Origin of the sequence: Pseudomonas sp. LTGT-11-2Z, from assembly GCF_003691445.1 — a bacterium.
Classification (GTDB): Bacteria; Pseudomonadota; Gammaproteobacteria; order Pseudomonadales; family Pseudomonadaceae; genus Aquipseudomonas; species Aquipseudomonas monteilii.
This window is the reverse complement of the sequence record NZ_CP033104.1, coordinates 397590-453462: the sequence shown is the minus strand read 5'-3', so window position 1 is coordinate 453462 and position 55873 is coordinate 397590. Positions and strand designations below refer to the sequence as shown.

Below are 55873 nucleotides of genomic sequence, written 5' to 3'. Positions count from 1 at the left end.
CGTCAACTTCGCACAACCGGTAGTAGTAGCTGAACAGGCTTTCCTTGTGCTCGGCGGTGTCCTTGAACGGCATCAGCTTCAACGACGGGTCGAGCTTGTCGCGGCTCAGCAGCCCCTTGTTTTCCATGAATGGCAGCAGGGCCTCTTCAAGGTCATAGCGGTAACTGGTGTTGTCCATGTCGAACACCGCGTAATTACCTTTGTTGGCATTTGCGGCAATCATGCTGTCGAGCTGTTTGGCTGCTTCTGCAGGCCAATGCTTGAGCTCGGTGGCGAAGGTTTCGATACTGAACAGCAGGGACAGGCCGAGGGCCACGGCTTTAGGGGCGCGCTTCATGTACGAATCTCCTGAAATGACCCGGAAACGCTAGTGCAACATTCCCCGTCAACGGCCCTCGATAACGACCTTCATGCAGCTGCAAACGCCGTGTTCATTGCAATCTGCGACACGCCGTTATTCCATAAACGACTATGCACATTCCATTTGGATATAAATTCGTTTGTTTTCAGCCTGTTAGCATTTCCGTTCGCAATCGCTCACAGAGGCGATGCTTCCTTTGCTTTTTTTCGCTGGAGCTTCAATGAACCTGCCGCTGTCCCTTAACCTGCTGGCGTTCCTGGCCCTGTTGCTGGGCCTGGCACAAACCCGCCGTACCGACTGGAGCCTGGCCAAGAAGGTGCTGCTGGGCCTGGTGCTGGGTGTGCTCTTCGGCCTGGCCCTGCACACGATCTACGGCGCGGGCCACCCGGTGCTCAAGGCCACCATCGCCTGGCTCGACCTGGTCGGCAACGGCTATGTCGGCCTGTTGCAGATGATCGTCATGCCGCTGATCTTCGCCTCGATTCTCAGCGCCGTGGCACGCCTGCACAATGCCTCTTCGCTGGGCCGCATCAGCGTGCTGAGCATCGGCACCCTGCTGCTGACCACCGCCATTGCCGCGCTGATCGGCATCGTGCTGACCAACCTGTTCGGCCTCAGCGCCGAAGGCCTGGTGGCCGGCGCCCAGGAAAGCGCACGCATGCAGGTTATCCACAGCGACTATGCCGGCAAGGTCGCCGACCTCAACATCCCGCAGCTGCTGCTCTCGTTCATCCCCAGCAACCCGGTGGGTGACCTGGCGCGGGCCAAGCCGACTTCGATCATCAGCGTGGTGATCTTTGCCGTGTTCATCGGCTTGGCGGCCTTGCAGCTGATCAAGGACGATGCCGAGAAAGGCGAACGTGCCCTGTCGGCCATCGACACCCTGCAAGCCTGGGTGATGCGCCTGGTGCGCGTGGTGATGAAACTGACCCCGTATGGCGTGCTGGCGTTGATGACCAAGGTAGTGGCCAGCTCGAACATGGAAGACATCCTCAAGCTGGGCAGCTTCGTGGTGGTGTCGTACCTGGGCCTGGCGCTGATGTTCGTGGTGCACGGTATCATCCTCGCCGCCACTGGCGTGAGCCCGCTGCGCTTCTTCCGCAAGGTGTGGCCGGTGCTGACCTTCGCCTTCACCAGCCGCTCCAGCGCCGCCAGCATTCCGCTGAACATCGAGGCGCAAACCCGTCGCCTGGGCGTTCCGCAATCCATCGCCAGCTTCAGCGCCTCGTTCGGCACCACCATTGGCCAGAACGGTTGCGCCGGCCTCTACCCAGCCATGCTGGCGGTGATGGTGGCGCCGGCGGTAGGCATCGATACCTTCGACCCGCTGTGGATCGCCACCCTGGTGGCCATCGTCACCCTGAGTTCGGCAGGGGTTGCCGGCGTGGGCGGCGGGGCCACCTTTGCCGCGCTGATCGTGCTGCCGGCCATGGGCTTGCCGGTGGAGCTGGTGGCGTTGCTGATTTCGGTGGAGCCGTTGATCGACATGGGGCGTACGGCGTTGAACGTGAACGGTTCGATGACGGCGGGCGTGGTCACCAGCCAACTGCTGAAAGAGACTGACAAAGCTGTGCTGGCGGGCGATGAGCATGCCGAATTGAGCCATACCTGACGCGTCACCCGGGGCTGCTATGCAGCCCCAATATCCCGTAACGCAATGGCGTGGGGAGTGAACAACAGGCGGCTGGCAGCATCGCTATACTGCTAGCTCGCCTTAGCGAACACTCCTAGGGAAAAAGCCACACCATGCCCCAGTACGACATGACGCAGGCCGAAGCCGAAAAACTCCGTATTTGGGACCAGCTGTCTTGCTGTGCCTGCGATGGGGTTGCAAAGCAGCCCCGGCAATCTCAAACCCTGTTCCAGACCTCGAAGTGATAGGCAGGCTTACCTTCTTCAGCCTGCGCCTCACTCGACGCCAGCTTCCACTGCCCCTCATCAAACGCCGGGAACCACGCGTCCCCTTCCGGTGCCATTTCCACCCGCGTCAGGTACATCCGGCTGACCAGCCCTTTCTCCAGCGCCTGCCCATACAGCTGCGCCCCGCCAATCAGCATCAGCTCATCAACGCCTTGCTCACGCGCCCACTGCTCGGCCCGCACCAGCGCCTCCTCAAGGGAAGCGAACACCTCGGCGCCTGCCAGCTCAAGCCCCGGCTGGCGGCTGACGACGATGTTCAACCGCCCGGGCAGTGGCCGCCCCAGCGAGTCCCAGGTCTTGCGCCCCATGATGATCGGCTTGCCCAGGGTGGTGGCCTTGAAGTATTTGAAATCACCCGGCAAATGCCAGGGCATGGAGTTGTCGATGCCGATCACGCGGTTTTCAGCGTATGCCGCGATCAGGCTGAGGGGGAGTGATGTATTCATGCCAGCGAGGATAGCACCGGGCGTGTGGGTTATGCTTCTGCCCTGACCTGTGCAATGGAAGACCTTGTGACTGCACCCACTTCACTGGACAAGCGCTGGCTCACCGAAGCGGTACGCCTGCGTGAAGAACATGCCGGCCCTCTGGAAGACCAGGAGGCCAACCGCCGCGCCCGCCAACTGGGCGGCGACCTGGCGGCCCGCATCGAAACCCGTGCGCTGTGCCTGGCCGAACGCGACGGCATGACTGTCGCCTTGCACCACTGGAAGCAGGGGGCGCGCCTGGCGCTGCTGGCCTTGTTGCTGCTGGCCGTGCTCAGCGGCGCCGGCATGGCACTGGCCGCCCTGGGCGATGGGCAACGGCCGGTCAACGTATTCTGGGCCTTGGGCAGCCTGCTCGGGCTGAACCTGCTGATGCTGCTGGGCTGGGCCGTTGGCCTTGCCATCAGTGGCGAGCACGGCGCGGGGCTGGGCCGCCTGTGGCTATGGCTTAGCGAACGCTTTGCCCGCGATGCCAAAGCCGCGCACTTGGCACCTGCGCTGCTAGTGCTGCTGCAACGCCAGCGGCTCAACCGCTGGTTGCTCGGCCTGCTGGTACACGGCCTGTGGCTGCTGGCGATGCTCACCGCGCTGGGCATGCTGCTGGCCTTGCTGGCGACCCGGCGCTATGGCTTCGTCTGGGAAACCACGCTGCTTGCCGCCGACCCGTTCATCCACCTGACCCAGGCCCTGGGCGCCCTGCCCTCGTTGCTGGGCTTTGCCATACCCGACGAGGCCATGATCCGCGCCAGCGGCGACACCTTGCCCGCGCTGGACCTGGCCCGCCAGGCCTGGGCCAGCTGGCTGCTCGGCGTAGTGCTGGTGTATGGCCTGCTGCCGCGCTTGCTGCTGGCCGCGTTATGCCTGTGGCGCTGGCGCCAGGGCCGCGAGCGCCTGACGCTGGACCTTAGCCTGCCCGGCTACGCGCACCTGCGAGATGCGCTGATGCCCCGCAGCGAGCGCATCGGCGTACAGGACCCCGCCCCCGATGCCTTGCCGCAGTTTGCCGTAGGCCAGCTGGAAAGCGGCAGCAGCGGTGCCCTGCTGGTCGGCCTGGAACTGGACGACCAGCGCCCTTGGCCGCCCGCCCTGCCCAAAAACGTGACCGATGCCGGTGTGCTCGACAGCCGCGAATCGCGCAACCGCCTGCTTGAACAACTTAGCCGCTTCCCGCCCGCACGCCTGGCCATCGCCTGCGACCCACGGCGTTCACCCGACCGCGGCAGCCTGGCACTGCTCGCCGAACTGGCGCGCAATGCCGGTGCGACCCGAATCTGGCTACTACAGGCCGCGCCTGGTCAGGCCCTCGATGCCCAGCGCCTGGGTGACTGGCACGAAGCCCTCGACCGCCTTGGCCTCGCGCACGCCGACACCTCGCCATTGACCTGGCTGGAGCATGGCCATGACTGAGCCGCTGAAACTGGCCGTGGTCGGCCACACCAACGTCGGCAAGACCTCGCTGCTGCGCACCCTCACCCGTGACGTCGGCTTTGGCGAAGTCTCCCACCGCCCCAGCACCACCCGCCATGTGGAAGGTGCGCGCTTGTCGGTGGACGGCGAACCCATGCTGGAGCTGTACGACACACCGGGCCTGGAAGATGCCATCGCTTTGCTCGACTACCTCGAACGCCTGGAGCGCCCAGGCGAGCGCCTGGACGGCCCGGCCCGCCTGGAGCGCTTTCTTCAGGGCAGCGAAGCACGTCAGCGCTTCGAGCAGGAGGCCAAGGTGCTGCGCCAGCTGCTGGCCAGCAATGCCGGCCTGTACGTGATCGATGCGCGTGAGCCGGTGTTGGCCAAATACCGCGACGAGCTGGAAGTGCTGGCCAGCTGCGGCAAGCCGTTGCTGCCGGTGCTCAACTTCGTCGCCAGCCACCAGCACCGCGAGCCGCAATGGCGTGAAGCCCTTGCGCGGCTTGGGCTTCACGCGTTGGTGCGGTTCGACAGCGTGGCCCCGCCCGAGGATGGCGAGCGGCGTTTGTACGAGAGCCTGGCCCTGTTGCTGGAAGACGCTCGCCCTGCCCTGCAGCGGCTGATCGACGACCAGCAGGCGCAGCGCCTGGCGCGCCAGCACAGTGGCAAGCGCCTGATCGCCGAGCTGCTGCTGGACTGCGCCGCCTGCCGGCGCAGTGTCGAGGCTGAGCCGGCAGCCGAAGCCCGGGCCATCGAAGCGCTACGCCGGGACATACGTCAGCGGGAGCAGCGCTGCGTCGAGGCACTGCTCAAACTGTATGCCTTCCGCCGCGAAGACGCCCATGCCAGCGACCTGCCATTGCTGGATGGCCGGTGGGGTGACGACCTGTTCAACCCCGAAACCCTGAAGCTACTGGGCGTACGCCTGGGCAGCGGTGTGGCAGCCGGGGCGGCCGCCGGTGCCGGGGTTGATTTGCTGGTTGGCGGCCTTACCCTCGGTGCAGCGGCCTTGGCAGGTGCAATTGCCGGTGGTGCGCTGCAGACGGCACGCAACTATGGTTCGCGGTTGATGAGCAAGCTAAAGGGCAAACGCGAGTTGACCGTGGACGACACGGTATTGCGCTTGCTGGCCTTGCGTCAGCAGCAGTTGATGGTTGCGCTGGACAACCGCGGGCATGCGGCGCAGGACAGCATCAGGCTGGGTGAGCTGGATGAAAAGGCCTGGCGTGAAGGCAAGTTGCCAGAGGCGCTGGTCAAGGCGCGAGCACATCCGCAGTGGTCGACGCTCAATCCAGGGTCGAAGCTGAATCAGGCTGAGCGGCAGGAACAGCTAGAGGCGTTGGTTTCTCAGTTTTGAGTAAACAGGTCTGGCCTCTTCGCGGGTAACCCGCGAAGAGGCCAGAGCTGCAAAGCGAAAGGTTACTGCTGGGCCACCTTCTCCGACTTACCGTCATAGCGCTTGCGCCATTCAGCCAGAATCTGGTCGCGATTCTTCGAGGCCCAGGCAAAGTCGTTCTTGATCAGGCGCTGCTCATAATCCGCTGGCAACTCGGTCTGCGGTTTGGCAATGCCCGGCGCCGCCAGCACGGCGAAGTTCTCCTTGTACAACTCCATGGCTGCGGGGCTTGCCGAAAAATCGGCCAGCCGCTTGGCCGCATCCGCCTTGGGCGAGCCCTTGATCACCGCAGTCGCCTCGATCTCCCAACCCAGGCCCTCTTTCGGCAGCACGATGTCCAGCGGCGCGCCCTGGCGCTTGAGCTGCACGGCCGGGTATTCGAACGAGATACCGATTGGGAACTCGCCCGCCGCCGCCAGCTTGCATGGCTTGGAGCCGGAGTGAACGTACTGCCCGATGTTCTGGTGCAGCGCATCCATGTAGGCCCAGCCCTGCGGCTCACCGAAGGTCTGCAACCAGGCGCTGACATCAAGGAAACCCGTGCCAGACGAGGCCGGGTTAGGCATGACGATCTTGCCCTTGTACTCCGGCTTGGTCAGGTCTTGCCAGCTCACCGGTTTGCTCAGGCCCTGCTTCTCGGCCTCAATGGTGTTGAAGCAGATGGTCGCGGCCCACACGTCCATGCCCACCCAGGCCGGTGGGTTTGCGGCATCGCGGTAGTTGGCGGCGATCTTGCCCAGGTCTTTCGGCGCGTAGGCTTCCAGCATGCCGTTCTGGTCGAGAATGGCCAGGCTGGACGCCGCCAGGCCCCACACGGCGTCAGCTTGCGGGCGGTCCTTCTCGGCCAGCAGCTTGGCGGTGATGATGCCGGTGGAGTCGCGTACCCACTTGATCTCGATGTCTGGGTTGGCCTTTTCGAAGGCCTGCTTGTAGCTCTTCAGCTGTTCGGCTTCCAGGGCGGTGTAGACCGTCAGCTGGGTACCGGCGGCCAAGGCCTGCAGGCTGAACACGGCAGAAGCGGCAGCGGCAAGTGCAAGGTGCTTGTACATGGGTAGGTTCCTTACAGGTCAGACGGTCGCGGCGCGTTGGCGCCAGGCTTGGGAGCGGCGCAGCAGGCCGCGTGAGGCTGCGGCCAGCAACAGTGAAGCGCCGGCACTGGTCAGCAGAATCAGGGTGGACATGGCAGCAGCACCGCCCACGTTGCCGGCATCGTCCATGTTCAGCACGGCAACGGCTGCCAGGATGGTGCCGGGGCTGTACAGGAAGATCGCCGCCGAAACCGTGGTCATGGCCGAGACGAACAGGTAGCGGATGATGTCCAGCAGCGCCGGCAGGCAAATCGGCACGGTCACCCACAGGAAGTGCTTGTACAGCGGTGCCTTCAGCGACAGCGCGGCGGCCTCGAACTCGCCGTCGAGCTGGCGCAGCGCAGTGGTTGCGGTCATCTGTGCGGTGGTCAGGTAGTGAGCAATGGTGCACACCACCAGCAGCCCCATGCCGCCATACAACACATGCAGCGGGTTGCCGTTCAGGTTGAAGAAGAAGACGTAGCCCAGGCCCAGTACCAGGCCTGGCACGGCCATGGGGATGAAACTGAGCAGGCGCAGCATCTGGTTGAGCAGGCGCTGGCCCTGGGTTTTCTCCATCAGGTAAGCACCGGTGAAGATCACGATGCTGCCGATCAGCGCGGTGCCGATGGCCATGGTCACGCTATTGCGGTAGGCCAGCCAGCCACCACCGGCGGTGTCTTCGAACATGTAATGACGCAGCGACAACGACAGGTTGTACGGCCAGAAGGTGACCAGCGAGGAATACACCGCCATGCCGATCACCAGCAGCAACGCCGCGCACACCAGCAACACGATGGCCAGGAAGCAGGCATCTCGGCTGCGCGATGGCTTGGGCTCGAACACCTGGGCACGACCGCTCATGGCTTCGCCCTGGCGCCGACGCAGCCAGGCATCGACCGTGAAGCTGAACAGCGCCGGCAGCAGCAGGACCATGCCGATCAACGCGCCACGGCCGAACTGTTGCTGGCCCACCACCGCCTTGTAGGCCTCCAGTGCCAGTACCTGATAGTCACCACCGACCACGACCGGTACACCGAAGTCGGTGATGGTCAGGGTGAACACCAGGCAGAACGCCGCGAATACCGCTTGCCGCGTGGCTGGCCAGGTGATGCTGGTAAATGCCCGGCACGGGCCGGCGCCCATGCTGGAGGCCGCATCGAACAGCCGGGCATCGGCCAACGACAGCGCCGACAACAGAATCATCAGCGCATGCGGGAAGGTGTAGATCGCCTCGCCCAGCACGATGCCCCAGAAGCCGTAGATGTTGTCGCTGAGCAACCCGCGCAGCAGCCCCTGGTTACCAAACAGATAGACCAGCGCGATGGCCGGCAGCATCGACGGCGCCAGCAGCGGCAGCAGGGAAATCCCCCGCCATACGCCCTTGGCCGGGATCCGCGTGCGTTGCAGCGCATAGGCGAACAGGTACGCCAGCGGCACCACGATGGCCGCCACGGTGAAAGCCACCGACAGGCTGTTGCCCAGCAACCAATGGAAATTGTCGCTGGCGAACAGGTCGCGGGCTGCCAGCAGGCCGCCACCCTGGCCCGCGTCAGCGCTGAAGCCACGCCAGAAGATCGCCAGCAGTGGCATCAGCACGGCCAGCACCAGAAGGATCAGCAGCAGGCTCTTGCCGCCGACGACGAACAACCGGTCACCCAGGGCGATACCAGCTCGCGGCATGGGGTTGGCCTGGGTCAACGGCAGGGACATTGGCGCGGCCATCTCAGGCAAACACCTGCAGGCTCTGCGGCGGCAGGGCCACCCAGATGTCCTGCGAACCCAGGCGCGGCATGGCTTCGGGGGCCAGTTCAGCCAGCAGGGCATGGCCAGGCAGGGCTTTGAGTTCGAAGCTCATGCGGCAGCGGTTACCCAGGAACGTAATCTCGCGGACCATGGCCGGGAACAGGTTTTCCTCGTGCACCACCGGGTTGACCGTGATTGCCTCCGGGCGGCAGAACAACCGGCCGCTGCTGGCCTGGGCCGAGCCCGGCGCCAGACGCATGCTCATGGCGCCGACCTGGGCATGGCTGTCACCGTTGCGCTGGAAAGGCAGCCAGTTGCCCTGGCCAACGAACTCGGCGACGAACGGTGTGGCCGGCTGGTCGTAGATTTCCTGTGGGGTGGCGTACTGCTCAACCTGGCCGTTGTTCATCACCGCAATACGGTCCGCCATCAGCATGGCCTCGTCCTGATTGTGAGTGACCATCAAGGTGGTAATGCCCAGCTGGCGTTGCAGTTGGCGCAGTTCGGTGCACAGGTGCTCGCGCACCCGTGCGTCAAGCGCCGACATGGGCTCATCGAGCAGCAATAGGGAGGGTGACGGCGCCAGCGCACGGGCCAGGGCCACACGTTGCTGCTGGCCACCGGAGAGCTGGCCGGGGTACTTCTTCTCGCTGCCAGAAAGGCCTACCAGTTCAAGCATTTCAGCCACCCGCTGGCGGGCCTGCTCGCGGCCACTGCCGGCCAGGCCGTAGGCAATGTTGGCCTCGACGGTGAGGTTGGGGAACAGCGCGTAGGACTGGAACAGGATGCCGTAGTCACGGGCCTGGGGTGGCAGCTCGGAGATATCGCGTTCACCGATGTACAACGTGCCACGGTCCTGGCGCTCCAGGCCGGCAATGCAGCGCAGCAGCGTGGTCTTGCCACAGCCGGACGGGCCGAGCAGGCACACCAGCTCGCCGGCGGCGATGTCCAGCGAGACATCGTTGAGCGCCGTAAAGGCACCGAAGCGCTTGTGAATGTTGCGCACTTTCATCTGTGCGCCGGGGGTGGCGTGGTTCATGGCAGGGCCTCATCGAAGAGATGGGGGCCATGCTAGGCAGGCTGTGCGAAGGTTCTGTGGCTTTAAGGCAAAAGCAAGTGATAGTGGTATTGGCAGATTTTGTATTGCCCAAACAAATCTAGAAGTGTGAGCCCGCCACTTCCTGCGCCACCCCAAGGAAGGCAGCCGGCAACCGCGCCTGGCGCCGCTCCTTCAGGCAATACAAATACTCATGCATCACCGGCGCATCTTCCAGCGCCAGCACCCGCAATTCAGGGTTATGCGGCACCTCATGCCGGGCAATCACGCTGATACCGATATTGCGCAGCACCGCTTCGCGGATCGACTCGCGGCTGCCGATTTCCAGCAAAGCCCCGGCTTTCACCCCGGCCTCCTGCAGCATCTGCTCGGTCAGCTTGCGCGTGGTCGAGCCCTTCTCGCGCATCAACAGGCAGTGCCCGGCCACAACGTCGATCGACACCGCCTGCCGCTGGGCCAACGGGTGGTTGCGATGCACCGCCACCACCAGCGGATCAGTCCCCAGCACCCGCCGCACCAGCCGGGCATCTTCCACCAGCTGTGACGAAGCGGCGATGTCCACCCGGTAGTCTTCAAGCATTTCCAGCACCTGCTGCGAGTTGCCGATTTCCACCGCCACTTCCACCTGCGGCAAGCGCTCGCGATAGATCTTCACCAGGTCGAGAATGTAGTAAGGCGCCGTGGCGGCAATACGCAGGCTGCCCTGGGCCTGGCCACTGTTGCGCAGCTCGAACTCGATATCGGCCTCTTGCTGCAGCAGCGCCTTGACCATCGGCAGCAGGCGGACGCCCTCTTCACTCAACACCAGGCGCCGCCCGCCACGGTAGAACAGCTCGACCGCGTACTGGCTTTCCAGATTGCGGATCTGCGTGGTCACCGTGGGCTGGCTGAGCCCGAGCTTTTTCGCCGCCAAAGTGATGCTGCCCAAGCGGGCCACCATGTAGAAGGCTTTCAGCTCCGAACTCAGCATGCACGTCCTCTATTTGCGCAGCAGGCGCAAGCCGTTGAACACCACCAGCAGGCTCACGCCCATGTCGGCGAACACCGCCATCCACATGGTGGCCATGCCGGCAAAGGTGATCGCCAGGAATATTGCCTTGATGCCCAACGCCAGAACGATGTTCTGCATGAGGATCGCCGCACTTTGGCGCGACAGCCTGACGAAGGCCGGGATTTTGCGCAAGTCGTCGTCCATCAACGCTACATCGGCAGTCTCGATGGCGGTGTCGGTGCCAGCCGCCGCCATGGCAAAGCCGATTTCGGCGCGGGCCAGGGCCGGGGCGTCGTTGATGCCGTCACCGACCATGCCCACCCGATGGCCCTTGGCGTAGAGGGTTTCGATGCACTTGAGCTTGTCGGCAGGCAGCAGGTTGCCTTCGGCACGGTCGATGCCCACCACGGTGGCGATGGCCTGGGCGGTATGCGGATTGTCGCCGGTCAGCATGACAGTCTTGATACCCAGCTCATGCAGTTCCGCGATGGCCTGGCGGCTGCTGTCCTTGACCGTATCGGCCACCGCGAACAGCGCCAGCGGGCCAGAGCGGTCGAGCAGTAAAACCACTGTCTTGCCCTGGCGCTCCAGCGCATCCAGCTGGGTTTCCAGCGCGGGCGAGCACAGCCCCAGTTCCTCGACCAGGCGGTGGTTGCCCAAGTGGTAAACCTCACCCGCGATAGTACCGCGCACGCCGCGCCCGGCCAGGGCGGCGAAGTCATCGACCTCGCTCAAGGCCAGGCCTTGCTCCTTGCCGAACTGGGCTATGGCACGGGAAACCGGGTGGTCCGAACGCTCGCCCAGGCTGGCGGCCAGGGCTTGCGCGCGGCCTTCGAACAGCGGCTCCAGCACCTTGGCGTCGGTTTGCACCGGTTTGCCGTGGGTAATGGTGCCGGTCTTGTCCAGGGCCAGGAAGTCCAGGTGGCGACCGCCCTCCAGGTAAACACCGCCCTTGATCAGGATGCCTTTGCGCGCCGCAGCGGCCAGGCCGCTGACGATGGTCACCGGGGTCGAGATCACCAGGGCGCACGGGCACGCGACCACCAGCAGCACCAGGGCGCGGTAGATCCAGTCGAACCACGCACCGGCCATGAGCAGCGGCGGAATCACCGCCACGGCCAAGGCGATGGCAAACACCACCGGGGTGTAGATGCGCGAGAAGCGGTCGACGAAGCGCTGGGTCGGCGCCCGCGCGCCTTGCGCTTCCTCGACGGCCTTGATGATCCGCGCCAGGGTCGATTGCCCGGCAACAGCGGTAACACGAAACTCCAGCGCCCCTGCCTGGTTGATGGTGCCGGCGAACAGCTTGTCGCCCACTGCCTTCTCTACAGGCAGGCTTTCGCCGGTGATCGGCGCCTGATCGACGCTGGATTGGCCGCTGATCACTTCACCATCCAGGCCAATACGTTCGCCGGGGCGCACCCGCACCAAGGCGCCGATGGCCACTTCACGCACCTCTACCTCGCGCCACTGGCCGTCGACCTGCTGCACCGTGGCCATGTCCGGGGTCAGCTGCATTAGCCCGCCGATGGCATTGCGTGCGCGGTCCAGCGAGCGCGCTTCGATCAGCTCGGCGACGGTGAACAGCACCATCACCATGGCCGCTTCCGGCCACTGGCCGATCAGCACCGCGCCAGTCACAGCAATGCTCATCAGCGCGTTGATGTTGAGGTTGCGGTTTTTCAGGGCGATCCAGCCCTTCTTGTAAGTACCCAGGCCACAGCCGAGGATCGCTGCCAGCGCCAGCGCCGCCACCACCCACTCCGGGGCCAGCGCGGCAAAGTGCACGATTTCGGCGGCGATCGCGGCAATACCGGACAGCGCTAGCGGCCACCAGCGGGTCTTGGCCACTTGTGGTGCACTGGCGGTGCCATCGTCTTCGGCGCCAAGCGGCTCGGCTTTCATGCCCAAGCTGTCGATGGCCTGCTCGATTTCAGCAGTGCCACCCAGGGTGTGGCGCACGCCAAGCACACGGTTAATCAGGTTGAATTCGAGCTGCTCGATACCGGCCAGCTTGCCCAGCTTGTCCTGGATCAGGGTCTGCTCGGTAGGGCAGTCCATGGCCTCGATGCGGAAACGGCTGAACTGGGCGTGGCTGCTGGCCTTTTCGCTCAGCTGGACCAAGGCTGGCGCAGCAGCGCTGCCACAGCAGCTGTGGGCGTGGTGATCGTGTTTGTGTTCGTGGCTGACAGGCTGGTTCATGGGGTCATCCTTAATTTGAGCCTGTTGCCAATGGAACACCCTGTAGCCACTATAGGGTCAAGCCATTTGCTGGAGATTTCGTGATGAAGATCGGAGAGCTGGCCAAAGCCACCGACTGCGCCGTGGAAACCATCCGCTACTACGAGCGTGAACAGCTGCTGCCGGAGCCGGCGCGCAGCGACGGCAACTACCGGCTGTACACCCAGGCCCACGTCGAGCGGCTCACCTTCATCCGCAACTGCCGCACCCTGGACATGACCCTGGATGAAATCCGCAGCCTGCTACGCCTGCGCGACAGCCCCGATGATTCGTGCGGCAGCGTCAATGCGCTGATCGACGAGCATATCGAGCATGTGCAGGCACGGATCGATGGTCTGGTGGCGTTGCAGGAACAGCTGGTGGAGCTGCGGCGGCGCTGCAATGCGCAAGGGGCGGAATGCGCGATCTTGCAGCAACTGGAGACGAACGGGGCAGTATCGGTGCCGGATACCGAGCATTCGCATGTGGGGCGAAGTCACGGGCATTAAGCCGAAAGCATTCGCGGGCACGCCCGCGAATAGGCCAGTTCAGGTAATGGAGATCTGTCAGACCGCCATCGGCGCCGTCATCGGCGCATGGTGCTCATACCCTTCCAGCCAGAAGTCACTCGGCTCGATCTTCTCCAGCCACTCCGGCTCATACTTGCCGGTCTCGGCAAACGCCGGCACGCGATCACTGATCACCAGCTTCGGCGCCTCCAGCGGCTCGCGCTTGAGCTGCTCATTCAGCATGTCCAAGTGGTTTTCATACACATGGGCATCACCAATGAAGTAGGTGAACCAGCGCGGGGTATACCCGGTCAGGCGGCCGAACAGCGACAGCAGCGCCGCGCCTTCGGTGAGGTTGAACGGCGTGCCCAGGCCCAGGTCGTTGGAGCGGATGTAAAGGGTCAGGGAGATTTCCTTGGTCTCTACATTCGGGTGGAACTGGTACAGCAGGTGGCACGGCGGCAGGGCCATTTCGTCCAGCTGCGCGCAGTTCCAGCCGTGGAACAGAATACGGCGGCTGCCCGGGTCGTTGGCGATGGTGTCCAGGCACTGGCGCACCTGGTCGATGGCCTTGTACAGGATGACGAACGCGACGCCGCCCTCTTCGTCCTGAGCGATGCGACGGAAGCCTGCCTTTTCGGCCATTTCGATGGCCGCCGGGTTGCTCAGCGGGATGCGCTTGTAGCCCGGCCACTGGCGCCATTGCACGCCGTAGATTTCGCCCAGGTCGTCATGGCCCTGGCGGAACGGGTTCGCCAGCCACTGGGCGTTCTCGTTGGCGTTCTGGTCCCAGACCTTGCAGCCCAGCTCACGGAATTCACCGGCGTTCTTTACGCCACGCAGAAAGCCGACCATTTCGCCGATCGCCGACTTGAACGCCAGCTTGCGCGTGGTGATGGCCGGGAAGCCCTTCTGCAGGTCGAAGCGCAGCATGGCGCCCGGCAGGCTGATGGTACGGATGCCGGTGCGATTGCCTTGCAACGTACCGTTCTCGATGACTTCACGGACCAGATCTAGATACTGTTTCATGACTTTCCTGTAACAAGAACGGCAGGGGGATCACCCCTGCCGTGAAAATCATACGGCTGGTTTTGCCGTAGGTTTGCGGTTGTAGGCCAGCCAGATCAAGAAGATGCCGCCGACAATCATCGGCACGCAAAGCAACTGACCCATGGTCAACCAGCCGAAGGCAATGTAGCCAAGCTGGGCATCAGGCACTCGCACAAACTCCACGATAAAGCGGAAAATGCCGTAGAACAGCGCGAACATGCCGGAAACGGCCATGGTCGGGCGCGGCTTGCGAGAGTACAACCAGAGAATCACGAATAATGCCACACCTTCCAGGGCAAACTGGTACAGCTGCGACGGATGACGGGGCAACTGGGCCGGGTCGCTGAACGGCGGGAAAACCATCGCCCACGGCACGTCGGTCGCCTTGCCCCACAGCTCGGCGTTGATGAAGTTGCCAATACGCCCGGCGCCCAGGCCGATCGGCACCAGTGGGGCGACGAAATCCATCAGTTCGAAGAACGACTTGTTGTTGCGCTTGCCGAACCACAAGGCCGCCAGCATCACGCCAATGAAGCCGCCGTGGAACGACATGCCGCCCTTCCACACCTCGAAGATCAGCGTCGGGTTGGCCAGGTACTGGTGCAGGTCATAGAACAGCACATAGCCCAACCGCCCACCGACGATCACCCCCATCGAAAGCCAGAACACCAGGTCGGACAGTTTCTCCCGCGACCAGGTAGAGTCGAAGCGGTTCAGCCGACGCGAGGCCAACAGCCAGGCGCCGCCGATGCCGATCAGGTACATCAGGCCGTACCAGTGGATTTTCAGCGGCCCGAGGGCCACGGCCACGGGGTCTATCTGCGGGTAAGGCAGCATGGAACTTCCTCTCGATTCAAATCAAAAAGCTGAGGCCGACACAGAACAGCAGTGCTGCGAACAGGCGTTTCAACAAACGGGGCGACAGCTTGTGCGCCAGGCGCGCGCCGAAGCGGGCGAAAAACATGCTGGTCACGGCAATGCCGACCAGCGCCGGCAGGTACACGTAGCCCAGGCTATGGGGTGGCAGGTGCTCTTCGTGCCAGCCCAGCAGCATGAAACTCAGGGCACTTGCCACGGCAATCGGCAGGCCACAGGCCGAGGACGTGGCCACTGCCTGCTGCATGGGCAGGCTGCGCCAGGTCAGGAACGGCACGGTCAGCGAACCGCCGCCAATGCCGAAAATGGCCGAGGCCCAGCCAATCACCCCGCCCGCGCCGATCAACGCGGGTTTGCCGGGGATGCCACGGCTGGCCCTGGGCTTGAGGTCCAGGGCCATCTGCGCGGCGATGACCAGGGCGAACACGCCGATGATCTTCTGCAGCAGCGGGCCCTGGATCAGCGAGGCCGTCTTGGCACCGATGCCGGCACCAATGAGGATGCCGAGGGTCATCCAGGCGAAGATCGGCCATTGCACGGCCCCTTTGCGCTGGTGTTCGAGCACGGCGTTGATCGAGGTAAAGATGATGGTGGCCAGCGACGTGCCGACGGCCAGGTGGGTCAGCACCGAGGCATCGAAGCCCTGCAAGGTGAAGCTGAACACCAGCACCGGCACGATGATGATGCCGCCGCCCACGCCAAACAGCCCGGCCAGCACACCGGCACAGGCGCCCAACAGCAGATAGAGCACGAATTCCATTCGGCTTCCCCAGCAAAACAATCCGGCATGGTAACGGAAGCCGGGCTCAGGGCTCTAGTGAACTCTGTGACAGGATGGATCCGCCCCGCCGCTGTGGGTACAGTGGCATAAAACACAGAGGCCCAACCGATGTGCCTGATCGTATTCGCCTGGCGGCCGGGGCATGCCCTGCCGCTGATCGTCGCGGCCAACCGCGACGAGTTCTATGCCCGCCCCACCCAGGCCCTGGCGGCCTGGGAGAACGCCCCCGGCGTGCATGCCGGCCGCGACCTGGAGGCCGGTGGCACTTGGCTGGGCGTGGGGCCGCAGGGGCGCTTTGCCGCGTTGACCAATATCCGTGACCCAGGTCAGGCGGTGGGGCCGCGCTCACGGGGCGAGCTGGTGGCGGCATATCTGAAAGGTGAGTTGGGGGTCGAGGCTTACCTGGACCAGGTGGCCAGTCACAGTGGGCAGTATTCGGGGTTCAACCTGCTGGTGGGTGATGGGCAGCATCTGGGTTACCTGCATGCGCGAGATGCCACGCCGCGCCTGCTGGCGGCGGGGGTTTACGGGCTTTCCAACGCCGGGCTGGACACACCTTGGCCGAAGTTGGTGAAGGCGCGCAGTGGGCTGGAAGGGTTGCTGGAAACGCCGGAACCGCAGCGGTTGCTGGCGTTGCTGGCAGATAACGAGCCTGCGGCGGATGGTGATCTACCTGAGACTGGCGTTGGGGTGGCGACCGAGAAACTACTGTCGAGTGTGTTTATTGCCAGCCAGAACTACGGGACGCGGGCGAGTACGGTGCTGATTGTGGATGATCAGGGCAGAAGGCAGCTGATTGAGCGCAGTTTCGGCCCCTTTGGTGGACACCTCGGGGAAGTTGAGTTCGCGGTTTGAGGGCCATGGGGCTGCTGCGCCGCGAAAGGGCCGCAAAGCGGCCCCAACAAATCAAAGGGTTTTATTGGCCCCAGGCCCAATCATCCGCGCCAACCCAAGGTTCTTCAGCGCCAACTGCAGCGAGCTGTGGATAACCTGCGGGTTGTCATGGCTCAAGGCTTCAGCCAACAGCTCCTTGGCCTTGCCCAGGTTCACCTGGCGCAGCATCCACTTCACTTTCGGCAAGTTGGTGGCGTTCATCGACAAACTGTCGAAACCCATGGCCATCAACAGGATCGCCGCCGCCGGGTCACCAGCCATCTCACCGCAGATGCTCACCGGCTTGCCTTCGCCATGGGCGTCGCGCACTACCGTGTTCAACGCTTGTAGCACCGCCGGGTGCAGGTAGTCGTAAAGGTCGGCAACCCGTGGGTTGTTGCGGTCCACCGCCAGCAGGTACTGGGTCAGGTCGTTGGAACCCACCGACAGGAAGTCCACCTGCCGCGCCAGTTCCTTGGTCTGATACACCGCCGCTGGAATTTCCACCATCACGCCCACTGGCGGCATTGGCACGTCGGTACCTTCGTCACGCACCTCACCCCAGGCGCGGTGTATCAGGTGCAGGGCTTCTTCCAACTCGTGGATGCCGGAAATCATCGGCAGCAGGATGCGCAGGTTGTTCAGGCCCTCGCTGGCCTTGAGCATGGCGCGGGTCTGCACCAGGAAGATTTCCGGGTGGTCGAGGGTGACGCGGATGCCACGCCACCCGAGGAAGGGGTTTTCTTCCTTGATCGGGAAGTACGAGAGCGCCTTGTCACCGCCAATGTCCAGGGTGCGCATGGTCACTGGCAGCGGGTGGAACGCCGCCAGCTGCTCGCGGTAGATGGCCAGCTGCTCCTTCTCGCTGGGGAAGCGCTGGTTGATCATGAACGGCACTTCGGTGCGGTACAAACCAACCCCTTCGGCGCCACGCTGCTGGGCGCGGGCCACGTCGGCCAGCAAGCCGGTGTTGACCCACAGCGGCATGCGGTGGCCGTCCGGGGTGACGCAGGGCAGTTCGCGCAGGGCGTCCAGGCCCTGTGCCAGCTGGCGTTCCTCCTCGACCACGTCGCTGTACTGCTTACGCAGCACTTCGCTCGGGTTGGTAAAGACTTCACCCTTGTAGCCATCGACGATCAGCTCGATGCCGTCGACCTTGGAATACGGCAGGTCGACCAGGCCCATCACCGTGGGGATGCCCATGGCGCGAGCCAGGATAGCAACGTGGGAGTTGCCCGAGCCCAGCACCGAGACCAGGCCAGCCAGCTTGCCTTCCGGCACTTCGCCAAGCATGGCCGGGGTCAGCTCTTCACTGACCAGGATGGTGTTGTCGGCGTACACCAGCGACTGCGAACGGGCTTCCTGCAGGTAGGCCAGCAGGCGCCGGCCAAGGTCCTTGACGTCGGAGGCGCGCTCGCGCAGGTAGTCATCGTCCATCAGCTCGAAGCGGTTGACGTGCTCACCCACCACCTGGCGCAGGGCACCCTGGGCCCACTGGCCGGTCTTGATGACTTCGGTCACCTCACCGCCCAAGGCCGCGTCTTCGAGCATCATCAGGTACACATCGAACAACGCGCGCTCTTCCGGGCGCAGCTGGGTGGCCAGCTTGGCCGACAGCTTGCGCATGTCGTCGCGCACGCCTTCAAGGGCGTTCTGGAACAGCTTGAGTTCGGCGTCGATGTCATCGACGGTCTTGTCCGGCACCACTTCCAGGTCGGCGGGTGGCAGCATCACCACCGCGCGGCCCACGGCGGCGCCAGGCGAGCCTGGCACACCGACGAAGCGGGCTTCCTGGATGCCCTTGCCCTGGCGGCCCAGGCCACGGATCGAACCGGTGGCCTCGGCGTGGGCGATAACCCCGGCAAGCTGGGCACTCATGGTGACCAGGAAGGCTTCTTCGCCCTCGTCGAACTGGCGCCGCTCCTTCTGCTGGATGACCAACACCCCGACCACGCGGCGGTGGTGGATGATCGGCGCACCGAGGAAGGAGGCGAATTTTTCTTCACCGGTTTCGGCAAAGTAGCGGTAACGCGGGTGGTCGGCGGCGTTTTCCAGGTTCAGCGGCTCTTCCCGGGTACCGACCAGGCCGACCAGGCCTTCGTTGGGGGCCATGCTGACCTTGCCGATGGAGCGCTTGTTCAGGCCTTCGGTAGCCATCAGCACGAAGCGGTTGGTTTCCGGGTCGAGCAGGTAGACCGAGCAGACCTGGCTGCCCATGGCTTCCTTGACGCGCAAGACAATGATCCCCAACGCCGACTTGAGATCTTTGGCGGAGTTTACTTCCTGGACGATCTTGCGCAGCGTATTGAGCATGGCTCGGGGTCGAACTCCGTCGTCAGTCGCGCGTCAGCAGACGCGGTGCTAGCTCTTTCAGGGCGCGCCGGTACACCTCGCGCTTGAATGTCACAACCTGGCCCAGCGGGTACCAATAGCTCACCCAGCGCCAGCCGTCGAATTCCGGCTTGCCGGTCAGGTCCATCCGCACCCGCTGTTCGTTGCTGACCAGGCGCAGCAGGAACCACTTCTGCTTCTGGCCGATGCACAGCGGCTGGCTGTGGGTACGGACCAATCGCTGGGGTAAACGATAACGCAACCAGCCGCGGGTGCAGGCAAGAATTTCCACATCATCGCGTTCAAGGCCAACTTCTTCGTTCAGCTCGCGGTACAGGGCATCTTCCGGCGTCTCGTCAGGGTTTATACCACCCTGGGGGAACTGCCAGGCATCCTGGTTGATCCGTCGAGCCCATAGCACCTGCCCGGCATCATTCGTGAGAATGATCCCGACATTGGGGCGAAAACCATCCGGGTCGATCACGGCAGCAACCTCGCAAACGCATGTCACCGCATTGTTCCACAAAGCTTGCGAGCGCAGCAACGCGCCCGCCAAGCTTATGTGCAGCAGCGTGAAAACTCCGTATTCTGCGGGCCTACCCTGAGGCTGATACGAGTGACCGCGATGCGCCTGGCTTTATTCGACCTGGACAATACCCTCCTCGGTGGCGACAGCGACCATGCCTGGGGTGACTACCTGTGCCAGCGCGGCATCCTTGACCCGGTTGCCTACAAGCAGCGCAACGATGGCTTCTACCAGGACTACCTCAACGGCACCCTGGACCTGCAGGCCTACCTGGCCTTCTCCATGGAAATCCTGGCGGCAACGCCCGCAGCCCAGCTGGACGAATGGCACCGCGACTTCATGCGCGACTGCATCGAGCCGATCATCCTGCCCAAGGCCCTGGCCTTGCTGCAGCAACACCGTGAGGCGGGCGACCAGCTGGTGATCATTACCGCCACCAACCGCTTCGTCACCGCACCGATTGCCCGGCGCCTTGGGGTGAAGGTGTTGTTGGCGACTGAATGCGAAAGGCATGAAGGCCGCTATACCGGGCGCAGTACCGATATACCGTGTTTCCGTGAAGGAAAGGTGACGCGGCTGCAGCGCTGGATGCTGGAGAACGGCTTTGATCTTGAGGACAGCTATTTCTACAGCGACTCGATGAATGATTTGCCGCTGTTGCAGCGGGTGACGCATGCGGTGGCGGTGGACCCGGACCCGAATCTTCGGGCCGAGGCTGAAAAGCGTGGGTGGCCGGTGGTTTCGCTCAGGGCTTGAGATTGCCGGCGATGGGCTGCAAAGCAGCCCCAAATTCAATCAGACTGGCTTGGCGCCCATCAGCCCGGCAATGGACAGGAAGCAAACCCCACTGAACACCGCCAGCGCCAGGGTAAACCGCAACCCCACCACCTCGGCCTTGCGCAGCCGGTTCAGCCGCACCAGCAGCCACCACACGGCAAACGCGCCAACGGTATAGATGACGCTGGACGCCAGCAGCCAGGTCTGCCCAAGCGGCCAGCCCACGAGGTGCACCAGCCACCAGCCGGTAAATGGCATGCTCACCAGGCAAAGGCCCATGACCAGCCAGACGAACACCAGCGGTCGACGCAACAGCTTGGCATAGGCCTCGGCATCGCCTCGCCTGCGGGCACGCACGGTCCAGATCGCCAGGCCCAGAGCCCCCAGAAGCAACAGGGCGGTAGCGATCATGTGCAGGGTCTTGAGGGTGGTCAGGTGTTCCATGTCTTCACATCCTTGAGCAATAAGCCAAGCTTAGCCGCTCAACCCAGGAACAGCTTGTACGCCGGGTTCTCGGTCTCGTCCCAGTAGGGGTAACCGATCTTGGCCAAGGCCGCCGGCACCAGGTGGCGCTCGTCCTCCGGCACCTGCAACCCCGCCACCACACGCCCGTCAGCCGCGCCATGGTTGCGGTAATGGAACATCGAGATGTTCCAGCGCCCGCCCAGCTTATTGAGGAAGTTGAACAGCGCCCCCGGTCGCTCGGGGAACTCGAAGCGCAGCACCATCTCATCGCTGGCACCGGCCGAATGGCCGCCGACCATGTGGCGGATATGCAGCTTGGCCAGTTCGTTGTCGGTCAAGTCGGTAACCGGGAAGCCCTGCTCGGTCAGGTGCTGCACCAGCGCCGCTCGCGGGTCATTTTCCGGGTGGGTCTGCACGCCGACGAAGATGTGCGCCTCGTCAGAGGTGTGCTTGCGGTAGTTGAACTCGGTGATCTGGCGCTTGCCGATGGCCTCACAGAACGCCTTGAAGCTGCCCGGGCGCTCGGGGATGGTCACGGCGATGATCGCCTCGCGCTTTTCACCCAACTCGGCACGCTCGGCCACATGGCGCAGGCGGTCGAAGTTTACGTTGGCGCCGGAATCGATAGCCACCAGGGTCTGCCCGGTCACGCCGTACAGCTCGACATACTTCTTGATGCCCGCCACGCCCAGAGCGCCGGCAGGTTCGGTGATCGAGCGGGTATCGTCGTAGATATCCTTGATTGCTGCACAAATTTCGTCGGTGCTGACCGTCACCACCTCATCCACATGGTGACGGCAGATATCGAAGGTGTGCTGGCCGATCTGGGCCACCGCCACGCCGTCGGCGAACAGCCCGACCTGTGGCAACACCACGCGCTCGCCGGCCGCCATCGCCGCCTGCAGGCAGTTGGAGTCGTCCGGCTCCACGCCGATCACCTTGATTTCGGGGCGCAGGTACTTCACGTAGGCAGCAATGCCGGCGATCAAGCCGCCGCCCCCCACAGGCACGAAGATCGCGTCCAGCTGGCCAGGGTGCTGGCGCAGGATTTCCATAGCCACGGTGCCCTGCCCAGCGATGGTGTGCGGGTCATCGTAGGGGTGGACGTAGACAAAGCCCTTTTCATCCACCAGCTTCAACGAATAGGCCAGCGCCTCGGGGAACGAGTCGCCATGCAGCACCACCTTGCCACCGCGCGAACGCACGCCTTCGACCTTGATCTCAGGAGTAGTCTTGGGCATTACGATGGTGGCTTTGATGCCCATCTCGCGCGCAGCCAGGGCCAGGCCTTGGGCGTGGTTGCCAGCCGAGGCGGTAACCACGCCACGGGCCAGCTCTTCCGGGCTCAGCTGGGCCAGCTTGTTGTACGCCCCACGGATCTTGAACGAGAACACCGGCTGCAGGTCTTCACGCTTGAGCAGAATCTGGTTACCCAGGCGCTTGCTCAGCTGCCCGGCGCTCTGCAACGGGGTTTCGACGGCAACGTCATAGACGCGCGAGGTGAGGATCTTCTTGACGTACTGTTCGAGCATCGGGAAAGCATCACTGGGCCGCGGGACAAGGGCTGGGAGTCTACCCCAGCGCTACGTCGGGCGACCACAGCAAAGCCGCCCAAGCCGTTATACTAAGCAACTTTGAAAACCGCCCTGCCCCTTTTCGGAGCCCGCATGACCCAGGACCAACTCAAACAGGCCGTCGCCCAGGCCGCTGTCGACTTCATTCTGCCCAAGCTGGATGAAAAGAGCGTTGTCGGCGTCGGCACCGGTTCGACCGCCAACTTCTTCATCGACGCCCTGGCTCAGCACAAGACCGCCTTCGACGGCGCAGTCGCCAGCTCCGAAGCCACCGCCCAGCGTCTGAAGGGCCATGGCATCCCGGTCTACGAGCTGAACAGCGTCAGCGAGCTGGAGTTCTACGTGGACGGCGCCGACGAAAGCGACGCGCACCTGAACTTGATCAAAGGCGGTGGCGCGGCCCTGACCCGTGAGAAAATCGTCGCAGCCGTGGCCAAGACCTTCATCTGCATCGCCGACGGCAGCAAGCTGGTGCCGGTGCTGGGCGCCTTCCCGCTGCCGGTCGAAGTGATCCCAATGGCCCGCAGCCACGTGGCGCGCCAGCTGGTGAAGCTGGGCGGCGACCCGGTGTATCGCGAAGGCGTTGTGACCGACAACGGCAACGTGATCCTCGACGTGCATAACCTGCAGATCACCAACCCGGCGGAGCTGGAAGCGCAGATCAACGCCATCGTAGGTGTGGTGACCAACGGCCTGTTCGCGGCGCGGCCAGCGGATTTGCTGCTGCTGGGTACCGCTGAAGGCGTGAAAACCCTGAAGGCCGAGTAATCGTCGGCGAGGGCTTTGCCCTCGATTCGCGGCACAAGGCCGCTCCTACAAGAGACTGCAGCGCCTGAACCTGATGCGCTCCCCTGTAGGAGCGGCCTTGTGCCGCGAAAGGGCTGCAAAGCAGCCCCTCCTGCTCACTCCGCTGGCTGCTTGAACACATAAAACAGGTTCGGCTCACTGACCAGATAAATGGTCCCCGCCTCATCCATCGCAATCCCCTCGGCCTGCGGCACCGTCGCCTGCAACCCCTGGAAGCCCTTGCGCAGCGACAAGGTGCTCAGCGGCCTGCCTTCTACATCCAGCTCCAGCACCAGGCGCGATTCGTCCGAAAGCGCCAGCAAATGCCCGCTGCGCTCATCGAACTGCAAACTCGACAAATCCCGCACAAACAGCCGCGCATCGCGCTTGCGGTCTTGCACCACATGCACGGCGTAAGGCTTTTCCGGGTTGTCATGCGGGAAGCCGTGCACCTCGTAGATCAGCATCGGGTCACGCTCCTTGGCCACGAACAGGCGCTTACCCGCCGAATCGTAGGCCAGCCCCTCAAAACCCTTGTTGCCGTTCAGCCCAATGCCCAAGCTGAGCTGCTCGGCGTCACCGGCATCGAGGAACAGCGTGTCGTCTTCCAGCCGTACGCGAATCAGCCGCTGCTGGCGCTCGTCGGTGATCACATAGCTGTTGGGCCCCACGTACTCCACGGCTTCCGGGTCGCCAAACCCGGTCAATGGCACCCGGCGCAGAATACGGCCGTCCAGCGACAGCTCAATCAGCTCCGAACGGGCGTTGGTGACGGTGAACAGGGTCTTGCGGTCGGGGTCGTAGGTCAGCGCCGAGATGTCGTCATCCAGCCCTTCGACCGGCTTGGCCTCCACCACCACCCGGTAGCGGTCCAGGCCAATGCTCTGCTCGGCGGGCTGCCACCAGGTCTTCAGGTTGAACCAGCCGCGCTCGAACAGGCGAAACTCCTGCCCGGCCCAGCCAAACAGGAGTAAGCCGAGGGCGGCGAAAACAAGGATAAGGCGAACATAACGGCGCATAAGGGCAGGCTCGACACAGGGGTGGCGAATCTAACCATGAACAACTGAAGTAAAGCTTAATGCCAGCATCCGAAATGCCCGATTTCGGGCTCAGTTTTTTCTGAAGCGATAGAACAAGGCCGGCTCACTGACCATATACAGGTTGCCCTTGTCGTCCATCGCCACCCCTTCGGCCCTCGGGATGGTGTCTTCAAGCCCGTTGAAGCCGCCAAGCAAGGTCATGAAACTGACCTGCTGGCCCTGTTCGTCCAGCTCCAGGAGCATGTTGGAGTCGGCCGAGAGCACCAGCAAGTGGCCGGTACGCGGGTCGACACCCAGCGCCGAGAGGTTGCGCAGGTCGAGCTCATCGCTCGGCAAAGGCTGCTTCTCACCCTTGAGCGGGCTGCGGCCATCGGTGTTCCAGGTGTACAGCTTGGGCGGGCGCTCTTCGCCGATGATCAGGCGCTGGCGCATCGGGTCCCAGGCCACGGCCTCGAAGCCCTTGTTGCTTTTCACCGACGGGCCCAGGTCGTGGCTCTGGAAGTCGTCATGGTTCAACGCCGTGGTCTGTGCATCCACCTTGACCACGGTCAAGTCATGCAGGCGCTCGTCGGTGATGGCCAGGTAGCCGTCTTCCAGCACGGCAACGCCTTCCGGGTTGTTCCAGCCATTGAGCGGGATCTTGCGCAGTACATCACCCTCCAGGCTCAGCTCGACCAGGATCGGGTTCTTGCCCATGACCGCGAACAAGGTGCGGGTATGTGGGTTGAAGGCCAAGTCCGAGGCTTCGTCATCGTCCATGCCTGGCAGCGGCTTGGCATCGATGTCTACCTGGTAGTCCGGCAACCACACGCTTTCGCTGCGCTCGGCGGTGCTTTCGAAGCTCTCTTTTACCCACAACGCACCGCGGTCATCCCAGTGCATGGCCACGGCCACGCCATAACCGATCACCGCTGCCACGGCCAAGCCGAAGGGCCAGCGCAGGTAGAAGCGACGCTTGGAGGTTGCCGGGGCGGAGGAGGATGGCATGCGCGGGTCCAGGGGGAATGGGCGAAGATCCGCGCATTATCCGGATCGAGTGTGAAAAATCGGTAAACAGGGCCTACCTCTTCGCGGTTCGGACTCAGAGCACCCGGCTTTCGAAGCGGCTTACACCCGGCAGCTCCAGCACCAGCTCATCACCCACATTGAACGGCCCCACGCCCGCCGGGGTGCCGGTGAGAATCACATCCCCCGCCTGCAACGAAAAATGCGCCGCCATGTACTGGATCATCGGCACGATCGGGTTGAGCATCATCGCGCTGTTGCCATCCTGGCGCACTTCGCCGTTGACAGTCAGGCGTACCGGAATGTCGGTCACGTCCTCAAAGCTGCCAGCCGAGACGAACGGCGGCAGCACACAGGCGCCGTCGAAGCACTTGGCCAGCTCCCACGGCAGGCCCTTCTCTTTCAGCTTGGCCTGTACATCGCGCAGGGTCAGGTCCAGCGCCGGGGCATAGCCGGAAATGGCGTCCAGCACCTCTTCCTCGCTCGGATGGGTCGACAGCGGCTTGCCCAGCAGCACGGCAATTTCGGCCTCATAGTGCACCGAACCACGTTCGGCCGGGATCTTGAAGCCGCCTTCGGCCGGCACCACGCAGCTACCCGGCTTGATGAACAGCAGCGGCTCGGTAGGGATCGGGTTGTCCAGTTCCTTGGCATGCTCGGCATAGTTGCGGCCGATGCACACCACCTTGCCCAACGGGAAGTGAATGCGCGTGCCGTCTACGTACTGGTGCTGGTAACTCATGGCCGACTCCTCTGGATACTGCTTTTTATTCAGGTGCGAAGATCTTACCCGGATTCATGATGCCGTTAGGGTCGAATACGGCCTTGATCGCCTTCATGCAGGCGATTTCTTCGGGCGAGCGGCTGTAGCCCAGATAGTCGCGCTTGGTCATGCCCACGCCATGCTCGGCCGAGATCGAGCCGTTGTAGCGTTTAACGATGTCGAACACCCACTTGTTGACCTTGGTACACGAGGCAAAGAAATCATCCTTGCTCATGTGCTCGGGCTTGAGGATGTTCAGGTGCAGGTTGCCATCGCCGATGTGGCCGTACCACACCACCTCATAGTCGGGGTAATGCTCTGCGACGATAGCGTCGATATCGCGCAGGAACGCCGGCACTTTCGACACAGTGACGGAAATGTCGTTTTTGTACGGAGTCCAGTGCGAGATGGTTTCCGACAGGTACTCGCGCAGCTTCCACAGGTTTTTAAGCTGGGTTTCACTCTGGCTCATCACCCCGTCCAGCACCCAGCCCTGCTCCACGCAGTGCTCAAAGGTGGCCAGGGCCTCGTTGGCCACTTCCTCGGTGCTGGCCTCGAACTCCAGCAACGCATAGAACGGGCAGTCGGTCTCGAACGGCGCCGGTACGTCACCGCGCGCCAGAATCTTTGCCAGGCCCTTGTCGGAGAAAAACTCGAAGGCCGTGAGGTCCAGCTTGCCCTGGAAGGCATGTAGCACCGGCATGATCGAGTCGAAGTCCGGCGTACCGAGCACCATCGCGGTCAGGTTGCGCGGGGCCCGGTCCAGGCGCATGGTGGCCTCGACCACGAAGCCCAGCGTGCCTTCGGCACCAATGAACAACTGGCGTAGATCGTAGCCGGTGGCGTTCTTGATAAGGTCCTTGTTCAGTTCCAGCAGTTCGCCCTTGCCGGTGACCACTTTCAACCCGGCCACCCAGTTGCGGGTCATGCCGTAGCGAATCACCTTGATTCCGCCGGCATTGGTGCCGATGTTGCCGCCAATCTGGCTAGAACCGCTGGAAGCGAAGTCCACTGGGTAATAAAGGCCCTGTTCTTCGGCGTAGGCCTGCAACTGACGCGTGATCACGCCCGGCTGGCAGACCACGGTGCGGTCGAAGGCATTGAAGTCGAGAATCTGGTTCATGTAGTCGAAAGAAACGACAACCTCGCCATTGGCCGCCACGGCGCCGGCCGAAAGCCCGGTACGCCCGCCAGAGGGCACCAGGGCTACCTTGTGCGCATTGGCCCAGCGCACAATCGCCTGCACCTGTTCTACCGTCTTGGGGAAGACGATGGCGCTGGGCGCCGGCGGGTAATGCTTGGTCCAGTCCTTGCCATAGGCTTCGAGGGAAGCCGCGTCGGTCAGGACCTTGCCAGGGTCGACAAGGGTCATCAGTTCTTCAATTACAGCGGGGTGGGTCATCGCTGGAACTCTCGACTTATTCATAGTCACCCTGAGCACTCTTCACCTGTCGGGATAAGCTCAGATTGTGTCGCGTATGCTAGCATAGCCCTCCCGCTGTTCATGCTAAGGCTGCCCTCGCGCCTGGCATCACCCCTCGCCATTTTTTCTCCGGGATACAGGTTTACGCAGATGAGCAAGACTTCTCTCGACAAGAGCAAGATCCGGTTCCTTCTTCTTGAAGGTGTGCACCAGAACGCAGTCGATACCCTCAAGGCTGCCGGCTACACCAACATCGAATACCTCACTGGTTCGTTGCCGGAAGCCGAGCTGAAGGAAAAGATCGCCGACGCCCACTTCATCGGTATCCGTTCGCGCACCCAGCTCACCGAAGAGATCTTCGACTGCGCCAAGAAACTGGTCGCTGTTGGCTGCTTCTGCATCGGCACCAACCAGGTAGACCTGGAAGCGGCCCGCGAGCGCGGTATCGCCGTGTTCAACGCGCCGTACTCCAACACCCGCTCGGTGGCCGAGCTGGTGCTGGCCGAAGCCATCCTGCTGCTGCGCGGCATCCCTGAGAAAAACGCCTCCTGCCACCGTGGCGGCTGGATCAAGAGCGCGGCCAACTCGTTCGAAATCCGTGGCAAGAAGCTGGGCATCGTCGGCTACGGTTCTATCGGTACCCAGCTGTCGGTCCTGGCCGAGAACCTGGGTATGCAGGTGTACTTCTTCGACCCGCTGACCAAGCTGCCACTGGGCAACGCCGTGCAGGTCACCAGCCTGAACGAGCTGCTGGGCCTGGCCGACATCGTTTCGCTGCACGTGCCTGAGCTGCCGTCCACCCAGTGGATGATCGGCGAGAAGGAAATCCGCTCGATGAAGAAGGGCGCGATCCTGATCAACGCCGCCCGTGGCACCGTGGTTGAACTGGACCATCTGGCCGCCGCCATCAAGGACAAGCACCTGATCGGCGCCGCCATCGACGTGTTCCCGGTTGAGCCACGCTCCAACGACGAAGAGTTCGAAAGCCCGCTGCGCGGCCTGGACAACGTGATCCTGACCCCGCACATCGGTGGTTCCACCGCCGAAGCCCAGGCCAACATCGGCCTGGAAGTGGCCGAGAAGCTGGTCAAGTACAGCGACAACGGTACCTCGGTGTCCTCGGTCAACTTCCCGGAAGTGGCCCTGCCGGCGCACCCAGGCAAGCACCGCCTGCTGCACATCCACGAAAACATCCCGGGCGTGCTCAGCGAGATCAACAAGGTGTTCGCCGAGAACGGTATCAACATCTCCGGTCAGTTCCTGCAGACCAACGAGAAAGTCGGTTACGTGGTAATCGACGTTGACGCCGAGTACTCCGACCTGGCGCAAGAGAAACTGCAACAGGTCAAGGGCACCATCCGCTCCCGCGTCCTGTTCTAAGTTCGCTTGCTGCATGAAAAAGGGAGGCCCTGGTGGCCTCCCTTTTTTATTTCACTTCAACCGTGATCTTCTTCGACTCGACGCTCGGCTTGAACGGCACGTGATACTGGTCACCCAGAATCAATTGCAGGGTGTGCTTGCCCGGCGTCAGGGTAATGCTGGTCTCGGTCTGCGCCTTGCCGAAGTGCAGCACCTGCGGGCCCGCCGGCAGCGCGGTGCCGGCTTCCGGCATCAGGCTGGTTGGCAGCGGCATGTCAGCCACGGGTTCTTTATCCACATCCACCAGCAAGTGGTGGTGCCCGGTGTGCGGGGTCTGGTCACCCGCTGGCTTGAGTGCCATGCCCTCAATGCCGAACTTGACGGTGAAGGTCTTGTCGACCGTGGCGCCATCGGCGGGGGAAACGATGAAGACCTTGGCCTCCTTGGGCGGCTCCTGGCTCTTCAGGGCATCTGCGGCACTGGCGAATACCGACGCTCCCATCAGCAGACCGGCAACGGCAGCACGCGAAAATAGGCTGTTCATTCACTTCTCCTGTGATTCACTTATTGACCGCAGCCTGGGATCCAACGGCAGCGGTAGTTCACCTTAGTTGAAATATTCGCCAAGGTGTTCACATTGCCTGACAGAAATATTTCCGTCAGGGTTAAACAATGCCGAGGCTTCAAGGTCATAGGCTGCGCTCGATCACGGCGAGGAAGAAAGCCGTGGCGAAAGTTATTCATCTGCTAAAAGAAAAGGGGCATTCATGCGTTCGACCATAGGGGTACTGCTGGCAGTGCTGATCAGTCCATTGGCCCAGGCGGAGCTGATAGACGAAGTCGCCGACCGGGGCGAACTGCGCATTGCGGTGCAGGCTGACAACTCACCGTACGCCTTCAAGCAAGACGACCACCTGACGGGGTTCGACATCGAATTTGGCCAGGACCTGGCCCGGGAACTGGACTTGCGCGCCGAGTTCGTCGAGGCCCCGGCCGCCGAAGTGCTGAGCGGTGTCGAGAGTGGCAAATATGACATTGCACTCACCCCATCGACCGATGCACCAAAGGGCGACGGCCCACTCGATGTGAGCCTGCCGATTGGCGAAAAGAAGCGGGTGATTCCGTTCCAGAAGGACAACCCGGCGTTCGAGAGCGCGGTGAATAATGCGCTGCAACGGCTGAAAGACAGTGGCCGCACTGCCGAGCTTGAGCAGAAGTGGTTCAAGGGTGTGCAGGAGACTGCGGCCGGGCAGTAAGGTTTTTACAGCCTGTACCGGCCTCTTCGCGGGTTTACCCGCGACGAGGCCGGTACAGGCTTAAACTGAAAGCCCAGCCAGCGCCTGCTGCGCCTGTTCCAGCTCCAGCTCGCTGAACACCCGCACCCCCGCCCGCCGCAGCAACGCCGTGGTCACCCCTTCCCCCGCCACTTTCACACCCGTGAACGTGCCGTCATAGGTCAACCGGTTACCACACGATGGGCTACCCGACTTCAGCACTGCCACACGAATGCCATGCCGCTGCACCAGTACCAGCGCCAACTGCGCCCCGGCCAGAAACGCGGCACTGACATCCTCACCCGTCACCGTCAGCACCTGCGCCTCGCCATCAAGCACCTCGCCACCCTGTCCACCCGGAATCTCCGCAGGCGGACGCGGCGTCGGCAATCCACCTGCCACCTCCGGGCACAACGGCACTACGCGCCCTTCTGCCTGCCATCGCTGCAACAAGTCAGGATGGCCACTGGCCCGGCCGTCATAGCGCACCGGTTGCCCCAGCAGGCAAGCGCTGACCAGTACCTTGGGCAAATCAGAACGGGTCATTGCCACGGCGCCGGAACCAGCCCGTCAACGACAGCCGTTCTCGCCCGGCCGGCAGCACTTCGTGGGGCACCTCGCCCGACAGGAACACCACCAGGCAACCCGCCACAGGCTCAACGTCGTGCTCGACGCCATCGGCCAGGAACATGCGCAACTGGCCGCCGTCCTCAGGTTGCCAGCCTTCATTCAGGTACAGCACGGCCGACACCATGCGCCGGTCATCGTCGCGGAAGCGGTCCAGGTGCCGGCGATAGAACGCCCCCGGTGGGTACAAGGCAAAATGGCACTCGAAATCCTCCAGGCCCAGGAACAGGCCCTGGTTGATGACCAGGCGCAACTGGTCCATGGCCGCCAGGTACTGGTCGCAGGCCTCGGCCTGCCCGGGGTCGATCCACTGGATCTGGTCGCCGCGGATGGCCTCGCGCACCTCCTGGGCAACCCCGCGCCCAACCGCTGCCGGGTTAAGCTCGCCTTCGGCATCACGGCGTCGGCATTCGGCCGCCAGCGCACGCACCAGGTCGGCAGGCAAAAACAGCGCCTGCTGGGACCAGCCATGGGTGTCCAGATCGTCGACGACGGCCGCAAGCATCGGGTGTTCGGGGGAGTTGTGCATGGCGCGCATCATATCCATTCGCCATGGCGGCGCACAGCGCCACTTGGCCGAGAAATACGCGGATATCTCGACAAACCGGCGCCGGGCCAAGGACAATAGCCACCTGCCGACAGGAGTCCTGAATGCGCCGTCTGTTTTCCCTGATTCTGCTGATGATCTGCACCATGCCTGTCTGGGCAGACAACCTGGATCAACTGTACAAGGCCGCCGGCTGGCCCGACCAGCGCGCCCACTTCAACGATGCTCTCACCGCCGCCCAGGCGCGCTACCGCAACAGTTTGCCCCCCGCCGTGTACCAGGCGCTGGTCAACAACAGCAACCAGCGCTTCGAGGCCCAGGCGGTGGACCGTCGCGCCCAGGCGCAGCTGCGGGCCACCCTGGCCAATCCGGCACCTGCCTTGGCCTTCTTCCAGTCGCCGCTGGGGCGCAAGGTGGTGGCAGCCGAGCTGAAGGCCACCCGCAAGGACGAACTGGCCAAGAATGCCAAAGGCCTGCCCAAGATCCAGGCCAGCGACGACCGCCTGCTGGTCATCGGCCACTTGGCGCAAGCCCTGCCAGCGCGTGAGGCCGGTGCCGAAGTCAGCCTGGCCATTGCTGGCGTGGCGGCCGACAGCCTCAGCTCGATGATCCCCGGCCTGTTCGGCGGCGGCCAGGCACAGGGCCTGCTCGACGGCCAGCGCCAGCGCCTGATGAACCAGATCGGCGAAGACCTCAACAACACCTTGCTGTATGTCTACCGCGACCTGTCCGATGCCGAGCTGGAAGCGTTCGCCACCTTTGCCGAATCACCCGACGGCAAAGCCTACTACCAGGCAGCGCTGGCGGCTGTGCGTGCGGGCCTGGCGGTTGGCCAGAGCAGCAACGACCTGAAGTGATCAGCCCAGGCGCTGGTCGATGAAGTCGAAGTAGCGTTGGCGAATGCCTGGCAGCTCGTTGGCCAGGTGGTGACGGGCCTCGGGCAGCATCAATATCTGTGGGTCGGCAAACTTGGCTTTGAGCACTTCGAGGTTGTAGGGCCAATCCACCGTGCCGTCGGCCTCCCCCTGTACGATCAACGGCCGCCGCGGACTGTGCGGCGCGGCTTCGATGCGTTTGACCCAGGCGATCAGTGCGCCCACCCAGGCGGTTGGCAGGCGACGCGGTTGTAGCGGGTCGGCTTCGAGGAACGGCAGGAAGGCCGGGTCATTGGTGTTTTCGCTGAAGCGCCGTTCGATGCCGTTCACGAAGTGACGCAGCACGCGATAGCTCAACTTCGACCAGCGCCAGGAACAAGGCCGCACCAGCGGTGCCAACAGGATCACCTGGCCATCGATGGGGCTGCGCGCCCCCTGATGCAGCAGGTGGTCAACGGCGATGGCGCCACCGGTGCTTTGCCCGCAAAGGTGCCAGGGGCGCGGCAGCTGCAGCGTGCGCGCCTGTTCGAACAACGCCTCCAGCACCTGCTGATACACCGAAAAATCACTGATGCTGGCCCGCTCGCCACTGGACAGGCCGTGGCCGGGCAGGTCACAGCTGATCACGGCAAAACCCTGCGTGAGCGCCCAGTCGATCACATGCCGATACAGGCCCATGTGATCGTAGTAGCCGTGCAGCAGGAACAACGTCGCGGTCGGCTGCTCAGGTAGCCACACCTGCCCGACCAGGTCGAACCCCGCCGCCTGAAAGCCGCCCAGCCAGCTCTGGACTGACAAGTTCAGGCCATAGAAGCGCTGGTAGTCCTGCGCCTCGGCCGTTAACGGCTGGCGAGCGGTCAACGGCGCCAGGCGGGTGCGCAGGTGGTCAGGGTTGAAAGCAGCGGGCATCGAGCACATCCACATTGATGCAATGTATTGATCTGGAATCTTCAGCTCTAGGCGGCGCCATGGCAAGCTTGCTCACCTCGAACAACCAGCACCGCTCCTACAGGGGATGGCGGAAATTTCATGAAGACTCGAGCCATCAAACCACTGTGCACGGCAATCGCCTTGTTGGTTGGCATTACCATCCTCTGGCAGGCCTACACCACCTTCCAGGCCCGCTACCTGCGCCCATTCGACAACCAGACCACGCTATTCGACGGCAGCCAACTGCAACTGCCACCCGAGCTGGCCGGCCCTGGCCCGATCCGCGTGGTGCACTTCTGGGACCCGGCCTGCCCCTGCAACGTCGGCAACCAGCAACACCTGGGCGACCTGGTCAGCCAGTTCGCAGCCCAGGGCGTGACCTTCCATGTGCTGCAAAAGCCCGGTAGCCATGGCCAGCTGCCCGCCAACCTCACCGCCCTCAAGCCCATCGCCAGCCTGCCCGGTAGCGAGCACCTGCCCGCCTCCCCGGCCGTGGCCATCTGGGATCGGCAAGGTCGCCTCGCTTACTTCGGCCCTTACAGCGAAGGCGCGGTGTGCAACGCCAGCAACAGCTTCGTCGAGCCCATCCTCAAGGCACTGCTCGACGGCCGCCGGGTGACCGCATCCAACACACTGGCGGTGGGCTGCTACTGCCCTTGGGCTGGCTGACGTACCCGCGCCGGGTTGCCCACCACCGTCGCCCCGGCTGGCACATTTCGGGTCACCACGCTACCCGCGCCGACCACGGCGTTATCGCCAATCGTCACCCCTGGCAGGATGATCGCCGCACCGCCGATCCACACGTTGTTGCCGATGGTCACCGCCCGCCCACTCTCCAGCCCGCTGCGCCGTACTGCTGGGTCGAGCGGGTGGTCGGCGGTGTAGATCTGCACGTTGGGGCCGATCTGGCAGTCGTCGCCGATGCGCACCGGCATCACGTCGAGGATCACGCAGTTGAAGTTCATGAAGGTGTTGCGGCCAACGCTGATGTTGTAGCCGTAGTCGCAATAGAACGGCGGGCGAATCACCGCGCCTTCGCCCACCTGGCCGAAATGCTCCAGCAACAGCCCATGGCGTGCGTCGTTGAGCAGTTCGACGCTGCTGTTGTAGCGGTGCATCCAGTGCTTGTTGGCAATCTGCTCGGCCTGCAGTTCGGGGCAGCCAGCGTGGTAGAGCTGACCTGTAAGCATCTTCTGTTTTTCGCTGAGTGACATGGAATCTCCTTCCCGGGGCTATGCTCTGTTCGCGAATCCGCCGATCATCGGACCACATTTTCTGCTTTGACGCACAAGGAGCTTGCATGAAGCGCAGCCTGACCCTGTTGGCCGTGGTGGTTGCCGTGGCCGCCGGCGCCGGTTACTGGTACGTGCAGGGCAAGCTGCCGCAGCGCGAGGGCGAGGTGGCCTTGGCTGGCTTACAGGCGCCGGTCAGCGTGCGCTACGACGCTCGCGGCGTGCCGCACCTGCAGGCGCAAAACGAGGCAGACATGTACCGCGCCCTGGGCTACGTGCATGCCCAGGACCGGCTGTTCCAGATGGAAATCCTGCGCCGCCTGGCCCGAGGCGAACTGGCCGAGGTGCTGGGCGACAAGCTGCTGCCCACAGATACCTTGTTCCGCAGCCTGCGCATTCGCGAACAGGCCGCACTGATGGCCAAGCGTCAGGACCGCCAGTCACCTGCCTGGCAGGCCCTGCAAGCTTACCTCGACGGGGTCAACGGCTGGCAAGCCAGCCATCCCAAGCCCGTGGAGTTCGACCTGCTGGGTATCACCCCTCGCCCGTTTTCCGCCGAAGATACCCTGAGCATTGCCGGTTACCTCGCTTACAGCTTCGCTGCTGCGTTTCGCACCGAGCCCGCACTGACCTACATCCGAGACCAGCTTGGCGCCGATTACCTGAGCATCTTCGACCTTGGCTGGAAACCCGAGGGGGCGGTGGGCACGCCACTGGCCGCTGCGGACTGGCAAAGCCTGGAAGCCCTCGCACGCCTCAGCCACCAGGCGCTGGGTGAGGCGGGCATCCCGCAGTTTGAAGGCAGCAACGCCTGGGCGGTGGCTGGCAACCATACCCGCAGCGGCAAGCCGCTGCTGGCAGGCGACCCGCACATCGGTTTCGCAGTGCCGGCGGTGTGGTACGAGGCCGAGCTCTCGGCACCCGATTTCAACCTGTATGGCTACTTCCAGGCGCTCAACCCCTTTGCCCTGCTTGGTCACAACCGCGACTTCGGCTGGAGCCTGACCATGTTCCAGAACGATGACGTCGACCTGATCGCCGAGCGCACCAACCCGGCCGACGCCAACCAGGTGATGGTCGAAGGCAAATGGCAGGCGCTGGAAAAGACCGAGCAGCAGATCGCGGTCAAAGGCGAAGCACCGGTCACACTCAGCCTGCGCCGCTCGCCACATGGCCCGATCGTCAACGACGTGCTGGGCGCTACTGCCGGGCCTACGCCCATCGCCATGTGGTGGGCGTTCCTGGAAACCGAAAACCCGATCCTCGAAGGTTTCTACCAGCTCAACCGTGCCGACACGCTGGGCAAGATGCGCGAGGCTGCCGCCAAGGTCCATGCACCAGGCCTTAACTTTGTCTGGGCCAATGCCCGAGGTGACATCGGCTGGTGGGCGGCGGCAAAGCTACCGATACGCCCCGACGGCGTCGACCCGGCGTTCATCCTCGACGGCGCCAGCGCGCAGGCCGACAAGCTCGGGTTCTACCCCTTCAACGTCAACCCGCAGCAAGAGAACCCAGCGCGCGGCTATATCGTCTCGGCCAACTACCAGCCGCCAGCAGGGGTGCCGATACCGGGTTACTACAACCTGCCCGACCGAGGCCGCCAGCTCGACCGCCACCTGGCCAACCCCGAGGTGAAATGGGATACCCAGAACAGCCAGGCCCTGCAACTGAACACCGCCAGCGACCACGGCCCGCGCACCCTTGCACCGCTGCTGGCAACCCTGCGCGCAGTGGCGGAAGGAGACGAAGAGAAGGAACTGGTCGAACAGCTCGCCGCCTGGCGCGGCGACTACCCGCTGGATTCGACCAGCGCCACGCTGTTCAACCAGTTCCTCTACGAACTGGCCTTCGCGGCCCTACACGACGAACTGAGCGACACCTGGTTCCCGGTACTGATCAGCACCCGCGCCATCGACGCTGCCTTGCCACGCCTGGCGGCGGACGCCGACTCCCCTTGGTGGAACACCCGAGGTGGCAACCAGCGTACCGACCGTACCGCCATCGTACGCCTGGCCTGGCAGCGCAGCCTGAAGCACCTGCGCGATACCTTGGGTAGCGACCCGGCCAGCTGGCAATGGGGCAAGGCCCATACCCTGACCCACAACCACCCTCTTGGGGTGAAAAAGCCGCTGAACCTGCTGTTCAACGTTGGGCCGTTCGCCGCGCCCGGTACCCATGAGGTGCCGAACAACCTTTCTGCGAAGATCGGCCCGGCGCCATGGCCGGTGACCTACGGGCCTTCAACGCGGCGGCTGATCGATTTTGCGGATGCCGGGCAGGCATTGACCAGCAACCCAGTCGGGCAAAGTGGCGTGCCGTTTGACCGGCATTACTCGGATCAGGCTGAAGGGTATGTGCAGGGGCAGTACCAGAAGGCGCAGATGGGGATGATTCCGGCACAGAGTACATTGCGGTTGGTGCCAGGGCCGTAAGGGCTGCTAGCAGCCCCAAAAAAAGCCGACGCAAAGGCGTCGGCGTTGGTCATACCAGGTACTTCGACCGCATCAGAACGCCGGCAGCACAGCACCTTGATACTTCTTGGCGATGAATGCCTTCACCTCGGGGCTGGTCAAGGCCTTGGCCAGTTTCTGGATGGCCTCGCTGTCCTTGTTGTCCGGGCGGGCAACCAGGAAGTTCACGTACGGCGAGTCGGCGCCTTCGATCACCAGCGCATCCTTGGCCGGGTTCAGGCCAGCTTCCAGGGCGTAGTTGGTGTTGATCATGTCCAAGTCGACCTGGTCCAGCACACGCGGCAGCATGGCCGATTCAAGCTCGCGGAACTTCAGCTTCTTCGGGTTCTCGGCAATGTCCTTGGGGGTGGCCAGCGCGTTTTTCGGGTCTTTCAGGGTAATCAGGCCAGCCTTCTGCAGCAGGATCAGGGCGCGGCCGCTGTTGCTGCCTTCGTTAGGGATGGCAACGGTGGCGCCTTCCTTCAGCTCGGACAGGTTCTTGATCTTCTTCGAGTAGCCACCGAACGGCTCGACGTGCACGCCGATCACGGTTTCCAGGTGGGTGCCTTTACCTTCGTTGAAGCTCTTCAGGTACGGCAGGGTCTGGAAGTAGTTGGCGTCCAGGCGCTTCTGGTCAACCTGCACGTTCGGCTGCACATAGTCGGTGAAGACCTTGATCTGCAGGTCCACACCTTCTTTTGCCAGGGTCGGCTTGATCAGCTCAAGGATTTCGGCGTGCGGTACCGGCGTAGCGGCAACCACCAGTTTCTCGGCGGCGGCGGCCAGGCCGGAGAACGACAGGGCAGCGGCCAGGGCAGTGGTCAGCAGGGTCTTCTTCATGGTGGTCCTTGTTCTGAATCTGGGCCATCAGCGATGGCGAATCGGGTGCCCAACCGGTTCACCAGCGGGCGTAGGCGGACAATACCTAGATTTTTTATACCGGAACAATATCTTTTACTTAGCTTCTTATTCCAAAAACAAATCGCCATTAGCCACTTTGCTTATGAGCGATGTCTAGCGCGAGGGGTTGGGCAGGTCCAGGTCCCCTGGCTGCAGCTCTTCGCCGTCATTCACCAGCAAGGCGAAGTGGATAACATTCTCCAGTTCACGGGTATTTCCGGGCCATGGATGGGCTTCCAGCACCTGCTGCGCCGCCTCACTCACCAGCGGTACAGGGCGCTGCAGGCGTACGCTGTAGATGCCCACGAAATACTCGGCCAATGGCAGGATATCGCCCGGCCGTTCGCGCAGCGGCGGCAGCTCCAGCGCCCCCTCGCGCAGGTACTGGTACAGGCGCTCGTTGAAGCGCCCCGCACGCACCACCCGCGCCAGATCGATGCTGGTCGCGGCCACCAGCCGCACATCCACCGGCTGCGGCTGCTGCGCGCCCACTCGGGTGACTTCGCGGTTTTCCAGGGCTGCCAGCAACTTGCCCTGGATGGCCAGCGGCAAGTCGGCGATCTCGTCCAGGTACAACGTGCCGCCATTGGCCGAGCCGAACCAGCCGGCGCGGCTGCTGGCCGTGCCACCCTGGCTGCCGGCGCTGTAGCCGAACAGTTCGGCATCAGCATAGGTGGGGCTGATGGCCGCGCAGTTGACCGACACGAACAAACCACTGCGGTCACTGGCTCGATGGATCTGCCGTGCCAGCAACTCCTTGCCGGTGCCGGTTTCGCCACGGATCAGTACGGGCAAGGGTTGCGGCGCCAGGCGCTCAAGGTCTTCGCGCAGTTGCTGCGAACGCGGGTCAATGAACACCAGCGCCTTGGCGCGGATGCTCAGCGGGCTCTTGTCCAGCTCGGGAAAGGTCAGCAGCGGCTGGCCAAACGGGTTTTGAAAAGTCATGACAAACTCCCGCCCCAGGCCATCATTGGCCGGGCATCAGGTAAGCGGTAAAGGCGATCAGGCGCGGCGCAGTGCGCGCTGCTCAACCCGGCTTTGCAAGCGGTACAAGTAGGCGAAGCCTTGCTCCCAGCGCTCATGGCCGGACTTGACGTTGATGTGCCCGCCGTTGCTCAGCAACCCCGCCTCGGCGCCCCAGGACTGGGCCAGGTACAGCGCCCGCGGCACGTTCACGGCCGGGTCGTTGTCCGAGCTGACCACCTGGCTGGGGAACGGCAGTGCCTCGGTCGGGATCGGGGCAAAGTTGCGCAAGGCTGGCGCGCAGGTGGGCCGCTCGACGTCCGCTGGTGCCACCAACAGCGCGCCTCGCACACGTCGCAGCAAGGCCGGGCTGGCCTGCGCAGCCCAATGGGCGACGGTGATGCAGCCCAGGCTGTGGGCAATCAGGATCACCGGCGACTCTTCGGCAACAATCGCTTGCTCCAGTGCCTGCACCCAGTCCTGGCGCTGCGGGGTCAGCCAGTCGTGCTGCTCCACCCGGGCACTGTTGGGCAGGGTGCGCTGCCAGTGACTTTGCCAATGGTTGTCTGGCGATCCTTGCCAGCCCGGCACAATCAGGTAGCGAATCGACTCATTGCGCATGGGGACGCCTCCAGTAAGTTTGCGTGCTTGGAGACAAGTATAGGGAGGGAGTTATATTCGTAAAGGAATAAGAAGCTATTTATTAATAACCAAAACATATTGTTGCTGCCAATAAAAAAAAGGGCCAACCCCTGCCAAGAGATGTGGCCCATAAGCACTTGCCTGAAGAGGTTTGGCGGGTATCAGCGTGCGGTAATCACCGCCAGCTTGCTGATACCTGCACGTTCGATGGCTGCCATGGCCCGCGCCACTTCGCCGTAGTTAACGCCGTCATCGGCCTGCAGCTGCACGCGCACGTCTGCGTCCTTGTCCTTGGCGGCCTTGAGGCTGGTTTCCAGCAGGTCGGGCTGGATCTGGTCCTTGTTGATGAACAGCTTGCCTTCACCGTCGATGCTGACCACCAGCGGGTCCTTCTGCTCTACCGGGGCCACGGCCTCGGTCTTGGGCAGGTTGATGGGGATGGCGTTGGTCAACAGCGGCGCGGTGACGATGAACACCACCAGCAGCACCAGCATGACGTCCACCAGCGGCGTGACGTTGATTTCACTGAGAACTTCGTCGCTGTCCTGGGTCGAAAAAGCCATATCAGGACGCCTCCTTCACGGGCTGGGTGAAACCGGCCTGTGGCTTATGCACGGCGGGGTGCACCAGCACGCGGAAGGCACTCTTCTGCGCCAGGCTGTAGAAGTCGTGGGCGAAGTCATCGAGGTCGGCCGCAGTCAGCTTGAGGCGGCGCAGGAAGTAGTTGTAGACCAGCACCGCCGGAACGGCGACGGCAATACCCACACCGGTTGCCACCAAGGCCGCACCGATTGGCCCAGCCACGGTTTCCAGGCTAGCGGAGCCGGCCGCACTGATGCCCTTGAGTGCTTCCATGATGCCCCACACAGTACCGAACAGGCCGATGAAGGGAGAGGTGCTGCCGATACTGGCGACCACTGCCAGGCCGGTTTCCAGCGAGCGGCGCTCACGCACGATCTGCTGGCGCAGGGCACGCTCCAGGCGGTCCTGGTGGTTGATGGCGTGGCTCAGGTCGTTGGCCTGGGTGTCGCCGACGGCAATTGCGGCATAGCCAGACTGGGCAACGCGGGCAGCCGGGCCGGGCAGCTCGTGGCTGAGCTCGGCGGCCGAGTCCAGGCTGGAGGCCGCCCAGAACTGCTGGTGGAAGCGTTTGTCCTGGTTCTTCAACCGCACGAACTGCGCGACCTTGACCAGGGCCAGGCCCCACGTGACGACAGAGAAACCAACCAGCAGCCAGATGACTGCGCTTTCAACGGATTCGAGGGGGGATGCCAGCAGGCTCATGATGGTGTCTTCCTGTGTTCTGCGAAAAAGTTAGCGAAGCTTGAAATCGATCGGCACGCTGACCCAGCCGGTCTGGGCCACGTCGCCCTGCTTGGCGGGCACGAAGCTCCAGCGTTTCACCGCAGCCAGCGCGGCGGCGTCGAGGGCATCACGGCCGCTGCTCTTCTGGACCTGGATCTGCCCGGGTTTACCGCTGGGCAGCACCTCTACCCGCAGCAGTACGGTGCCTTCCCAACCGCGCCGCTGGGCCATCTGCGGATACTCCGGCGCCGGGTTTTTCAGGTACGCGGCGTTGGCCGAAGCGGGCGTAACCGGGGCCGGCGCGGGTGGTGCGGGCGCAGGTGGTGCCGGAGCGGCCACTGGGGCTGGCGGTGGTGCTTCGACCGGTTTGGGCTGTGGTTTGGGTGCTTGCTTGACCACCGGCTTGGGCACGGGCTTTGGCTTGGGTTTGGGCTTGGCGGCCAGTTCGTCGATCACGGGAGGTGGCGGCGGCGGCTCGACGACAGGTGGTGCAGGCGCAGGCGGTGGCGGTTCGATCACAGGCGGCGCTGGCGCTGCGAACTCGATGGTCATCGGCGGCACTTGCGGTGGCACCACGGGCAGCTCTGGCGTGGGTGCCTGGCTTACCCAGTACGCCGCAGCGCCGTGCAGGGCCAGCACCAGCAGGCCCAACACCAGCTTGTCACGGCGCTTGAGCCCGCTGACGGGCGTGCGTTGCAGGCGCAGCTGGCCCAGCGGAAGGCGAAGCGTGCGTCCAAGCTCGACCAGGTCGCCCGGGGCCGGGCGCCATGGCTGGTCGTAGGCCCTGACGGCCGACTGGACATTACCCATTGATCAAACTCCTGGGGTCTCGATTCAGGTATGGCTGAATCATCGGGGCCAGAGACTTATCTCTTAAAGTAATGTTTAAAATTATGGTTAGAACTTAAGTGAATATTGTTTTTGAAGGGTAGCGTGAAAGCCACGAACTGCACGGGCTGTGGCTGACCAAGCAAAACTCGATGCTTTGTGGGCATGCAAAATATTCAGGAAAGGCATGGAATTGCAGAGATAAAAAACCCGGGACCATGCCCGGGTTCTCATTACCTGAAGAGGCTCAGATATCCGCCACCTTCTGCCAAACCTTCGGCCGGAAGAATAATGTCTCCCCCCGCGCCAACCCGATCAGGCTGTCATGGTCTTTCACCACCTCCGCCTCGATCAGCTCGCTCTGCCCCTCGACTTTCAAGGTCACCCGGGTAGTCGCGCCCAACGGGCGAATATCCCGCACTTCGGCCGCATGGTGCCCTTCGGTCTCATGCCGCGACAGCGACACTTCGTGCGGGCGGAACAGCACATGGTGCCCTTCACTCAAGGCCAGGCGGTTGGAGTCGCCCAGGAAGTGGTAGACGAAGTCGTTGGCCGGCTGCTCGTACACCTCGCCCGGCGAGCCGATCTGCTCGATCACGCCCTTGTTCATCACCACGATACGGTCGGCCACTTCCATGGCTTCTTCCTGGTCGTGGGTCACGAATACCGAGGTCAGGTTGATGTCTTCGTGCAGCCTCGCCAGCCAGCGGCGCAGCTCTTTGCGCACCTTGGCATCCAGTGCACCGAACGGCTCGTCCAGCAGCAGCACCTTGGGCTCCACCGCCAGCGCGCGGGCCAGGGCGATACGCTGACGCTGGCCACCGGACAGCTGTTCGGGGTAGCGGTCGGACAACCAGTCCAGCTGCACCATGTTCAGCAGCTCATGCACCTTCTCGGCGATCTTGCTTTCGCTCGGGCGCTCGCCCTTGGGCTTCATGCGCAGGCCGAAAGCGACGTTGTCGAACACACTCATGTGACGGAACAGCGCGTAGTGCTGGAACACGAAACCGACGTTGCGGTCACGCACGTCATGGCCGGACACGTCTTCGCCGTGGAACACGATATTGCCCTGGTCCGGGGTTTCCAGGCCGGCGATGATGCGCAGCAGCGTGGTCTTGCCGCAGCCGGACGGGCCGAGCAAAGCCACCAGCTCGCCGCTGTTGATGTCCAGGTTGATGTTGTCCAGGGCCTGGAAGCTGTTGAAGCGCTTGCTGACGTTACGAACTTCGATCGACATGAATCATTCCTCCGCGGCGCTGTGGCGCAGGCGGTTAATACGGTTCTCGCTCCACTGCTTGAGCAGCAGGATGAAGAGCGCCAGGATCAGCAACAGGCTGGCCACGCTGAAGGCCGCGACGTGGTTGTACTCGTTGTAGAGGATCTCCACGTGCAGCGGCAAGGTGTTGGTCACACCACGAATGTGGCCCGACACCACCGACACCGCGCCAAACTCGCCCATGGCCCGTGCGGTACACAGCACCACGCCATAGATCAGGCCCCATTTGATGTTGGGCAAGGTCACGTGCCAGAACATCTGCCAGCCGTTGGCGCCGAGCAGTCGCGCGGCCTCCTCTTCTTGCGTGCCCTGCTCCTGCATCAGCGGGATCAGTTCACGGGCCACGAACGGCACGGTGACGAAAATGGTCGCCAGGACGATGCCCGGCAGCGCGAACACGATCTGGATGTCGTGGTCCTGCAGCCATGGCCCGAACAGGCCTTGCGCGCCGAACATCAGCACGTAGACCAGGCCGGCGATCACCGGCGACACCGAGAACGGCAGGTCGATCAGGGTGACCAGGATACTCTTGCCACGGAAGGTGTACTTGCTGACGCACCAGGCGGCGCTGACACCGAACACCAGGTTAAGCGGCACCGAAATGACCACGGCGAGCAGGGTGAGCTTCAATGCCGACAGCGCGTCGGGCTCGAAAATCGCCTCGAAGAAGGTGCCAAAACCGTTCTTCAGCGCCTGTGATACCACGATCACCAGCGGCAGCAGCAGAAACAGCGCGAACACCAGCCAGCCAAGGCCGATCAGGATGCGCCGCGAAGTGGCGCTGCCACGGCGGGCGGCGTTGGCGGCCGCGCTTGCACTCAGGGATGAACTGGACATGCCGGCCTCCTTCAAGGGGTTTCGATGCGGCGCTGCAGCAGGTTGATCAGCAGCAGCAGGATGAAGGAAACCACCAGCATCAGCACGCCGATGGCGGTCGCGCCGGTGTAGTCGTACTGGTCGAGCTTGACCATGATCAGCAGCGGCAGGATTTCGGTCTTCATCGGCATGTTGCCGGCAATGAAGATCACCGAACCATACTCACCCACGCCGCGGGCGAAGGCCAGGGCAAAACCGGTGAGCCAGGCCGGTAGCAGGGCCGGCGCCAGAATATGACGGAACACCTGCAGCGGCTTGGCGCCCAGGCAGGCGGCGGCCTCCTCCACTTCACGCGGGATGTCGGCCAGTACCGGCTGCACCGTACGCACCACGAACGGCAGGGTGACGAAGGTCAGCGCCAGGGTGATGCCCAGCGGGGTGTAGGCGATCTTGAAACCCAGGTCGGTGGCGAACTGGCCGACCCAGCCCGAGGGCGCGTACAGGGCGGTCAGGGCGATACCGGCAACGGCGGTAGGCAGGGCGAACGGCAGGTCGATCATCGCGTCGATGATCTTGCGCCCAGGGAAGGTGTAGCGCACCAGCACCCACGCGAGCAGGGTGCCGATCACCCCGTTGATGATGGCGGCGAACAGGGCGGTACCGAAACTCAGCTTGAGCGCGGCGATTACCCGCGGCGCGCTGATGATGTTCCAGAACTGCTCCCAGGTCAGCTGCGAGGCATGAATGAACATGGCTGCCAGCGGTATCAGCACGATCAGGCTGAGGTACACCAAGGTGTAGCCCAGTGTCAGCCCGAAGCCGGGTATGACGGGAGAAATGCGGCGTGACATAAATATCCCTGGTTAAACGCACGAAGCCCGGAATCAATCCCGGGCTGGTGCAAGACTCTGAATCCCGGGGTTGCTGCGCAGCCCCGCTTTTCCTTGGCGATTACTGTGCCTGATAGATCTGGTCGAACACACCGCCATCATTGAAGAATTTCGGTTGTGCAGTTTTCCAGCCACCGAAGTCCTTGTCGATGGTTACCAGGTCAAGTTTCGGGAATTGCTTGCCGAATTCGGCAGCGACTTTCTCGTCACGCGGGCGGTAGAAGTTCTCTGCAGCAATCTTCTGCCCGGCTGGGCTGTACAGGTGCTTCAGGTATTCGGTGGCAATCTCGGTATTGCCCTTCTTCTCGGCGTTCTTGTCCACCACCGCCACTGGCGGTTCGGCCAGGATCGACAGCGACGGCACGACGATGTCGAACTTGTCGGCACCACCGTCTTCCTTCAGCGCCAGAAAGGCTTCGTTTTCCCAGGCCAGCAACACGTCGCCCTGGCCGTTGTTGACGAAGGTGATGGTCGAGCCGCGGGCACCGGTATCCAGCACCGGTACGTGCTTGAACAGCTCCTGCACGTAGGCCTTGGCCTTCTCTTCACTACCGCCGGCCTTCAGGCCGTAGGCCCAGGCGGCCAGGAAGTTCCAGCGGGCGCCGCCGGAGGTTTTCGGGTTGGGGGTGATGACCGACACGTCTTTCTTGATCAGGTCGCCCCAGTCCTTGATGCCTTTCGGGTTACCCTTGCGCACCAGGAACACGATGGTCGAGGTGTACGGGGTGCTGGCGTCCGGCAGGCGGGTCTGCCAGTTGTCCGGCAGGGTCTTGCCGAGCTTGGCGACTTCGTCGATGTCACCGGCCAGTGCCAAGGTCACCACGTCGGCGCGCAGGCCGTCGATCACCGCACGGGCCTGCTTGCCCGAGCCGCCGTGGGACTGCTGGATCTTCACCTTGTCGCCCGGATGGGCCTGCTGCCAGTGCTTGATGAACTCGGCGTTGTACTGCTGGTACAGCTCACGAGTCGGGTCGTAGGACACGTTCAGCAGTTCGTAGTCCTTGGCGATGGCGGAACCGGCAAAAACAGCACTGGCCAAAGCGGCGAGCGCATAACGGCGGATGGACATGGTGAAGCTCCCGATTGGCATTTTTCTAGTTTTGAGTGTGAGGCGCGATCAGCCGGCCTTGTTGCCGGGCTGTTGCAGGCGGAACTTCTCCTTGCGCTCGATCTGTACGACCTGAGCGTTGTGCACTGTGATCTCCACCGCACCGAAACGCAGGTCGCGCAAGGCGCTCTGGATTTCACGCAGAATGGTGGCTTCGTCCTGACCGTCGATGCTACGCAGAGATGCACTCATGCTCGTTCTCCTTGGAGTGAGGTGCCGGGCAGAGGTTTGAAGGGGATTTGCGCCTGGCTTGAGGGCAATAGTAGTGAGGCGGAGTTATTCTTAAAAATACTGTTTAAGAATGTTTATATAACCAAATTCAATTCGCGATCTTACAGGCGCTCAAATGCCTCCGTGGGAGCGGGCGTGCCCGCTCCCACAGGGTTCAATGTTGGGTTTCAGTGCTGTTTTCAGGCTCGCGGATCTTGTACCAGGCCACATACAACGCCGGCAAGAACAGCAGCGTCAGCAGGGTGGCCACGATGATCCCGCCAATCATGGCGTAGGCCATCGGCCCCCAGAACACTTCGCGGGCAATCGGGATCATGCCCAGGCTCGCCGCCGCCGCCGTCAGCAGAATCGGCCGGCGCCGGTGGTTGGTAGCCTCCACCACTGCGTCCCACGGCGAGAAGCCCTGGGCCTCGAACTCGTCGATCTGGGTCACCAGAATCACCGAGTTGCGAATGATGATGCCCGCCAGCGCGAGGATGCCGAGAATCGCCACAAAGCCCATGGGCGTGCCCGTTGGCACCAGCGCAATGATCACGCCAATAAGCCCCAGCGGCGCCACGCTCACCACCAGGAACAGCTTCTGCACGCTGTGCAGCTGGATCATCAGGAACGTGGCCATGAGGAACAGCATCAGCGGGATTACCTTGCGGATCGGCCCTTGCGCCTTGGCGCTCTCCTCCACCGTACCGCCCGTGGCCACTTCGAAGCCCACCGGCAGCTTGCTGGCGAATTCGTCGATCTTCGGCTTCAGCTGGGCGACCAGGTCGGTGGGCTGGATGTCGCCATTGACCGAAGCCTTGATGGTGATGGTCGGTTTGCGGTCCCGGCGCCACACCAGCGGCTGCTCCAGCTCATAACGCACCGTGGCGAACGACAGCAACGGGATCGAGGTGCCGTTGGGCGTGAGAATCTGCAGGTTTTGCAGGGTATCCGGCGAGCCGCGCTCGCTGTCTTCGGCACGGGCCACCACGTTGACTAGGTAGATGTTGTCGTTGACCTGGGTGATCTGCACGCCGCTGACGATACTGTTCATCACATTGGCCACATCTTCCGACGACAACCCCAGTTGGCGTGCCTTGTCCTGGGCGATTTCCACGCGCAGCACCTTACCCGGCTCGTTCCAGTCGTAGATCATCTCGCCGATGTGCTCGTTCTGGTCGAGCAAGGTGGCCAGTTCGATGGCGTGCTTGCGCACCTCATCGATGTTTGCGCCACTGACCCGATACTGGATCGGCCGCCCTACCGGCGGGCCCATTTCCAGCGACTGTACGTTGGTACCGATGCCGACGAACTCTTCATGCAGGATCTTCTGCAAGCGATCCATCATGGCCTGACGCTCTTCGAAGCCTTTGCTGACGATCACCAACTGCGCGTAGTACGGGTTCTGCAATTGTTGATCGAGGGGCAGGTAGAAACGAATGGCACCCTGGCCGATGTAGGTGCTCCAGTGCACCAGGTCCGGGTCATCCTTGATCCGCGCCTCGAAGCGGTCGACCACCTTGCGCGTCTCCTCGATCGAGGCGTTTTGCGGCAGGTTGAGGTCGACCAGGATTTCCGGGCGGTCCGAGGACGGGAAGAACTGGTTCTGCACAAAACGCTCACAGAAAATGGCCAGCACGAACAACAGCACGGTGCCGATGATGGTCAACCAGCGGTTGCGCATGCACCACAGCAGGCCATGTTCGAAGGCCTTGCCCAGGCGGCCAGGCTCGGCTTCATGGGCTTTGACCTTGCTGCTAAGGATGTGTACGCCCAGCACGGGCGCGAAGAACACCGCCACCACCCAAGACACGATCAGCGACACGGCAATCACGGCAAACAGGGTGTAGGTATACTCACCGGCCGAACTGGCGTTCAGGCCGATCGGCACGAAACCGGCCACAGTCACCAGGGTGCCGGTCAGCATGGGGAAGGCTGTAGAGGTGTAGGCAAAGGTTGCCGCCTGCTCCTTGCTTTCGCCCATCTCCAGCCGCGTGACCATCACCTCCACGGTGATCATCGCATCGTCCACCAGCAGGCCAAGCGCAATGATCAGGGCGCCCAGCGAAATCCGCTGCATGGTGATGCCGCTGTACTCCATGAACACGAACACCATGGCCAGCACCAGCGGGATCGAGCAGGCCACCACCAGGCCTGCGCGCACGCCCAGGCTGATGAAGCTCACCCCCAGTACGATCACCACCGCCTCGAACAGCGCGCTGGTGAAGCCGCCGACGGCCTGCTTCACCACCACCGCCTGGTCCGACACGGTGTGTACCCCAACCCCTACCGGCAAGTCCTCGACCACTTTGTCCATGCGCTTTTTCAGCGCCGCACCGAACACCTGGATGTTGCCACCGGCCTTCATGCCGATGGCCAGCCCAAGCGCAGTCTGGCCGTTGTAGCGGAACATGGGTGACGGCGGGTCGACATACCCGCGTTCGATATCCGCAATATCCGCCAGGCGGAAGAAGCGGTCATTGATACGCAGGTTGACCGTTTCCAGGTCTTTTTCCGAGGAGAACTGCCCGGTGGTGCGCACCGAAATGCGCTCGGGGCCCGCCTCGATCACGCCAGCCGGGGTCACGGCGTTCTGCGATTGCAAGGCCTGCATGACCTGGCGCTGGTCAATGCCCAACGCGGCCAGCTTGCGGGTGGAGAAGTTCAGGTACAGCACTTCATCCTGTGTACCGACCAACTCGATCTTGCCGATGTTGGGCACATCGCGGACCTCAGCCCTGGCTTGCTCCACGTAGTCGCGCAACTGGCGCAGGGTAAGGCCATCGGAGGTAAAGGCGTAGATCGAGCCGAATACATCACCGAATTCGTCGTTGAACGCAGGCCCCTGGATGCCCTGAGGGAACTGACCGCGAATGTCCTGGATCTTTTTGCGCACCTGGTACCAGATGTCCGGGATGTCCTTGGCCTTGGTGGTGTCGCGCAGGTACACGTAGACCGTGGATTCACCGGGGCGGGTGTAGCTTTTGGTGTAGTCGAGGGAGTCGAGTTCCTCGAGCTTCTTCTCGATACGGTCGGTGACTTGGTACAGGGTTTCGTCCTGGGTCGCGCCGGGCCAGCGGGTCTGGATGACCATGGTCTTGATCGTGAACGACGGATCTTCCTCACGGCCCAGGTTGAAGTAGGAGAAGATCCCCATCAGCAGGCCAACGAACATCAGGTACCAGACGAACGATTGATGCTTGAGTGCCCAGTCGGACAGGTTGAAGCTTCCTTTCATTGCGCATCCTCGTCGAAGGTGACCTTCTGGCCGGGCTTGAGGCTGTTCACGCCCGCAGTCACCACTCGCTCGCCGGGCTGTACGCCCGAGCTCAGGACGACGCTGTCGGCGGTGCGGCCGATCAGGGCCACGTCACGAGTGGCCACGGTCTTCTGCTGCGTATCGATCACCCATACCTGGGTCTTGCCGTCGCGCTCGAGCAAGGCACTCAAGGGCAGTTCGCTGCGCGGCGACACCTCCGAACTCAGGGTCACGCTGATGGCGGTGCCCAGGTGGAAGGCCGCCGGGGTGCTCGCCAGGGTCAGGCGCGCACGGCGGGTGCGCGTGGTGGCGTCGGCCTGGGGTTCCAGTTCCCGCAGGCTGGCGGTGGTGTTGATGGTCGGGTCCAGCTGCGAAGCAACGGTGAAGGTCAGGCCTTTGCTCAACTGCTCGGCCAGGCCGATCGGCAGGTCGATCACGGCTTCCTTCACATCCGGTCTGGCCAGGGTTACCACGGCCTGGCCGGCGGTGACGGTTTGCCCGGCTTCGGCCTGCCAGGCAGTGATTACCGCAGCGTGGTCGGTGCGCAGGGTGCTGTAGTCGAGCTGGTCACGCGCCTGGCTGAGCGCAGAGCGCGCCTGCTCCAACGCCGCGCTGGTGGTTTTCAGGTTGGTCTGGGCGATATCCAGCTGGGCCTGGGCGCCTACCCCGCGGTCGTACAGTTGCTGCTGGCGGCGGGCGTCGGCCTGAGCGTTGATCCATTGGGCCTGGACCTTGGCCAGGTCGCCTTCGGCAGCACGCAGCTGGTTTTGCTGGTCGGTCGGGTCGAGGGTTGCCAAGGTGTCGCCCGGTTTTACCTGGGCGCCCACATCCAGCCAGCGACGGGCGATACGCCCGGAAACCCGAAAGCCCAGGGTACTTTCAAAGCGTGCCTGAATACTGCCGGCAAAGCGGCCCAACTGCGACCGCACCTGGGGTTCGACTTTCACCGACAGCACGGGCCGAATCGGCTCTGGCACCTCGTCCTCGCTGCTGCACCCCACCAGCAGCACGCCAGCCGACAGCATCAGCAGCAGGCGCTTCATAGCTCACCCCCTTGGGCCTTGGCGTCGATCTTCTGCACCTGCATGCCGGGGTGCAGCAATTGGCCGCCATTGACCACCACGGTCTCGCCGCCTTTAAGGCCGCTGGCGACCACGATCTTGCCGGTGAGGTAACGGCTGACCTCGACCTTGCGCAGTTCAACCTTGTCGCCCTCGCCCACCACCCATACGGCGGGCTCATGCAGGGCTTTGGTCAGTGCCGACCACGGCAGCTCGACGCTGGGCCGGCCTTGGGCATTGGTGGTGGCGGTGACCGGTGCGCCCAACTGCATGCCCGGTGGCACGTCTTTGAGGCCTACCTTGACCTGCACCGTGCCGCTTTGCGCCGACACCGTGGGAGTGATTTCACGCACGAAGCCATGTGCCTGGACGTTGGGGTTATCCAGCAGTCTGACGATCACCCCGGCATCGCTGGGCGGTGCGACCAGCAGCGATTCGTACACGTTGAACACCGCATCGCGGTCGCCATCGGTGGCCAGGCTGAAGATGGGCATGGTGGCCTGCACCACCTGGCCCACTTCGGCTTGGCGCTCGGTGATTACCCCGGCGGCCTCGGAGACCAGTGCGGTGTAGCTGAGCTGTTCGTTGGCGTTGGCCAGTTGCGCCTGGGCGGCCTTGAGCGCGCTCTGGTTGCTGCGCAGCGCGGCTTCGGCAGAGTCGTATTCACTCTGGCTGGTGTAGCCCTTGGGCAGCAGTTTTTGCTGGCGTACAAAGGCGGCGCTGGTCTGGGTGACCCGCGCCTGCGCGGCGAACACCTCGGCCTTGGCCGAGTCGACGTTGTTCTGCAGGTCTTTCGGGTCCAGCCGGGCCAGCACCTGGTTAGCCTTGACATGGTCGCCCACATCCACGCTGCGCGAAATGATCTTGCCGCCCACGCGGAACGACAAGTCGGTCTGCACCCGCGCCTGCACATCACCGGTCAGGGTGACCCTGGCTGCGAAATCAGTGGGCTGGACTTGCTGCACACCAACCCGAGGCAACGTCTCGGGGACCTCTTCCTTGCTACAGCCGGTGAGCATGTACAGCAGCCCCAGGCAAACGACCGACAGCGGACGCACCAACGCCATGCTGGCTCCTTGCTTGCGCACAAATGATTTGTGAGATGCGACTGTCAGCGTAGTTCAGGGTTCGATAAACATCACTGATGGATAGAGGACGTACGCGCATCAGGGCATCAAGGTGCATGCCTCGATTTTTTCGGTGCTTATCAGATCGAGCGCCGCCCGCGCGGCGCATCGCGAGCTGCGCTCGCTCCTACGTTTGTTTCGGGCCAATTATTCCTGGGGGATTTGCGCGCGTACGCCTGGGCGCATGGCGTTAAATTGTGTCGTACCAACAAAGCGGTCGCGCGCGCCTGCCACAGGATAGACTGGCCCGAAAAAAACGTAGGAGCGAGCACAGCTCGCGATGCGCCGCGCGGGCGGCGCTCGATCTGATAGGCGCTAACAATGGCCAGCCATGCACCTGGCTGCCCTGACACCCCACAGAGCCGAAACCCTGCGGGGATGTCTACACAGTCAGGCCGAAGCCGCAACCTGCGCCGGGCGCTTGACCTGTGGCTGCGAGGCATTGGCCGCCGCACCCTCTTCGATCGCCTGCTGAATCGCCTTGCGACGACGCTCTTCGGCCTGGCGGCTGAAGTACCAGACAAAGAAGGTCACCAGCGACACCGACAGTAGAATCAAGCTGGCCACGGCGTTGATCTCGGGCTTCACGCCCAGGCGCACCGCCGAGAACACTTCCATCGGCAAGGTGGTCGAACCCGGGCCGGACACGAAGCTGGCCAGCACCAGGTCATCCAGCGACAGCGCGAACGACATCATGCCGCCCGCCGCCAGCGATGGCGCGATCATCGGGATGGTGATCAGGAAGAACACCTTCCACGGCTTGGCACCCAGGTCCATTGCCGCTTCTTCGATCGACAGGTCCAGCTCACGCAGGCGTGCCGACACCACCACCGCCACGTACGCCGCACAGAACGTGGTGTGGGCGATCCAGATGGTGACGATGCCACGCTCCTGGGGCCAGCCGATCATCTGCGCCATGGCCACGAACAGCAGCAACAGCGACAGACCCGTGATCACCTCGGGCATTACCAGCGGCGCGGTGACCAGGCCACCGAACAGCGTGCGACCCTTGAAGCGGGTGACGCGGGTCAGCACGAAGGCCGCCAGGGTACCCAGTGCCACCGCGGCCACCGCCGTGTAGCAGGCGATTTCCAGCGAGCGCATCACCGAACCCATCAGCTGGGTGTTGTCGAGCAAGCCGACGTACCACTTGATCGACCAGCCACCCCACACCGTCACCAGCTTGGAGGCGTTGAACGAGTAGATTACCAGGATCAGCATCGGCAGGTAGATGAACAGCAAGCCCAGCACCAGCATCAGCTTGGAGAAACTGAAGCGTTTCATGCGCGGCCCTCCATTTCTTTAGCCTGGCTGCGGTTGAACAGCAGGATCGGCACGATCAGGATCGCCAGCATCACTACCGCCAGGGCAGAGGCCACCGGCCAGTCACGGTTGTTGAAGAACTCTTGCCACAGCACCTTACCGATCATCAGGGTTTCCGGGCCGCCGAGCAGTTCAGGGATCACGAACTCACCCACCACCGGGATGAACACCAGCATGCAGCCGGCGATGATGCCGTTTTTCGACAGCGGTACGGTGATTTTCCAGAAGCTGTTGAAGGTGCTCGAACCCAGGTCCGAAGCGGCCTCCAGCAACGAAGGGTCATGCTTCACCAGGTTGGCGAACAGCGGCAGGATCATGAACGGCAGGTACGAATAGACCACGCCGATGTACACCGCCAGGTTGGTGTTGAGGATTTGCAGCGGCTGGTCGATCAACCCGGTCCACAGCAAGAAGCCGTTGAGCAGGCCGTTGTTGCTGAGAATGCCCATCCAGGCATAGACGCGGATCAGGATCGCGGTCCAGGTCGGCATCATGATCAGCAGCAGCAATACGGTCTGCGTCTCCTTCTTGGCGTTGGCAATGGCGTAGGCCATTGGGAAGCCGATCAGCAGGCACAGCAGGGTGCTGAAGAACGCCATCTTCAGCGAGCCCAGGTAGGCCGAGAGGTACAGCTCATCCTCGGTCAGCAGGCCGTAGTTGGCCAGGTTCAGCACCAACTGGATCTTGTCTTCGACGTAGCTATAGATCTCGGTATACGGCGGGATCGCCACGTCGGCTTCGGCAAAGCTGATCTTCAACACGATGAAGAACGGCAGCATGAAGAACAGGAACAGCCAGATGAACGGCACGCCGATCACCACATGCCGCCCCTGCGGGGTCAGGCGCTGGAAGGCTCGCTTGAGCTTGCGCAGTTTCATGACCGCAGTACCACGCCGCTGTCATCTTCCCACCATACGTACACTTCATCGCCCCAGGTCGGGCGGGTGCCCTGGCGCTCGGCGTTAGCGACGAACGACTGGACGATCTTGCCGCTCGGCAGCTCCACGTAGAACACCGAATGGCCACCCAGGTAGGCGATGTCGTGTACCTTGCCGCGCGACCAGTTGTGCTCGCAGGTCGGCTGCTGGGTAGTAACCAGCATCTTTTCCGGGCGCAAGGCGTAGGTGATGTGCTTGTCTTCCACCGAGGTGGTGATGCCGTGGCCCACGTAGATCTTGCGCTCAAGCTCCGGGCTGGCAATGATCGCGTGGCCTTCGGCGTCGTCGACCACTTCGCCTTCGAACAGGTTGACGTTACCGATGAACTCGCACACCAGGCGGCTGGTCGGGGTCTCGTAGATGTCCACCGGCGAGCCGATCTGGGCGATCCAGCCCAGGTGCATGATGGCAATGCGCTGGGCCATGGTCATGGCCTCTTCCTGGTCGTGGGTCACCATCACGCAGGTCACACCCACGCGCTCGATGATCTCTACCAGTTCCAGCTGCATCTGCGAACGCAGTTTCTTGTCCAGCGCGCCCATCGGCTCGTCGAGCAGCAGCAGCTTGGGGCGCTTGGCCAGCGAGCGTGCCAGGGCCACACGTTGACGCTGGCCACCCGACAGCTGGTGCGGCTTGCGCTTGGCGTACTGGGTCATGTGTACCAGCTTGAGCATCTCGGCCACGCGGGCGTCGATCTCGGCCTTGGGCATCTTGTCCTGCTGCAGGCCGAAGGCGATATTCTGCGCCACGGTCATGTGTGGGAACAGCGCATAGGACTGGAACATCATGTTGATTGGCCGCTCGTAAGGCGGCATGTCGGTGATGTCGACGCCATCGAGGAAAATCCGCCCTTCAGTCGGGCGCTCGAAGCCGGCCAGCATGCGCAGCAAGGTGGACTTGCCCGAGCCGGAGCCACCCAGCAGGGCGAAGATCTCGCCCTTGCGGATTTCCAGGGACACATCGTCCACGGCTACGGTTTCGTCGAATTTTTTCGTAACCCGGTCGATCTTGACCAGCACCTGCTTGGGTTGCTGGCCACCCTCGAGGGCTTTTTTATAGGCACCGGAGGCAACTGCCATGAGTGAAACTCCCAACAAGATTTTTGTGCCCGCGCGGCCTGGTCTGCAGGTGCGCTGCGGGTCTGGATAATTACTTGCCCGACTTGACCTTGGTCCAGCTACGGGTCATCAGCCGTTGCACCTTGGGTGGCAACTCTGAGTTCACGAACATCTTGTCCAGCACTTCCTGCGGTGGGTAAACCGCGGCGTCAGTCCTCACGGCCTGGTCCATCAGGTCGCCAGCCTTGGGGTTCGGGTTGGCGTAACCGACGTAATCACTGACCTGGGCGATAACCTCAGGTTTCAGCAAATAGTTGATGAAGGCATGCGCCTCTTTGACGTTCTTGGCGTCCTTGGGGATCGCCAGCACATCGAACCAGAGGTTGCCGCCTTCCTTGGGAATGGCGTAGGCCAGGTTCACGCCCTTCTTCGCTTCTTCAGCGCGGGCCTTGGCCTGGAACACATCACCCGAGAAGCCTGCCGCGACGCAGATGTCGCCGTTGGCCAGGTCGGTGATGTACTTGGACGAGTGGAAGTAGGTCACGTACGGGCGTACGGCCAGCAGCTTCTGCTCGGCTTTTGCGTAATCCTTGGGGTCGGTGCTGTTGGGGTTGAGCCCCATGTAGTTGAGCACCGCCGGGAGCATTTCATCCGCCGAGTCGAGGAAAGCAACACCGCACTTGGAGAGTTTCTTCATGTTCTCGGGCTCGAACAAGACGGCCCAAGAGTCGATGGTGTCCACGCCCAACGCGGCCTTCACCTTGTCGACGTTGTAACCAATGCCGTTGGTGCCCCAGAGGTAGGGAACGGCGTACTGGTTGCCCGGGTCGTTCTTTTCCAGGCGCTTCATCAACGCCGGGTCGAGGTTGGAATAATTGGGCAGCAGTTTCTTGTCGAGCTTCTGGAACGCGCCCGCCTTGATCTGCTTGCCAAGGAAATGGTTGGACGGCACCACCACGTCATAGCCGGTATTGCCGGCCAGCAGCTTGCCTTCCAGGGTTTCGTTGGAGTCGAACACGTCCTGCACTGGCTTGATGCCCGTGGCTTTCTCGAAGTCCGCGAGTGTGGTCGGGCCGATGTAGTCGGACCAGTTGTAGAAGTGCACCGTAGGCGCCGCTTGGACGCTGCATGCCAGCGTCAGGCCCGCACCAGCCATCAAGGCCTTGCGGATTACAGAAATAGACAAGTGGGTGCTCCTCACAATCAGTGCCTGGGTAGCGACAATGCTGCCGCACACGCAAAACCGGCGCGCAACTTACCTTCGCAGCTTCGATGCCGCAATCATCAATTGCCTTTCACTGGCTCTGGGCCGGGAAACCCCGACCCAGAGGTGCCGCATCGGGGTTATTTGCCCGACTTGATCTTGGTCCAGCTGCGGGTGATCACACGCTGGGCAGAAGCTTCAGGCGCAGCGATTGCGTACAGCTGCTTCTTCACTTCGGCTGG

54 protein-coding genes (2 of these 54 only partly in view) are annotated in these 55873 nt (G+C 63.0%); 12 read left to right on the top strand and 42 right to left on the bottom strand.

Annotation, left to right across the window (positions count from 1 at the left end):
• Positions 1-337: the 5' portion of a phosphorylcholine phosphatase gene (locus D8767_RS02130; protein ID WP_016712540.1), read on the bottom strand. It extends 719 nt beyond the left edge of the window; 337 of the gene's 1056 nt are visible here — the first part of the coding sequence; its start codon is at positions 335-337; the stop codon falls past the left edge of the window.
• Between the two features lie 244 nt (positions 338-581).
• On the opposite strand from D8767_RS02130, the gene D8767_RS02125 reads away from it, so the two are divergent.
• The gene (locus tag D8767_RS02125; RefSeq protein ID WP_016712541.1) at positions 582-1973 is read left to right on the top strand and encodes an L-cystine transporter; all 1392 of its coding nucleotides are present in this window, start codon (positions 582-584) and stop codon (positions 1971-1973) included.
• A gap of 238 nt (positions 1974-2211) precedes the next feature.
• On the opposite strand, the gene D8767_RS02120 is transcribed toward D8767_RS02125, so the two are convergent.
• On the bottom strand, positions 2212-2727 hold the full coding sequence (locus tag D8767_RS02120) for a dihydrofolate reductase (RefSeq protein ID WP_016712542.1): 516 nt from the start codon (positions 2725-2727) through the stop codon (positions 2212-2214).
• Between the two features lie 54 nt (positions 2728-2781).
• Here D8767_RS02120 and D8767_RS02115 point away from each other — a divergent pair, with 54 nt between their 5' ends.
• Together D8767_RS02115 and D8767_RS02110 are read left to right on the top strand one after the other, a co-directional pair.
• The gene (locus tag D8767_RS02115) at positions 2782-4173 is read left to right on the top strand and encodes a DUF2868 domain-containing protein (RefSeq protein WP_016712543.1); all 1392 of its coding nucleotides are present in this window, start codon (positions 2782-2784) and stop codon (positions 4171-4173) included.
• Positions 4166-5530 carry a GTPase/DUF3482 domain-containing protein gene (locus tag D8767_RS02110; RefSeq protein WP_016712544.1) on the top strand — a complete coding sequence of 455 codons (1365 nt, stop codon included), beginning with the start codon at positions 4166-4168 and terminating at the stop codon, positions 5528-5530. Before D8767_RS02115 ends, D8767_RS02110 begins: the two co-directional genes overlap by 8 nt.
• A gap of 62 nt (positions 5531-5592) precedes the next feature.
• Here the strand turns inward: D8767_RS02110 and D8767_RS02105 are convergent, their stop codons facing one another.
• The 5 genes from D8767_RS02105 to D8767_RS02085 form a co-directional block, all read right to left on the bottom strand.
• On the bottom strand, positions 5593-6618 hold the full coding sequence (locus D8767_RS02105) for a putative 2-aminoethylphosphonate ABC transporter substrate-binding protein (RefSeq protein WP_016712545.1): 1026 nt from the start codon (positions 6616-6618) through the stop codon (positions 5593-5595).
• A gap of 18 nt (positions 6619-6636) precedes the next feature.
• Positions 6637-8361, bottom strand: coding sequence for a putative 2-aminoethylphosphonate ABC transporter permease subunit (locus D8767_RS02100; RefSeq protein ID WP_016712546.1), 1725 nt, complete (start codon positions 8359-8361; stop codon positions 6637-6639).
• A 1-nt stretch (position 8362) separates the two neighbouring features.
• The gene (locus D8767_RS02095; RefSeq protein WP_016712547.1) at positions 8363-9421 is read right to left on the bottom strand and encodes a putative 2-aminoethylphosphonate ABC transporter ATP-binding protein; all 1059 of its coding nucleotides are present in this window, start codon (positions 9419-9421) and stop codon (positions 8363-8365) included.
• A 118-nt stretch (positions 9422-9539) separates the two neighbouring features.
• Positions 9540-10409 (bottom strand): LysR family transcriptional regulator, encoded by an 870-nt coding sequence (locus D8767_RS02090; protein ID WP_016712548.1) that lies wholly within the window; start codon positions 10407-10409, stop codon positions 9540-9542.
• Between the two features lie 9 nt (positions 10410-10418).
• Positions 10419-12632: a heavy metal translocating P-type ATPase gene (locus tag D8767_RS02085; RefSeq protein ID WP_060709863.1), complete on the bottom strand. Its 2214-nt coding sequence runs from the start codon at positions 12630-12632 to the stop codon at positions 10419-10421.
• An 83-nt stretch (positions 12633-12715) separates the two neighbouring features.
• Between D8767_RS02085 and cadR the strand changes: the two genes are divergently transcribed.
• Positions 12716-13159 carry a cadmium resistance transcriptional regulator CadR gene (gene cadR / locus D8767_RS02080; protein ID WP_016712550.1) on the top strand — a complete coding sequence of 148 codons (444 nt, stop codon included), beginning with the start codon at positions 12716-12718 and terminating at the stop codon, positions 13157-13159.
• Between the two features lie 57 nt (positions 13160-13216).
• Here the strand turns inward: cadR and D8767_RS02075 are convergent, their stop codons facing one another.
• Genes D8767_RS02075 through D8767_RS02065 form a run of 3 tightly spaced genes read right to left on the bottom strand, consistent with a single transcriptional unit; the run spans position 13217 to position 15845 of the window.
• Positions 13217-14188 carry a thymidylate synthase gene (locus tag D8767_RS02075; RefSeq protein WP_016712551.1) on the bottom strand — a complete coding sequence of 324 codons (972 nt, stop codon included), beginning with the start codon at positions 14186-14188 and terminating at the stop codon, positions 13217-13219.
• 48 nt (positions 14189-14236) lie between these two features.
• On the bottom strand, positions 14237-15046 hold the full coding sequence (gene lgt / locus D8767_RS02070) for a prolipoprotein diacylglyceryl transferase (protein WP_016712552.1): 810 nt from the start codon (positions 15044-15046) through the stop codon (positions 14237-14239).
• A 16-nt stretch (positions 15047-15062) separates the two neighbouring features.
• Positions 15063-15845, bottom strand: coding sequence for a sulfite exporter TauE/SafE family protein (locus tag D8767_RS02065; protein WP_016712553.1), 783 nt, complete (start codon positions 15843-15845; stop codon positions 15063-15065).
• Positions 15846-15974: 129 nt separating this feature from the next.
• Between D8767_RS02065 and D8767_RS02060 the strand changes: the two genes are divergently transcribed.
• A complete protein-coding gene (locus tag D8767_RS02060) occupies positions 15975-16721 on the top strand; it encodes an NRDE family protein (RefSeq protein ID WP_016712554.1) in 747 nt (248 codons plus the stop codon).
• A gap of 51 nt (positions 16722-16772) precedes the next feature.
• On the opposite strand, the gene ptsP is transcribed toward D8767_RS02060, so the two are convergent.
• Positions 16773-19052 (bottom strand): phosphoenolpyruvate--protein phosphotransferase, encoded by a 2280-nt coding sequence (ptsP, locus tag D8767_RS02055; protein ID WP_016712555.1) that lies wholly within the window; start codon positions 19050-19052, stop codon positions 16773-16775.
• A gap of 22 nt (positions 19053-19074) precedes the next feature.
• Positions 19075-19554 carry an RNA pyrophosphohydrolase gene (locus tag D8767_RS02050; RefSeq protein WP_003249017.1) on the bottom strand — a complete coding sequence of 160 codons (480 nt, stop codon included), beginning with the start codon at positions 19552-19554 and terminating at the stop codon, positions 19075-19077.
• Between the two features lie 141 nt (positions 19555-19695).
• Here D8767_RS02050 and D8767_RS02045 point away from each other — a divergent pair, with 141 nt between their 5' ends.
• Positions 19696-20352, top strand: coding sequence for an HAD family phosphatase (locus D8767_RS02045; protein ID WP_016712556.1), 657 nt, complete (start codon positions 19696-19698; stop codon positions 20350-20352).
• A gap of 39 nt (positions 20353-20391) precedes the next feature.
• Here D8767_RS02045 and D8767_RS02040 read toward each other — a convergent pair whose 3' ends face one another.
• Both D8767_RS02040 and ilvA read right to left on the bottom strand, forming a co-directional pair.
• On the bottom strand, positions 20392-20817 hold the full coding sequence (locus tag D8767_RS02040; protein WP_016712557.1) for a DUF2269 domain-containing protein: 426 nt from the start codon (positions 20815-20817) through the stop codon (positions 20392-20394).
• 38 nt (positions 20818-20855) lie between these two features.
• Positions 20856-22370, bottom strand: coding sequence for a threonine ammonia-lyase, biosynthetic (ilvA, locus tag D8767_RS02035; RefSeq protein WP_016712558.1), 1515 nt, complete (start codon positions 22368-22370; stop codon positions 20856-20858).
• A 135-nt stretch (positions 22371-22505) separates the two neighbouring features.
• Here ilvA and rpiA point away from each other — a divergent pair, with 135 nt between their 5' ends.
• Positions 22506-23180, top strand: coding sequence for a ribose-5-phosphate isomerase RpiA (rpiA, locus tag D8767_RS02030; RefSeq protein ID WP_016712559.1), 675 nt, complete (start codon positions 22506-22508; stop codon positions 23178-23180).
• A 134-nt stretch (positions 23181-23314) separates the two neighbouring features.
• On the opposite strand, the gene D8767_RS02025 is transcribed toward rpiA, so the two are convergent.
• From D8767_RS02025 to D8767_RS02010, 4 genes are all read right to left on the bottom strand, one after another.
• Positions 23315-24217 carry an SdiA-regulated domain-containing protein gene (locus tag D8767_RS02025; protein WP_016712560.1) on the bottom strand — a complete coding sequence of 301 codons (903 nt, stop codon included), beginning with the start codon at positions 24215-24217 and terminating at the stop codon, positions 23315-23317.
• 90 nt (positions 24218-24307) lie between these two features.
• Positions 24308-25225 (bottom strand): SdiA-regulated domain-containing protein, encoded by a 918-nt coding sequence (locus D8767_RS02020; RefSeq protein ID WP_016712561.1) that lies wholly within the window; start codon positions 25223-25225, stop codon positions 24308-24310.
• A gap of 94 nt (positions 25226-25319) precedes the next feature.
• The gene (locus D8767_RS02015; RefSeq protein WP_016712562.1) at positions 25320-25985 is read right to left on the bottom strand and encodes a fumarylacetoacetate hydrolase family protein; all 666 of its coding nucleotides are present in this window, start codon (positions 25983-25985) and stop codon (positions 25320-25322) included.
• 25 nt (positions 25986-26010) lie between these two features.
• Entirely contained in the window at positions 26011-27408 is a 1398-nt protein-coding gene (locus D8767_RS02010) for an FAD-binding oxidoreductase (protein WP_063977177.1), read from the bottom strand.
• Positions 27409-27579: 171 nt separating this feature from the next.
• Between D8767_RS02010 and serA the strand changes: the two genes are divergently transcribed.
• Positions 27580-28809: a phosphoglycerate dehydrogenase gene (gene serA / locus D8767_RS02005; RefSeq protein ID WP_016712564.1), complete on the top strand. Its 1230-nt coding sequence runs from the start codon at positions 27580-27582 to the stop codon at positions 28807-28809.
• Between the two features lie 46 nt (positions 28810-28855).
• Here the strand turns inward: serA and D8767_RS02000 are convergent, their stop codons facing one another.
• Positions 28856-29332: a DUF4399 domain-containing protein gene (locus tag D8767_RS02000; protein ID WP_016712565.1), complete on the bottom strand. Its 477-nt coding sequence runs from the start codon at positions 29330-29332 to the stop codon at positions 28856-28858.
• Between the two features lie 223 nt (positions 29333-29555).
• On the opposite strand from D8767_RS02000, the gene D8767_RS01995 reads away from it, so the two are divergent.
• The gene (locus D8767_RS01995; RefSeq protein ID WP_016712566.1) at positions 29556-30044 is read left to right on the top strand and encodes a transporter substrate-binding domain-containing protein; all 489 of its coding nucleotides are present in this window, start codon (positions 29556-29558) and stop codon (positions 30042-30044) included.
• A 60-nt stretch (positions 30045-30104) separates the two neighbouring features.
• On the opposite strand, the gene D8767_RS01990 is transcribed toward D8767_RS01995, so the two are convergent.
• A complete protein-coding gene (locus D8767_RS01990) occupies positions 30105-30608 on the bottom strand; it encodes a DUF523 domain-containing protein (RefSeq protein WP_016712567.1) in 504 nt (167 codons plus the stop codon).
• On the bottom strand, positions 30595-31227 hold the full coding sequence (locus D8767_RS01985) for a 2OG-Fe(II) oxygenase (RefSeq protein ID WP_029380249.1): 633 nt from the start codon (positions 31225-31227) through the stop codon (positions 30595-30597). The genes D8767_RS01990 and D8767_RS01985 overlap by 14 nt, the downstream gene beginning before the upstream one ends.
• Positions 31228-31340: 113 nt before the next feature.
• On the opposite strand from D8767_RS01985, the gene D8767_RS01980 reads away from it, so the two are divergent.
• Positions 31341-32093 carry a DUF2059 domain-containing protein gene (locus D8767_RS01980; protein WP_016712569.1) on the top strand — a complete coding sequence of 251 codons (753 nt, stop codon included), beginning with the start codon at positions 31341-31343 and terminating at the stop codon, positions 32091-32093.
• On the opposite strand, the gene D8767_RS01975 is transcribed toward D8767_RS01980, so the two are convergent.
• Positions 32094-33020 (bottom strand): alpha/beta hydrolase, encoded by a 927-nt coding sequence (locus D8767_RS01975; protein ID WP_016712570.1) that lies wholly within the window; start codon positions 33018-33020, stop codon positions 32094-32096.
• Positions 33021-33140: 120 nt separating this feature from the next.
• Between D8767_RS01975 and D8767_RS01970 the strand changes: the two genes are divergently transcribed.
• Positions 33141-33710 (top strand): DUF6436 domain-containing protein, encoded by a 570-nt coding sequence (locus tag D8767_RS01970; RefSeq protein ID WP_016712571.1) that lies wholly within the window; start codon positions 33141-33143, stop codon positions 33708-33710.
• Here D8767_RS01970 and D8767_RS01965 read toward each other — a convergent pair.
• Positions 33689-34255 (bottom strand): sugar O-acetyltransferase, encoded by a 567-nt coding sequence (locus D8767_RS01965; protein WP_016712572.1) that lies wholly within the window; start codon positions 34253-34255, stop codon positions 33689-33691. The two genes, D8767_RS01970 and D8767_RS01965, sit on opposite strands and share 22 nt — an antisense overlap.
• Positions 34256-34341: 86 nt before the next feature.
• Here D8767_RS01965 and D8767_RS01960 point away from each other — a divergent pair, with 86 nt between their 5' ends.
• Positions 34342-36705, top strand: a complete 2364-nt coding sequence (locus D8767_RS01960; protein ID WP_016712573.1) for a penicillin acylase family protein — start codon at positions 34342-34344, stop codon at positions 36703-36705.
• Between the two features lie 72 nt (positions 36706-36777).
• Here the strand turns inward: D8767_RS01960 and D8767_RS01955 are convergent, their stop codons facing one another.
• The 19 genes from D8767_RS01955 to D8767_RS01865 all read right to left on the bottom strand — a co-directional run.
• Complete coding sequence (locus D8767_RS01955) at positions 36778-37563, bottom strand: MetQ/NlpA family ABC transporter substrate-binding protein (protein ID WP_003248974.1); 786 nt, start codon at positions 37561-37563, stop codon at positions 36778-36780.
• A gap of 174 nt (positions 37564-37737) precedes the next feature.
• Positions 37738-38568: a sigma 54-interacting transcriptional regulator gene (locus tag D8767_RS01950; RefSeq protein ID WP_016712574.1), complete on the bottom strand. Its 831-nt coding sequence runs from the start codon at positions 38566-38568 to the stop codon at positions 37738-37740.
• A gap of 57 nt (positions 38569-38625) precedes the next feature.
• On the bottom strand, positions 38626-39207 hold the full coding sequence (locus D8767_RS01945) for an alpha/beta hydrolase (RefSeq protein WP_016712575.1): 582 nt from the start codon (positions 39205-39207) through the stop codon (positions 38626-38628).
• A 182-nt stretch (positions 39208-39389) separates the two neighbouring features.
• Positions 39390-39791: a biopolymer transporter ExbD gene (locus D8767_RS01940; RefSeq protein ID WP_016712576.1), complete on the bottom strand. Its 402-nt coding sequence runs from the start codon at positions 39789-39791 to the stop codon at positions 39390-39392.
• 1 nt (position 39792) lies between these two features.
• Positions 39793-40512 (bottom strand): MotA/TolQ/ExbB proton channel family protein, encoded by a 720-nt coding sequence (locus tag D8767_RS01935; protein ID WP_016712577.1) that lies wholly within the window; start codon positions 40510-40512, stop codon positions 39793-39795.
• A gap of 30 nt (positions 40513-40542) precedes the next feature.
• Positions 40543-41343 (bottom strand): energy transducer TonB, encoded by an 801-nt coding sequence (locus D8767_RS01930; RefSeq protein WP_016712578.1) that lies wholly within the window; start codon positions 41341-41343, stop codon positions 40543-40545.
• Between the two features lie 265 nt (positions 41344-41608).
• Complete coding sequence (locus D8767_RS01925; RefSeq protein ID WP_016712579.1) at positions 41609-42598, bottom strand: sulfate/molybdate ABC transporter ATP-binding protein; 990 nt, start codon at positions 42596-42598, stop codon at positions 41609-41611.
• Positions 42599-42601: 3 nt separating this feature from the next.
• Positions 42602-43474, bottom strand: a complete 873-nt coding sequence (cysW, locus tag D8767_RS01920) for a sulfate ABC transporter permease subunit CysW (RefSeq protein ID WP_004575843.1) — start codon at positions 43472-43474, stop codon at positions 42602-42604.
• Positions 43475-43485: 11 nt separating this feature from the next.
• On the bottom strand, positions 43486-44304 hold the full coding sequence (gene cysT / locus D8767_RS01915) for a sulfate ABC transporter permease subunit CysT (RefSeq protein ID WP_016712580.1): 819 nt from the start codon (positions 44302-44304) through the stop codon (positions 43486-43488).
• Between the two features lie 100 nt (positions 44305-44404).
• Complete coding sequence (locus tag D8767_RS01910) at positions 44405-45412, bottom strand: sulfate ABC transporter substrate-binding protein (protein ID WP_016712581.1); 1008 nt, start codon at positions 45410-45412, stop codon at positions 44405-44407.
• A gap of 48 nt (positions 45413-45460) precedes the next feature.
• Positions 45461-45643 (bottom strand): sulfur starvation response protein OscA, encoded by a 183-nt coding sequence (gene oscA, locus D8767_RS01905; RefSeq protein WP_016712582.1) that lies wholly within the window; start codon positions 45641-45643, stop codon positions 45461-45463.
• Between the two features lie 193 nt (positions 45644-45836).
• Positions 45837-48899, bottom strand: coding sequence for an efflux RND transporter permease subunit (locus D8767_RS01900; RefSeq protein ID WP_016712583.1), 3063 nt, complete (start codon positions 48897-48899; stop codon positions 45837-45839).
• Positions 48896-49963 (bottom strand): efflux RND transporter periplasmic adaptor subunit, encoded by a 1068-nt coding sequence (locus tag D8767_RS01895; RefSeq protein ID WP_016712584.1) that lies wholly within the window; start codon positions 49961-49963, stop codon positions 48896-48898. Before D8767_RS01895 ends, D8767_RS01900 begins: the two co-directional genes overlap by 4 nt.
• Positions 49960-51048 (bottom strand): efflux RND transporter periplasmic adaptor subunit, encoded by a 1089-nt coding sequence (locus D8767_RS01890; protein ID WP_016712585.1) that lies wholly within the window; start codon positions 51046-51048, stop codon positions 49960-49962. The genes D8767_RS01895 and D8767_RS01890 overlap by 4 nt, the downstream gene beginning before the upstream one ends.
• Positions 51049-51498: 450 nt before the next feature.
• Positions 51499-52392, bottom strand: coding sequence for an ABC transporter permease subunit (locus D8767_RS01885; RefSeq protein ID WP_016712586.1), 894 nt, complete (start codon positions 52390-52392; stop codon positions 51499-51501).
• Complete coding sequence (locus D8767_RS01880) at positions 52389-53309, bottom strand: ABC transporter permease subunit (protein ID WP_016712587.1); 921 nt, start codon at positions 53307-53309, stop codon at positions 52389-52391. The genes D8767_RS01885 and D8767_RS01880 overlap by 4 nt, the downstream gene beginning before the upstream one ends.
• On the bottom strand, positions 53306-54448 hold the full coding sequence (potA, locus tag D8767_RS01875; RefSeq protein WP_016712588.1) for a polyamine ABC transporter ATP-binding protein: 1143 nt from the start codon (positions 54446-54448) through the stop codon (positions 53306-53308). The genes D8767_RS01880 and potA overlap by 4 nt, the downstream gene beginning before the upstream one ends.
• Positions 54449-54518: 70 nt before the next feature.
• Positions 54519-55613, bottom strand: a complete 1095-nt coding sequence (locus D8767_RS01870; RefSeq protein WP_016712589.1) for a polyamine ABC transporter substrate-binding protein — start codon at positions 55611-55613, stop codon at positions 54519-54521.
• 158 nt (positions 55614-55771) lie between these two features.
• Positions 55772-55873, bottom strand: partial view of a polyamine ABC transporter substrate-binding protein gene (locus D8767_RS01865; protein ID WP_016712590.1) — the 3' end only. 996 nt of this gene lie beyond the right edge of the window; 102 of the gene's 1098 nt are visible here — the last part of the coding sequence; its start codon lies off the right edge, out of view; the stop codon is at positions 55772-55774.

Excerpts from the sequence above, each read along its gene's own strand:
- D8767_RS02090 (WP_016712548.1), bottom strand. The coding sequence starts at position 10,409 with ATGCTGAGTTCGGAGCTGAAAGCCTTCTACATGGTGGCCCGCTTGGGC.
- ptsP (WP_016712555.1), bottom strand. The coding sequence starts at position 19,052 with ATGCTCAATACGCTGCGCAAGATCGTCCAGGAAGTAAACTCCGCCAAA.
- D8767_RS01965 (WP_016712572.1), bottom strand. The coding sequence starts at position 34,255 with ATGTCACTCAGCGAAAAACAGAAGATGCTTACAGGTCAGCTCTACCAC.
- cysT (WP_016712580.1), bottom strand. The coding sequence starts at position 44,304 with ATGTCACGCCGCATTTCTCCCGTCATACCCGGCTTCGGGCTGACACTG.
- D8767_RS02040 (WP_016712557.1), bottom strand. The coding sequence starts at position 20,817 with ATGGAACACCTGACCACCCTCAAGACCCTGCACATGATCGCTACCGCC.
- D8767_RS01995 (WP_016712566.1), top strand. The coding sequence starts at position 29,556 with ATGCGTTCGACCATAGGGGTACTGCTGGCAGTGCTGATCAGTCCATTG.
- D8767_RS01900 (WP_016712583.1), bottom strand. The coding sequence starts at position 48,899 with ATGAAAGGAAGCTTCAACCTGTCCGACTGGGCACTCAAGCATCAATCG.
- serA (WP_016712564.1), top strand. The coding sequence starts at position 27,580 with ATGAGCAAGACTTCTCTCGACAAGAGCAAGATCCGGTTCCTTCTTCTT.
- D8767_RS01930 (WP_016712578.1), bottom strand. The coding sequence starts at position 41,343 with ATGGGTAATGTCCAGTCGGCCGTCAGGGCCTACGACCAGCCATGGCGC.
- D8767_RS01940 (WP_016712576.1), bottom strand. The coding sequence starts at position 39,791 with ATGGCTTTTTCGACCCAGGACAGCGACGAAGTTCTCAGTGAAATCAAC.
- D8767_RS01925 (WP_016712579.1), bottom strand. The coding sequence starts at position 42,598 with ATGTCGATCGAAGTTCGTAACGTCAGCAAGCGCTTCAACAGCTTCCAG.
- rpiA (WP_016712559.1), top strand. The coding sequence starts at position 22,506 with ATGACCCAGGACCAACTCAAACAGGCCGTCGCCCAGGCCGCTGTCGAC.
- D8767_RS01910 (WP_016712581.1), bottom strand. The coding sequence starts at position 45,412 with ATGTCCATCCGCCGTTATGCGCTCGCCGCTTTGGCCAGTGCTGTTTTT.
- cysW (WP_004575843.1), bottom strand. The coding sequence starts at position 43,474 with ATGTCCAGTTCATCCCTGAGTGCAAGCGCGGCCGCCAACGCCGCCCGC.
- D8767_RS01895 (WP_016712584.1), bottom strand. The coding sequence starts at position 49,963 with ATGAAGCGCCTGCTGCTGATGCTGTCGGCTGGCGTGCTGCTGGTGGGG.
- lgt (WP_016712552.1), bottom strand. The coding sequence starts at position 15,046 with ATGCTGCCTTACCCGCAGATAGACCCCGTGGCCGTGGCCCTCGGGCCG.
- D8767_RS02060 (WP_016712554.1), top strand. The coding sequence starts at position 15,975 with ATGTGCCTGATCGTATTCGCCTGGCGGCCGGGGCATGCCCTGCCGCTG.
- D8767_RS02115 (WP_016712543.1), top strand. The coding sequence starts at position 2,782 with ATGGAAGACCTTGTGACTGCACCCACTTCACTGGACAAGCGCTGGCTC.
- D8767_RS02015 (WP_016712562.1), bottom strand. The coding sequence starts at position 25,985 with ATGAGTTACCAGCACCAGTACGTAGACGGCACGCGCATTCACTTCCCG.
- D8767_RS01890 (WP_016712585.1), bottom strand. The coding sequence starts at position 51,048 with ATGGCGTTGGTGCGTCCGCTGTCGGTCGTTTGCCTGGGGCTGCTGTAC.
- D8767_RS02010 (WP_063977177.1), bottom strand. The coding sequence starts at position 27,408 with ATGACCCACCCCGCTGTAATTGAAGAACTGATGACCCTTGTCGACCCT.
- D8767_RS01985 (WP_029380249.1), bottom strand. The coding sequence starts at position 31,227 with ATGCGCGCCATGCACAACTCCCCCGAACACCCGATGCTTGCGGCCGTC.
- D8767_RS02120 (WP_016712542.1), bottom strand. The coding sequence starts at position 2,727 with ATGAATACATCACTCCCCCTCAGCCTGATCGCGGCATACGCTGAAAAC.
- D8767_RS02100 (WP_016712546.1), bottom strand. The coding sequence starts at position 8,361 with ATGGCCGCGCCAATGTCCCTGCCGTTGACCCAGGCCAACCCCATGCCG.
- D8767_RS01880 (WP_016712587.1), bottom strand. The coding sequence starts at position 53,309 with ATGAAACTGCGCAAGCTCAAGCGAGCCTTCCAGCGCCTGACCCCGCAG.
- D8767_RS01950 (WP_016712574.1), bottom strand. The coding sequence starts at position 38,568 with ATGACTTTTCAAAACCCGTTTGGCCAGCCGCTGCTGACCTTTCCCGAG.
- ilvA (WP_016712558.1), bottom strand. The coding sequence starts at position 22,370 with ATGCTCGAACAGTACGTCAAGAAGATCCTCACCTCGCGCGTCTATGAC.
- D8767_RS01960 (WP_016712573.1), top strand. The coding sequence starts at position 34,342 with ATGAAGCGCAGCCTGACCCTGTTGGCCGTGGTGGTTGCCGTGGCCGCC.
- D8767_RS02020 (WP_016712561.1), bottom strand. The coding sequence starts at position 25,225 with ATGCCATCCTCCTCCGCCCCGGCAACCTCCAAGCGTCGCTTCTACCTG.
- D8767_RS01990 (WP_016712567.1), bottom strand. The coding sequence starts at position 30,608 with ATGACCCGTTCTGATTTGCCCAAGGTACTGGTCAGCGCTTGCCTGCTG.
- D8767_RS01970 (WP_016712571.1), top strand. The coding sequence starts at position 33,141 with ATGAAGACTCGAGCCATCAAACCACTGTGCACGGCAATCGCCTTGTTG.
- cadR (WP_016712550.1), top strand. The coding sequence starts at position 12,716 with ATGAAGATCGGAGAGCTGGCCAAAGCCACCGACTGCGCCGTGGAAACC.
- D8767_RS02065 (WP_016712553.1), bottom strand. The coding sequence starts at position 15,845 with ATGGAATTCGTGCTCTATCTGCTGTTGGGCGCCTGTGCCGGTGTGCTG.
- D8767_RS02000 (WP_016712565.1), bottom strand. The coding sequence starts at position 29,332 with ATGAACAGCCTATTTTCGCGTGCTGCCGTTGCCGGTCTGCTGATGGGA.
- D8767_RS02075 (WP_016712551.1), bottom strand. The coding sequence starts at position 14,188 with ATGAAACAGTATCTAGATCTGGTCCGTGAAGTCATCGAGAACGGTACG.
- potA (WP_016712588.1), bottom strand. The coding sequence starts at position 54,448 with ATGGCAGTTGCCTCCGGTGCCTATAAAAAAGCCCTCGAGGGTGGCCAG.
- D8767_RS02095 (WP_016712547.1), bottom strand. The coding sequence starts at position 9,421 with ATGAACCACGCCACCCCCGGCGCACAGATGAAAGTGCGCAACATTCAC.
- D8767_RS02025 (WP_016712560.1), bottom strand. The coding sequence starts at position 24,217 with ATGCGCCGTTATGTTCGCCTTATCCTTGTTTTCGCCGCCCTCGGCTTA.
- D8767_RS02045 (WP_016712556.1), top strand. The coding sequence starts at position 19,696 with ATGCGCCTGGCTTTATTCGACCTGGACAATACCCTCCTCGGTGGCGAC.
- D8767_RS01885 (WP_016712586.1), bottom strand. The coding sequence starts at position 52,392 with ATGAAACGCTTCAGTTTCTCCAAGCTGATGCTGGTGCTGGGCTTGCTG.
- D8767_RS02125 (WP_016712541.1), top strand. The coding sequence starts at position 582 with ATGAACCTGCCGCTGTCCCTTAACCTGCTGGCGTTCCTGGCCCTGTTG.
- D8767_RS02110 (WP_016712544.1), top strand. The coding sequence starts at position 4,166 with ATGACTGAGCCGCTGAAACTGGCCGTGGTCGGCCACACCAACGTCGGC.
- D8767_RS01975 (WP_016712570.1), bottom strand. The coding sequence starts at position 33,020 with ATGCCCGCTGCTTTCAACCCTGACCACCTGCGCACCCGCCTGGCGCCG.
- D8767_RS02105 (WP_016712545.1), bottom strand. The coding sequence starts at position 6,618 with ATGTACAAGCACCTTGCACTTGCCGCTGCCGCTTCTGCCGTGTTCAGC.
- D8767_RS01955 (WP_003248974.1), bottom strand. The coding sequence starts at position 37,563 with ATGAAGAAGACCCTGCTGACCACTGCCCTGGCCGCTGCCCTGTCGTTC.
- D8767_RS02085 (WP_060709863.1), bottom strand. The coding sequence starts at position 12,632 with ATGAACCAGCCTGTCAGCCACGAACACAAACACGATCACCACGCCCAC.
- oscA (WP_016712582.1), bottom strand. The coding sequence starts at position 45,643 with ATGAGTGCATCTCTGCGTAGCATCGACGGTCAGGACGAAGCCACCATT.
- D8767_RS01945 (WP_016712575.1), bottom strand. The coding sequence starts at position 39,207 with ATGCGCAATGAGTCGATTCGCTACCTGATTGTGCCGGGCTGGCAAGGA.
- D8767_RS01935 (WP_016712577.1), bottom strand. The coding sequence starts at position 40,512 with ATGAGCCTGCTGGCATCCCCCCTCGAATCCGTTGAAAGCGCAGTCATC.
- D8767_RS01980 (WP_016712569.1), top strand. The coding sequence starts at position 31,341 with ATGCGCCGTCTGTTTTCCCTGATTCTGCTGATGATCTGCACCATGCCT.